This window comes from Lutibacter sp., assembly GCF_041555395.1.
Lineage (GTDB): Bacteria > Bacteroidota > Bacteroidia > Flavobacteriales > Flavobacteriaceae > Lutibacter.
Window position 1 is genome coordinate 1 of record NZ_JBFFKM010000017.1, and the last position, 44,749, is coordinate 44,749.

The 44,749-nt window shown below is 33.9% G+C and carries 35 protein-coding genes; 16 read left to right on the forward strand and 19 right to left on the reverse strand.

The genetic code is table 11. The annotated features are described in order from the left end of the window. Positions 1-186: 186 nt before the first annotated feature. The 7 genes from ABY285_RS05530 to ABY285_RS05560 form a co-directional block, all read right to left on the reverse strand. Positions 187-630: a DUF4268 domain-containing protein gene (locus ABY285_RS05530; RefSeq protein WP_372767934.1), complete on the reverse strand. Its 444-nt coding sequence runs from the start codon at positions 628-630 to the stop codon at positions 187-189. Positions 631-938: 308 nt separating this feature from the next. Next, positions 939-1,130: a hypothetical protein gene (locus ABY285_RS05535; protein WP_372767868.1), complete on the reverse strand. Its 192-nt coding sequence runs from the start codon at positions 1,128-1,130 to the stop codon at positions 939-941. Positions 1,131-1,353: 223 nt separating this feature from the next. After that, the gene (locus ABY285_RS05540; protein WP_372767870.1) at positions 1,354-1,935 is read right to left on the reverse strand and encodes a tRNA-(ms[2]io[6]A)-hydroxylase; all 582 of its coding nucleotides are present in this window, start codon (positions 1,933-1,935) and stop codon (positions 1,354-1,356) included. After that, positions 1,935-3,854, reverse strand: a complete 1,920-nt coding sequence (locus ABY285_RS05545) for a monovalent cation:proton antiporter family protein (protein ID WP_372767872.1) — start codon at positions 3,852-3,854, stop codon at positions 1,935-1,937. Before ABY285_RS05545 ends, ABY285_RS05540 begins: the two co-directional genes overlap by 1 nt. Before the next feature lie 51 nt (positions 3,855-3,905). Then, positions 3,906-5,621, reverse strand: a complete 1,716-nt coding sequence (gene dnaX, locus ABY285_RS05550; RefSeq protein WP_372767874.1) for a DNA polymerase III subunit gamma/tau — start codon at positions 5,619-5,621, stop codon at positions 3,906-3,908. Between the two features lie 180 nt (positions 5,622-5,801). Next, the gene (locus ABY285_RS05555; protein ID WP_372767876.1) at positions 5,802-7,586 is read right to left on the reverse strand and encodes a long-chain fatty acid--CoA ligase; all 1,785 of its coding nucleotides are present in this window, start codon (positions 7,584-7,586) and stop codon (positions 5,802-5,804) included. 81 nt (positions 7,587-7,667) lie between these two features. After that, entirely contained in the window at positions 7,668-9,443 is a 1,776-nt protein-coding gene (locus ABY285_RS05560) for a long-chain fatty acid--CoA ligase (protein ID WP_372767878.1), read from the reverse strand. Positions 9,444-9,638: 195 nt separating this feature from the next. Between ABY285_RS05560 and ABY285_RS05565 the strand changes: the two genes are divergently transcribed. Continuing rightward, positions 9,639-12,446: a M16 family metallopeptidase gene (locus ABY285_RS05565; protein ID WP_372767936.1), complete on the forward strand. Its 2,808-nt coding sequence runs from the start codon at positions 9,639-9,641 to the stop codon at positions 12,444-12,446. A gap of 67 nt (positions 12,447-12,513) precedes the next feature. On the opposite strand, the gene purL is transcribed toward ABY285_RS05565, so the two are convergent. Then, complete coding sequence (gene purL / locus ABY285_RS05570) at positions 12,514-16,275, reverse strand: phosphoribosylformylglycinamidine synthase (RefSeq protein WP_372767880.1); 3,762 nt, start codon at positions 16,273-16,275, stop codon at positions 12,514-12,516. Between the two features lie 402 nt (positions 16,276-16,677). Here purL and hisG point away from each other — a divergent pair, with 402 nt between their 5' ends. The 10 genes from hisG to ABY285_RS05620 all read left to right on the forward strand — a co-directional run bounded on the left by hisG (position 16,678) and on the right by ABY285_RS05620 (position 25,085). Continuing rightward, positions 16,678-17,535 carry an ATP phosphoribosyltransferase gene (gene hisG / locus ABY285_RS05575; protein ID WP_372767882.1) on the forward strand — a complete coding sequence of 286 codons (858 nt, stop codon included), beginning with the start codon at positions 16,678-16,680 and terminating at the stop codon, positions 17,533-17,535. 18 nt (positions 17,536-17,553) lie between these two features. Continuing rightward, positions 17,554-18,840, forward strand: coding sequence for a histidinol dehydrogenase (hisD, locus tag ABY285_RS05580; protein ID WP_372767884.1), 1,287 nt, complete (start codon positions 17,554-17,556; stop codon positions 18,838-18,840). Positions 18,841-18,842: 2 nt separating this feature from the next. Further along, the gene (gene hisC, locus ABY285_RS05585) at positions 18,843-19,880 is read left to right on the forward strand and encodes a histidinol-phosphate transaminase (RefSeq protein WP_372767886.1); all 1,038 of its coding nucleotides are present in this window, start codon (positions 18,843-18,845) and stop codon (positions 19,878-19,880) included. A gap of 1 nt (position 19,881) precedes the next feature. After that, a complete protein-coding gene (hisB, locus tag ABY285_RS05590) occupies positions 19,882-21,018 on the forward strand; it encodes a bifunctional histidinol-phosphatase/imidazoleglycerol-phosphate dehydratase HisB (RefSeq protein ID WP_372767888.1) in 1,137 nt (378 codons plus the stop codon). After that, on the forward strand, positions 21,018-21,611 hold the full coding sequence (hisH, locus tag ABY285_RS05595; RefSeq protein ID WP_372767890.1) for an imidazole glycerol phosphate synthase subunit HisH: 594 nt from the start codon (positions 21,018-21,020) through the stop codon (positions 21,609-21,611). Before hisB ends, hisH begins: the two co-directional genes overlap by 1 nt. Before the next feature lie 125 nt (positions 21,612-21,736). Then, a complete protein-coding gene (locus ABY285_RS05600; RefSeq protein ID WP_372767892.1) occupies positions 21,737-21,997 on the forward strand; it encodes a four helix bundle protein in 261 nt (86 codons plus the stop codon). Positions 21,998-22,102: 105 nt separating this feature from the next. Continuing rightward, positions 22,103-22,828 (forward strand): 1-(5-phosphoribosyl)-5-[(5-phosphoribosylamino)methylideneamino]imidazole-4-carboxamide isomerase, encoded by a 726-nt coding sequence (hisA, locus tag ABY285_RS05605; protein ID WP_372767893.1) that lies wholly within the window; start codon positions 22,103-22,105, stop codon positions 22,826-22,828. 1 nt (position 22,829) lies between these two features. Next, positions 22,830-23,585, forward strand: coding sequence for an imidazole glycerol phosphate synthase subunit HisF (hisF, locus tag ABY285_RS05610; RefSeq protein WP_372767895.1), 756 nt, complete (start codon positions 22,830-22,832; stop codon positions 23,583-23,585). Positions 23,586-23,700: 115 nt separating this feature from the next. Beyond that, positions 23,701-24,300: a bifunctional phosphoribosyl-AMP cyclohydrolase/phosphoribosyl-ATP diphosphatase HisIE gene (gene hisIE / locus ABY285_RS05615; RefSeq protein WP_372767897.1), complete on the forward strand. Its 600-nt coding sequence runs from the start codon at positions 23,701-23,703 to the stop codon at positions 24,298-24,300. A gap of 110 nt (positions 24,301-24,410) precedes the next feature. After that, positions 24,411-25,085, forward strand: a complete 675-nt coding sequence (locus ABY285_RS05620) for a DUF2461 domain-containing protein (protein WP_372767899.1) — start codon at positions 24,411-24,413, stop codon at positions 25,083-25,085. 120 nt (positions 25,086-25,205) lie between these two features. Here the strand turns inward: ABY285_RS05620 and secA are convergent, their stop codons facing one another. The 4 genes from secA to ABY285_RS05640 form a co-directional block, all read right to left on the reverse strand. Beyond that, positions 25,206-28,544 carry a preprotein translocase subunit SecA gene (gene secA, locus ABY285_RS05625; protein WP_372767901.1) on the reverse strand — a complete coding sequence of 1,113 codons (3,339 nt, stop codon included), beginning with the start codon at positions 28,542-28,544 and terminating at the stop codon, positions 25,206-25,208. 174 nt (positions 28,545-28,718) lie between these two features. Next, positions 28,719-28,940 (reverse strand): DUF2795 domain-containing protein, encoded by a 222-nt coding sequence (locus ABY285_RS05630; RefSeq protein ID WP_372767903.1) that lies wholly within the window; start codon positions 28,938-28,940, stop codon positions 28,719-28,721. 87 nt (positions 28,941-29,027) lie between these two features. After that, positions 29,028-29,603, reverse strand: coding sequence for a cob(I)yrinic acid a,c-diamide adenosyltransferase (locus ABY285_RS05635; RefSeq protein WP_372767905.1), 576 nt, complete (start codon positions 29,601-29,603; stop codon positions 29,028-29,030). 36 nt (positions 29,604-29,639) lie between these two features. Continuing rightward, the gene (locus tag ABY285_RS05640) at positions 29,640-30,419 is read right to left on the reverse strand and encodes an O-methyltransferase (protein WP_372767907.1); all 780 of its coding nucleotides are present in this window, start codon (positions 30,417-30,419) and stop codon (positions 29,640-29,642) included. An 88-nt stretch (positions 30,420-30,507) separates the two neighbouring features. Between ABY285_RS05640 and ABY285_RS05645 the strand changes: the two genes are divergently transcribed. Both ABY285_RS05645 and ABY285_RS05650 read left to right on the forward strand, forming a co-directional pair. After that, on the forward strand, positions 30,508-31,278 hold the full coding sequence (locus ABY285_RS05645) for a polysaccharide biosynthesis/export family protein (protein WP_372767909.1): 771 nt from the start codon (positions 30,508-30,510) through the stop codon (positions 31,276-31,278). A 6-nt stretch (positions 31,279-31,284) separates the two neighbouring features. Then, positions 31,285-33,744: a polysaccharide biosynthesis tyrosine autokinase gene (locus ABY285_RS05650; protein ID WP_372767911.1), complete on the forward strand. Its 2,460-nt coding sequence runs from the start codon at positions 31,285-31,287 to the stop codon at positions 33,742-33,744. 44 nt (positions 33,745-33,788) lie between these two features. Here ABY285_RS05650 and ABY285_RS05655 read toward each other — a convergent pair whose 3' ends face one another. Then, the gene (locus tag ABY285_RS05655) at positions 33,789-35,414 is read right to left on the reverse strand and encodes an ABC-F family ATP-binding cassette domain-containing protein (RefSeq protein WP_372767913.1); all 1,626 of its coding nucleotides are present in this window, start codon (positions 35,412-35,414) and stop codon (positions 33,789-33,791) included. A gap of 167 nt (positions 35,415-35,581) precedes the next feature. Between ABY285_RS05655 and ABY285_RS05660 the strand changes: the two genes are divergently transcribed. Both ABY285_RS05660 and ABY285_RS05665 read left to right on the forward strand, forming a co-directional pair. Continuing rightward, positions 35,582-36,952 carry a TlpA family protein disulfide reductase gene (locus ABY285_RS05660; protein ID WP_372767915.1) on the forward strand — a complete coding sequence of 457 codons (1,371 nt, stop codon included), beginning with the start codon at positions 35,582-35,584 and terminating at the stop codon, positions 36,950-36,952. Between the two features lie 99 nt (positions 36,953-37,051). Beyond that, positions 37,052-38,908: a DEAD/DEAH box helicase gene (locus tag ABY285_RS05665; RefSeq protein ID WP_372767917.1), complete on the forward strand. Its 1,857-nt coding sequence runs from the start codon at positions 37,052-37,054 to the stop codon at positions 38,906-38,908. Positions 38,909-38,939: 31 nt separating this feature from the next. On the opposite strand, the gene ABY285_RS05670 is transcribed toward ABY285_RS05665, so the two are convergent. Beyond that, positions 38,940-39,827 (reverse strand): 3-hydroxyacyl-CoA dehydrogenase family protein, encoded by an 888-nt coding sequence (locus ABY285_RS05670; protein ID WP_372767919.1) that lies wholly within the window; start codon positions 39,825-39,827, stop codon positions 38,940-38,942. A 10-nt stretch (positions 39,828-39,837) separates the two neighbouring features. After that, complete coding sequence (locus ABY285_RS05675) at positions 39,838-40,797, reverse strand: Gfo/Idh/MocA family protein (protein ID WP_372767922.1); 960 nt, start codon at positions 40,795-40,797, stop codon at positions 39,838-39,840. A gap of 87 nt (positions 40,798-40,884) precedes the next feature. On the opposite strand from ABY285_RS05675, the gene ABY285_RS05680 reads away from it, so the two are divergent. After that, a complete protein-coding gene (locus ABY285_RS05680) occupies positions 40,885-41,526 on the forward strand; it encodes a protein-L-isoaspartate(D-aspartate) O-methyltransferase (RefSeq protein ID WP_372767924.1) in 642 nt (213 codons plus the stop codon). 275 nt (positions 41,527-41,801) lie between these two features. Here ABY285_RS05680 and ABY285_RS05685 read toward each other — a convergent pair whose 3' ends face one another. The 4 genes from ABY285_RS05685 to ABY285_RS05700 form a co-directional block, all read right to left on the reverse strand. Then, entirely contained in the window at positions 41,802-42,230 is a 429-nt protein-coding gene (locus ABY285_RS05685) for a DUF2147 domain-containing protein (RefSeq protein WP_372767926.1), read from the reverse strand. Positions 42,231-42,256: 26 nt separating this feature from the next. Continuing rightward, positions 42,257-42,784, reverse strand: coding sequence for a KdsC family phosphatase (locus tag ABY285_RS05690; protein ID WP_372767928.1), 528 nt, complete (start codon positions 42,782-42,784; stop codon positions 42,257-42,259). Further along, positions 42,768-43,529: a Rossmann-like and DUF2520 domain-containing protein gene (locus ABY285_RS05695; protein ID WP_372767930.1), complete on the reverse strand. Its 762-nt coding sequence runs from the start codon at positions 43,527-43,529 to the stop codon at positions 42,768-42,770. The genes ABY285_RS05690 and ABY285_RS05695 overlap by 17 nt, the downstream gene beginning before the upstream one ends. Before the next feature lie 95 nt (positions 43,530-43,624). Continuing rightward, positions 43,625-44,749: putative PEP-binding protein (locus tag ABY285_RS05700; protein ID WP_372767932.1), on the reverse strand; the 1,125-nt coding region annotated here is incomplete at its 5' end.

Consider the following 44,749-nt stretch of genomic DNA (forward strand, 5'->3'; position numbering starts at 1 on the left):
CTCAGAGTGACAAAATGTTTAACTGTTTAATCGTTTAATTGTGTGTTCTCGATATATTTTTTATTCCATTGCATTCCATTAAAAAAAACACTCGAACTGACGTTTTATAAACTGTTTAATCGTTTATTTGTTGCTGCCTAAAATAATACAACATCTAAAATTCAAAATTCAACATTAAATCATTAATTAATTATAAATAACTTGTTTGATAAAATCTTCAAAATCCTCATAAAATTCTTCAAATTGATGCATCGCTTCATTAAAAAAGATGTAGGCTCCTTGCCATGTGTTTTTATTGTGAATATCAAATTCCCCATTATATTTTACATAAATTCTATGAATAATTTTACCATTATCCAATAGATAAAGCTCATCGAAAATAACATCCGGCAAATAATCATCAGTCAGATTGCTTTTTAATTCTAAGACTTGATCAAAAAGCAACTTATTTTTATTTTTGTCGAAAGATTCAATATCCAAGCAAACCAACACTTGATTTTTTTCGGCAACAAATTTAAAACTGAAGTCTTTAATCTGGGTGTTGTACAACACCCATTTTCTTGGAAAAGATTTGCCGAAACTTGTCCAAAATTCTTTTCTTAACTGTGCTGATTCCTCTTTGCTGAACATTTTTTTTGTGTAATTGTTGATTTGTTTATTTGTTGAGTCGTCATCTGTTTCCCTTCGACTCCGCTCAGGGTGACAAATCGTGTGTTCTCGATACATTTTTTATTCCATTGCATTCAATTAAAAAATACTGGAACTCACGTTTTATAAACTGTTTATTTGTTTAACTGTTTAACTGTTTAATCGTGTAATTGTTTATTTGTTGCATCGTTTATTTGTCGGTGTCTAAAATAATTCAACATCTATAATTCAACATTATATCAGAAATTAATTATAAACAGCCTATTTGGAACTTCATCCATTTTATCTTTTTACTTTTTTTCATTGATAAAAAAAGTAACAAAAAAATCTAGTCTGGTGATCTTTTTCTGTAAAAGTAATTGAATTTTTATATCCACATCACCCAGACCGCCTTTTCCCCGCTTTACCAACCACGAGGCTCTTTGGGTTGCAGCGTCTGCCAACGCTAAAAAAATTAAATATTTTACGACGAAAAAAATCATAGGACGGTTCTTTTAGTTTTGAGTTATTAGTTGTTAGTTTTTTTGATTTACGATTTATGAATTTTGAATTTTAAATTTTTTACTGAAAACTGCGACTGAAAACTGTAAACTTTTTAAATTGTTTAACTGTATTATTTGTTGAGTCGTTTATTCGTTGAGATCTAAAATAATTCAACATCTATAATCTAACATTCAAAATTCATTATCAATTTTTAATTGAAATTTACCCATGAATTGTTTCCTGTGTTCCCAAATCTTTCATTAATGTTGCTTCAAATTCCAATAAATCGTTCCATTTATGATCTACTTCATCTCTGTCTCCATATTTTCGTGCAAAACCTAAAAATAAGGTGTAATGATTTGCTTCTGAAGCCATTAAATCGCGATAGAATTTTGCCAGCTCCTGGTCTTTAATGTTTTCTGAAAGCAGGCGAAAACGTTCGCAGCTTCTGGCTTCAATAAGTGCCGCATACAATAAGCGGTGCACCAATTGTGTGGTTCTGCTTCCGCCTTTGGGGAAAAATTTTAATAAATTATTGACATAAATGTCCTTTCTGTCGGGACCCAGTTTAACGGCTCTTTTTAAAAGGCGGTCATGTACCATTTTAAAATGACTCATTTCTTCTTTAACCAGTGAAACCATTTCTGTAACCAAATCTGAATATTCGGGAAAACTCATAATTAGTGAGTTCGCGGTTGAAGCTGCTTTTAGCTCGCAATGCGCATGGTCGATTAAAATTTCATCAATATTTTTTTCTGCAATATTTACCCATCGTGGGTCTGTAGGAAGTTTTAAGCCTAACATTATGTATCAAATTTAAATTTAATTTCATCTAAGCTCGTTGCTGAGCCAACCATTGTCAAAATATCTCCCAATCTTAAACGTGAATACCCATGAGAAACGAGCAGTAGTCCTTTTCTTTTTACGGCAAGCACTAAAATATCAGAAGGCAATCTTAAATCGCGTAACCGTAACCCGTGGACGTCTTTATTTCTTATTTCCATATCAATAGTGTCTTGGCCGTCTCCTAGCCCAAGTAGCAATGATGTTGCATTTGGTGAGCGTACAAAATGATCCAATAAACTTACCATTGCAGTAGCAGGCTCAATAATTAAAGTTCCAAGCTTATAAAATTTATCAAAATTTTCACGTTTATTTAAGCGAACAATGACATCTTTGGTTCCAATATGTTCATAAATGAGTTGGGCCAATTTGTAATTGTCTTCATCAGAAAGCATTAAAACAATGGCCTCCGTTTTTTTTAGGCTTATTTGTTTAAGCGCAGTTAAATTTATCGTTTTTAACTTTATGATTTCAACGTCTTTAACTTCATCTTCATTCATTTTTTCAGTATTCACAATTCTGACTTCCCATTTGTTTTTTTGCAATTGTTTTGCGAGTGCAACAGACTGGTTTTCAAATCCGAAAATTACGGCATCCTGAGTACCGTCAAATTGTGGGATGTTTGCGCGTAAATGACTTTCTTTTACATAATTAAGTGACCATTTGAAAAGGGGAGGACCAACCAATTGGTTGATAACGATAATGGCAATTATAATTGCTTCAAATTGCGGACCCCAGGTTGGAAATTCACTTGAAATAATGGTCGCTAATCCCAAAGCAACTCCAGCTTGGGTTAAATAGGGCATCCAGGCGATAAACCTGTATTTTTTAAAATCGTTTGCAGCAAAAACGCCGAATATTCCTCCAAAAAACATGGTTACCAAACGTAAAAGGAATAAGGCTATAGCAATTCCGAAAACACTCATTAATATTTGCATTGATAAGGAAGCTCCTGTTAAAGTGAAAAACACGATGTAAATTATCGGACTTATTTCTTCCAGTGTTTTGGAAAACTCAATTCTGTGTTTACTGAAATTGGTTAATGCAAAACTTCCTATGATAGCAATTAATAATGGTTCTAAAGCAAATTCATAGTTTAATAATTCAATTGATTTTAGTTTTATATAATGTGAAAAGGCATAAATACTGTAGCCAATAATAAGGATAAGAATTCCTTTTATTTTAATATCAAATTTAGTTAAAAAGGGGAGTTTCAATAATTTTCCTACTGCCAAACCCAGTCCAACGGAAACAATTAATTCTAAAAATAAAATAACAAAAAACAAAATTCCTGTTACTTCATCGTTAATTAGTGCTTTTGCAATGGATAAACAAACTGCAAATAAAATAATTACCAAAACATCTTTTATAACAGTTACACCCATGACCGTTTTAGTAAATGGTCCGTTTGCTCTCATTTCATTAATAACGGCAATTGCTGAAGAAGGCGATCTTGCAACAAAAATAACAGCAAATAAAACAGCGACTGCAATTTTATGGCTGGCTGGCATATTTGCCATGAACGGAATTTTGTGTGCGAAAAAATAAATAACGGCAGTACTCATAAAAAAAGTGATTACGAGTTGACCGATGGTCATCCATTTAATACTATTAATTCTACTCCTTAATTCTTTTAAATATAGTTCTGAACCAGCTGAAAAGGCAATAATTGCCAAAGCAATTTCATTTAAAAAATAGAGTTCTGTTAATGCTTTCGGGCTTATGAAATTTAACACAGATGAGCCTGCAATTATTCCGGTAATGATTAATCCGGTAATTAATGGGAATTTTATTTTCTGAAAAACTTTCGCAATTTCATTTGCTGCAATAGCTACAATTAAAAATCCGGCCAAAAGGGTTATTAATAATTTTATATCCAAATTAATTAGTTTAATTAGCAAGAGATAAAGAAAGGAAACTAATACCGAAATTTACAGGTCTAAATCAAAAGTTTTCTTTAATAGTTCCAATGCACTGTTCTTTTCTTTTAATTTTTGATACTTTTCATCTGGCGTATAAGCGAATTTCTTAGTTTCTTCTTCATTGACATCAATAATAAGGTCAATTTTAAAATTGTTCAATTTTTCACGCAGATACTTCACCAAAGGAAATTTAGCCCGATCAAGCTGGTCTTTCATCATGGCATTCGGAAGCTGAAAATGAATGATTCTGTTTTCCAGCCTGGGAACATTTGAATTCATAATGGAAGCCAAACTTTTTTTACCATGCTCAATAAGGTTATTTATGTATGATTCCCAAAGCAGCAGCAGTTTGCTTTCTGAAAAAGCATCTGTAGGCAAGCCCTCGACTTCATCATACACAACTTCCATTTTTGAAATTTCTGTTTTTCGCTCAATACTTTTTAAGGAAAGGTCTGAACGTCTTCGTCCGGTGTTTTTTAAATCGGCTTTTGAAGTTTCAATGCCGGGCGTTACGGTAATTTTAGATTCGTTTTTTATTGCAGGAACTTTCTGTTTTGCAACGACCTTAATTTCTTCTTTTACAATAAACTTCGCATTGCTTTTTTTTGAGGTTTTTGATCTGAAAACAACCGCCGAAATTATAAAGGGTTTATTGTTTTTTTTTTCTCCGTCAAAAGTGACAGAGGCCAGTTGCATCAATGCAAGCTCAACAAGCAATCTCTGATTTTTACTGCTTTTGTATTTCAAATCACAATCATTTGCCAGCTCAATTCCTTTTAATAAAAAACGCAAATCACATTTTTCTGCCTGACTTAAATATTTCTTTTTGGCATTGTCGCCAACTTCCAGCAATTCAATGGTGATTTTATCTTTGCTCACCAGTAAATCTCTAAAATGAGAAGCCAATCCGGTGATAAAGTGATTTCCGTCAAATCCTTTGGACAAGATGGAATTGAAATGAACCAAAACTTCCGGTATGTCATTTTCAAGCAATAAGTCGGTTGTTTTAAAATATTCATCGTAATCCAGCACATTTAAATTTTCGGTAACTGCTTTACGGGTTAATTCTTTGCCAGAAAAACTTACCACACGATCAAAAATGGAAAGCGCATCACGTAAAGCGCCATCTGCCTTTTGGGCGATAATGTGCAAGGCGTCATCATCTGCCTCAATATTTTCCTGAACAGCTATTTTTTTAAGGTAATTTTTAGTATCTAATACACCAATACGCTTAAAGTCAAATATTTGACAGCGTGAAAGTATGGTCGGAATTATTTTGTGTTTTTCTGTAGTCGCCAAAATAAAAATAGCGTGGGCCGGCGGTTCTTCCAAAGTTTTTAAAAACGCATTAAATGCGGCTGACGAAAGCATGTGAACCTCATCAATAATATATACTTTGTATTTTCCGGTTTGGGGCGGAATACGCACCTGATCGTTTAAATTTCGAATGTCGTCAACCGAATTGTTTGAAGCGGCATCCAATTCAAAAATGTTAAAAGCGAAATCTTCATCAAGGTTTCCGCAACTGGCCTGATTGATTCTTTTGGCCAAAATCCGTGCACAGGTTGTTTTTCCAACACCTCTGGGGCCTGTAAACAATAATGCTTGTGCCAAATGGTTGTTTTTTATAGCATTTTCAAGCGTATTGGTAATTGCCTGTTGTCCTATAACATCCTCAAAAGTTTGAGGTCTGTATTTACGGGCCGATACTATAAAATGTTCCATGAATTAATTTTTTGTTGGTTACAAAAGTATAAAAACCAATTGTTAATTTATAAATTTGTTCATACCTTTATCTCAAGATTGCCAGAGGTTTTTAAAAACCTCTGGCAATCTGTTTGTTATTTATCTTTCAACTTCATTGCGGATAGCTCGGGCGCTACCCTATTTATTTCAAACGGACTTTCAATTCTTAATTTCATATATTTTATTATACAAGTGTTTGTATCTTAAAATAATCTCATTCCGTTTTGGTTTCATTGTTGGCGTAAGCAACCCATTGTCAATTCCCCAAACTTCAGGGGTTAGTTCAAATCGTTTGATGGTTTCCCATTTACCGAAATTTTTATTTCCAAGATCTATTTCTTCTTGAATTCGGGCAATGATAATTGGATTTTGAATTAAATCTTCATTATTTTGCAATATTGGCTCATGATGAATTTTGGCCCAGCTCCTTAAAAATTCAAAGTTTGGCTGCACAATTGCTGCCGGCATTTTTTGCCCTTCGCCAATCACAACAATTTGTTCTATAAATCGAGATTGTTTCATTTGATTTTCAAGTAGGGCAGGAACAATATATTTTCCTCCCGATGTCTTAAAAATCTCTTTTTTTCTACCTGTTATTTTAAGGAATCCATCCGCGTCAATTTCACCTTTATCGCCGGTATGAAAATATTCGCCAGTCATTATACTTGCTGTTTTTTCAGGATCTTTATAGTAACCAAGCATAATATTTGGCCCTTTCACCAATATTTCACCGTCTTCTGCAATTTTAACTTCAACATTTTCAATGGGTTTTCCAACGGTGCCAATTTTAAACATATGGTCTTTATACATATTCACGGATACCACCGGTGATGTTTCTGTAAGACCGTAGCCTTCCATAATTTGCATTTTTGCCGCTGTAAACACGCTGGCCAAACGTGGTTGTAATGCCGCACTTCCCGAGACCATCGTGGTTAAATTACCACCTAAAGCTTCTCTCCATTTCACAAATATTAATTTATTCGCAACAGCCAATTGTTGTTCATACCACCAACCATTTTTTCCATAAGGTTGATATTTCAAGCCCAATTCTACGGCCCAATAAAACAGTATTCTTTTTATTCCTTTTAATTCTGATCCTTTTGCGATGATGCCATCGTATATTTTTTCCAGTAAACGAGGTACTACCGACATTAAATTCGGGTTGGTTTCTTTGATGTTTTCTCCAAGTTTTTCAAGGGATTCCGCAAAATAAATGGAAGTTCCTGAGTATTGATATAAGTAAAGCAGCATCCGTTCAAAAATATGACATACCGGTAAAAAACTTAAGGTTCTTGTAGTTCCTAACTCCAATGGCATTCTTGGAAAACTATCCAGCACATTGGTAACCACATTATTATGGGAAAGCATAACACCTTTTGGTTTTCCAGTTGTTCCTGACGTATATATAATGGTTGCTAAATCAAAAGGCTTAACGGAGTCTTTTAATGCTTCAACTTCTGGCTGATTACTTTCATCTTTTCCCAGCGCTAAAATTTCTTCCCAGTTTTTACAGCCTTCAATTTCTTCAAAGGAATAGATTTCTTTTAAAGTGACTACATCATTTTTAATTGAAATTGCTTTGTCATAAAGCACTTGATCTGATAAAAAACAATAGGTAACTTCGGCATGGTTAAAAATATATTTATACTCTTCTTCCGAAATTGTTGGGTAAATAGGGACATTGATGGCGCCTATTTGCAATATACCAATATCCATAATATTCCATTCCGTTCTGTTGGCCGAAGATATAAGGGCAATTTTATCCCCCGGTTTTACGCCCAATCTCAGCAATCCTCTACTAATGGCGTTGGCTTTATCAACATATTCCTGTGTTGAAGTTGAAACCCATTTTCCATTATATTTTGTGGAAAAAGCTTTTTCTAAATTGTATTGTTCTAGTTGGTAATAGGCAAAATCAAATAATCGTGTAATTTTTATTGGCATTTTATATAGGGTTGGTTAGTTTTCTTGCAAAGTATGATAATTAAAGCAAATTCACAATAGCCATGGTTGCATTCATTAAAATTAATTTTTATAGATTTTTATGTACAGATGGCTATAGTTTTGTAAAATAATTTTCCGTTTCATTTTTAGTGTAGGCGTAAGTAAATTATTTTCAACGCTCCAACTTTCTGAAGTGAGTTCAAAGGCTTTTATCTGCTCCCATTTGCCTAATTTTTCATTTACTTTATCAATCTCTTTTTGAATACGTTTCCGTACTTTTTTATGTTGAATAACATTTTCATTTGAACCATCAAACTGGAGTCCTTTGTGTTTTGCCCAGGCCAATAAAAATTCAAAATGAGGTTGTATAAAGGCTGCTGGCATTTTTTCGCCTTCTCCAATCACCATCGCCTGTTCAATAAAACGAGATTCTTTTAAAAGTCCTTCAATTGCTGAAGGGGCAATGTATTTACCGCCTGATGTTTTAAATATTTCTTTTTTTCGATCTGTAATTTTTAAAAATCTGTCGGCGTCTAACTCCCCAATATCTCCGGTATGTAAAAAACCATCAACAATGGTTTCGTTTGTCAATGCTGAATTTTTATAGTAACCCATCATCACATTTGAACCTTTTACCAAAATTTCGCCGTCCCCTGCAATTTTGACTTCCATATCGTCAAGGATTCTGCCTACCGTCCCAATTTTAAATCCTTTATTTCTGAAATCGTTGATGGAAATTCCCGGAGAAGTTTCCGTCATTCCATAGCCTTCAAAAACAGGAATTCCGGCGGCTGTAAAAACACGAATTAAATTTGGTTGTAGTGCAGCGCTTCCAGAAACTAAAAACTTAATATTTCCGCCTAATGCTTCGCGCCATTTGCTAAAAACCAACTTATTGGCAATGTTCAGCTGAAAATGATACCACCACCCATTCTCACGATAAGGTTCATACTTTTTTCCTAAATCAAGTGACCAAAAGAAAAGCATTTTTTTTATTCCTTTTAAATTGCCGCCCTTGTCCACAATTTTGTCGTATATTTTTTCGAGCAATCGAGGCACAACCGGAATAAAATGTGGTTTTACTTCTTTTAAATTATCCCCTAATTTATCGATGGATTCTGCGAAGTAAATTTCAAATCCCATATTTTGATAATAATATAAGGCAAAGCGTTCAAAAATATGGCAAATAGGTAAATAACTTAAAACCATATAATTTCCGGGTGTAAAATTTAATGCTTTGGCACTGGTAAACGTATTCTCCACAATATTTTTATGTGAAAGCATCACGCCTTTTGGCGTGCCGGTTGTTCCGGAAGTGTAGATAATTGTTGCCAAATTGGCGCCTAAAACTTGTTTTATTAACAATTCAACTTCAGATTGATTGCTTTCGTCTTCACCCAATTTCAGTAACGATTCCCAACTTGAAAAACCTTCAATGGTATCAAAAGAATAAATGTCATTTAACTGGGTCTTGTCTTTAATTTTTAAAACTTTTTCCGCCAATTCATTATCGGAAACAAAACACAAAACAGCATCAGAATGATTGATAATGTATTGAAAATCATCGGAAGAAATGGTAGGATATAAAGGCACATTTACCGCGCCAATTTGTAAGACGGCAATATCTAAAATACTCCATTCAACACGGTTTGTAGAAGTTACTACCGCAATTTTATCGTTTGGTGTTACGCCCAACCGTAACAAGGCTCTGCTAATGCAGTTCGCTTGGTCGATATAACTTTGTGTTGAAGTTGAAATCCATTTGCCGTCAATTTTTGTGTTAAAACACTTTTGTTGTGGATTGGTTGCTAATTGATGATAGGCAAAATCGAATAAACGTGTAATTTGGTTTGACATAGATTTATATTGATACTGCAAAGTAGAAAAAAAAAGTATTTCACAAAAATGAAATCTTAAGAGGGTTTTGGTTAAATTTTCGCTAATTAATTATTAAAAAATCTATTGTATATTTATGCAATTCTAAAAAATAATTGTACAATGATAAAAATTAATTTTAAATTTTCAATTTTAGCTTTACTGACTTTGTCTTTTATGATCATTTCATTTAAAGGAATATCACAAAATTCAAATAAGGATGTAAAATTTTCTATTGCATTTGAAAAGTATGAACTTCCAAATGGTCTTGATGTAGTGCTTCATCAAGACAAAAGTGATCCAATAGTCTCTTTAGCCATACAATATGGTGTTGGTTCCAATAGAGAAATAACAGGAAGAACTGGGTTTGCCCATTTATTTGAGCATGTGCTATTTCAGGAATCCGAAAATGTTCCACAAGATCAATTTTTCAAAAAAATTCAGGATGTTGGCGGAACACTTAACGGAGGAACATGGAAAGATGGTACTGTTTATTATGAAGTAGTTCCCAACAATGCGCTGGAAACAGTTTTATGGTTAGAAAGTGATCGTATGGGCTTTTTAATTAATACGGTTACAGAATCTGCTTTTAACAATCAACAAGAAGTTGTTCAAAATGAAAAAAGACAACGTGTTGATAACAATCCTTATGGACATACCAGTTGGGTATTAGATAAAAATATTTATCCTGCAGGACACCCATATAGCTGGCAGGTAATTGGAGAATTAGAAGATCTTCAAAATGCTACGATAGATGATGTTAAGGAATTTTATAACAGATTTTATGGACCCAATAACGCAACGTTGGTTTTAGCCGGTGATTTTGAAATTAAAGATGCTAAAGCCTTGATTGAAAAGTATTTTGGAGAAATAAAGAGGAGGGAAGAAGTGAAACGTTTGGAACCACAACCTGTAACTATTGCAAAAACAAAACGTTTTTATCATGAAGATAACTTTGCTACAGTACCTCAATTAAATATGGTATGGCCAACAGTACAACAATATACAGAAGATGCGTATGCACTTGATTTTTTATCTGAAATATTATCCAGCGGAAAAAAAGCACCACTTTATAAAATTTTGGTGAAAGAAAAAAAATTAACTTCCAGAACACGTGCTTATAATAATTCACAAGAATTGGCTGGAGAATTTCATATAAATATTACAGCAAATACAGGAAATAGTTTAAAAGATGTTGAAAAGGGAATTTTTGAAGCTTTCGACTTATTTGAAAAGGAAGGTGTATCTGATAAAGATGTGGAACGAATTAAAGCCGGATTGGAAACCAGTTTTTACAATGGTATCAGTAGTGTTTTAGGTAAATCATTCCAGTTAGCGCGATACAATGTGTTTGCAGGAACTCCCGGATTTATTGAACAAGATATTGAAAATATTAAAAAGGTTACCAAAGAGGATGTTATTCGTGTATATGAAAAATACATTAAAGGAAAACCATATATAATGACCAGTTTTGTACCAAAGGGACAATTGGATTTAATTACCGAAAACTCTATAAAGGCAGAAATTGTTGAAGAAGAGATTAAGGAAAATGTGGTTAAAACAATTATAGATGTTAAAGAAGAAATTGTAAAAACACCTTCATTAATTGATCGATCTAAGGAACCTAATCAAGGGATTTCACCTAAATTATCTATTCCAGAAAGTTGGACTTCAACATTGGGTAATGATATGAAAGTTTATGGAATTGAACAAAACGAAATTCCAACAGTAAATTTTAGTTTGGTAATTGCAGGAGGACATCTTTTGGATACTAAAAACAAAAATGGTGTGGCTAATTTGATGACGGATATAATGATGGAAGGAACAGCCAATAAAACACCTGAACAACTTGAAGAAGAGATAGAAATGTTGGGCGCCAACATTAATATGTATACAACCAATGAGTCTATTATAATAAGAGGAAATACATTGGTTAGAAATTTTGATAAAACAATGAAATTAGTTGAAGAAATTTTATTGGAACCTCGTTGGGATGAAGATGAATTTTCCCGTATAAAAACCAAAACTATAAATCAAATTAAACGTTCAGATGCCAATCCTAATGTGGTTGCTGACAATATGTTTAATAAAATTTTATATGGTGAAGATCATATTTTTTCATACCCGACTAGTGGTACAGAAACTTCGGTTGAAGCTATTACAATGGACGACTTAAAGGCATTTTATACTGCTAATTTTTCACCATCAGTAAGTATGTTTAATATTGTTGGTAATATCACCAAGGAACAAATTTTGAAAAATCTTAGTGGTTTGGAAAATCATTGGAAAGCTAAAGATGTTCAGATTCCTGAATTTCCTATAGCAAATACAAGAGATAAATCATCTTTGTATTTTATTGATATTCCGAATGCCAAACAATCTGTAATCAATATTGGATATATTGGATTGGCACGAACAGATAAAGATTTTTATCCTGCTGAAGTGATGAATTATAAATTAGGTGGTTCATTTTCAGGAAATGTAAACTTGATATTGAGGGAAGAAAAAGGATATACGTATGGTGCACGCACCAGTTTTAGCGGTTCAAAAACACCTGGAACGTTTACAGCCTCTTCAAGTGTCAGAACAAATACAACAGGCGAATCAGTGCAGATTTTTAAAGATGAGATTGCAAAATATAGAGAAGGCATTAGTAAGGAAGATTTAGAATTCACGAAAAATGCCCTGATTAAATCGAATGCAAGACGTTTTGAAACACAAACTTCATTATTGGGAATGTTACAAGAAATAAGCAATTATAATTTACCTTCTAACTATATAGAAAAGGAAGAAGCTACAATTAATAACATGACGCTAGAACAGCACAAGCAATTGGCCAATAAATATTTAGATGAGTCTAAAATGGTTTATGTTGTGGTAGGTGATGCGGCCACACAATTTGCTCAATTTCAGACTATGGGATTTGATGAAGTTAAATTAATATCAAAAGATATGAAGGAAGTAATATTAGAAAATGGGAACTAACAATTTTTCCAAAAATTAAAAAAGGGATACCGATTGGTATCCCTTTTTTATGATATAAATTATAAAATTAGTTGTTTTCCAACCATTTTATGGCATTCACAAAAGCTTCTGCCCAAGGGGAAACTTCATCTTTTCTTTCTTTGGGATAATAAGCCCAATTCCATTGAAAAATAGAACGCTCAATATGTGGCATCATCACTAAATGACGACCGTCTTTTGAGCTCATCATAGCAACATTATAATCGGAACCATTCGGATTTGCCGGATATGCATCATAACCGTATTTGGCCACAATATGGTATTCTTTTTCTTCTAAAGGAAGGTTAAATTTCCCTTCGCCATGTGAAATCCAAACGCCTAAAGTACTTCCTTCCAAAGTAGATAACATGACCGAATTGTTGTTTTGTACAGTTACTGAAGTAAATCCGCTTTCGTGCTTGTGGGAATCGTTGTGCAATAATTTTCCATGAACTTTGTGTTCCGGATTAATAACTTCCAATTCCATAAACAATTGGCAACCATTACAAATTCCTACGGACAAGGTATCTTCTCTTTTAAAGAAATTGTCCAGGGCTTTTTTTGCTTTTTCATTGTATAAAAATGCACCTGCCCAACCTTTTGCAGAACCCAAAACATCCGAATTTGAAAATCCGCCAACTGCACCAATAAACTGTATGTCTTCCAATGTTTCACGTCCGCTTATTAGATCGGTCATATGAACATCTTTCACATCAAAACCAGCCAGGTACATAGCATTTGCCATTTCACGTTCAGAATTGCTTCCTTTTTCACGAATGATGGCTGCTTTTGGTCTTTTACCGTCATTTCGAGGAGTTTGCGACGCGGCAATCTTTCCATTAGAAACAGATTGCTTCGTTTCACTCACAATGAAGTCTTCTAACTTACCTGTGAAATGACTTGGGAAAACATAGGTTAACTGTTGATTTTTATAGTTTTCAAAACGCTCTTGTGCTTTGTTATTTGCGCATTGTTTTTGATCGAGTAGGTAAGAGGTTTTATACCAAACGTCTCTATATCTAGGAATGTCAAAAGTCAAAAGTCCGAGGTCTAAAGTTCCGTTATTTGTTACAGAACCAATTTTGAAAAATTCAATACTATTTGTATTTAATTTACTTTCAAAAACAATATCGTCTTTTGCTTGAATAACGACTCCAATATTTTCTGAAAATAAAATTTTAACCAAATCTTTTTCTTTAAAATGATCAAAAGACAGTAACATCCCAGCTTCTGTAAAATTTCCAGTTCCCCCTTCGGGGGTTATGGGGCTAAAACACATTTCTAACAAAGTCGTGATCAATCCGCCACTTCCTATATCGTGTCCCGCAAGGATATTATTTTCTGAAATTAATGCTTGCATGGTATTAAAGGCTCTTTTGAAAAAAGCAGCATCTTTAATGGTAGGTGCTTCATTTCCAATAGCATTCAGCGTTTGCGCAAATGATGAACCTCCTAATTTAAAGTCGTCCTGTGAAAGATTGATGTAATAAATTGATCCGCCGTCTTTTTGTAATACAGGTTCCACCACTTTGGTAATATCGGTGCAATTTCCTCCGGCCGAAATGATGACAGTTCCCGGTGCAATAACTTCGTCTTTGGGGTATCTTTGTTTCATTGAAAGCGAATCTTTTCCCGTTGGAATATTGATTCCCAGTTCAATTGCAAAATCCGAACAACCTTTTACAGCTGCATATAAACGAGCATCTTCCCCCTCATTTTTACAAGCCCACATCCAGTTGGCAGACAATGAAATTCCTTTTAAACCATCTTTAATGGGCGCCCAAACAATATTGGATAAAGATTCACCGATTGCATTTCTGCTTCCTGCCACAGGATCAATTAAGGCGGCTATAGGTGAGTGACCAATTGAAGTTGCGACTCCCTCTTTACCCAAATAATCCAAAGCCATTACTCCGCAATTGTTTAATGGTAACTGCAATGGTCCGGTACATTGTTGTTTGGCTACTTTTCCGCCCACGCAACGATCTACTTTATTGGTCAACCAGTCTTTACAAGCTACCGCCTCTAATTGCAGCACTTGCTCTAAGTAGGTAGCGATGTTTCTTATATTGTATTCTAAATTGGCATAGTTGTATTTGATGGTTTTATCGGTCATCACAACTTTTGGCGAACTGCCAAACATAGCTGCCAAGGCAAAATCCATTGGTTTTTCACCTGTTGATTTTGATTTGAAAGTAAAACGATTGTTATTTGTTACTTCACCAACCTGGTACATAGGTGAGCGTTCACGATCAGCAATTTTTTGGAGTAATTCAATATCTTTCTGGCCAATTACCAACCCCATTCTTTCCTGAGATTCGTTCCCTATGATTTCTTTTGCTGAAAGCGTTGGATCGCCAATCGGTAATTTGTCTAAGTCAATTAACCCGCCGGTTTCTTCCACCAATTCCGACAAGCAGTTTAAATGTCCGCCGGCACCGTGATCGTGTATCGAAACAATAGGATTGACATCACTTTCTACCATGCCACGAATAGCATTTGCGGCACGTTTTTGCATTTCCGGATTGGAACGTTGAACAGCGTTAAGTTCAATTCCACTTGCGAATTCACCTGTATCTGAAGATGAAACTGCTGCGCCACCCATACCAATTCGATAATTGTCACCACCTAATATCACTATTTTATCACCTGCTGCCGGTTTGTCTTTTAAAGCCTGATCTGCTTTTCCATAACCAATGCCACCCGCTTGCATAATCACTTTGTCGTAGCCTAACTTTCTTGAGGTCACACTGAGCTTGTCGAAGTGCTCTTCATGTTCAAAAGTTAAAACAGAACCTGTAATTAATGGCTGCCCAAATTTGTTTCCGAAATCGGAAGCGCCGTTTGAAGCCTTTATCAATATATCCATAGGTGTCTGGTACAACCAATCACGTTCTTTCATTGCTTTTTCCCATGGCTTGTCCTCATTTAAACGAGAATAGGAAGTCATATAAACAGCGGTTCCTGCCAATGGTAAAGATCCTTTTCCGCCAGCCAACCGGTCCCTGATTTCACCACCTGATCCGGTTGCAGCACCATTAAACGGTTCTACTGTTGTAGGAAAATTATGTGTTTCTGCTTTTAAAGAGATCACCGATTTAAAATTCTTTTTCTGATAAAAATCTGGTTTATCGGCAGATTTTGGTGCAAATTGTTCAACTACCGGACCTTCAACAAATGCCACATTGTCTTTATAGGCTGAAACAATTCCATTCGGGTTTATTTCCGAAGTTTTTCTGATTAGTTTAAACAATGAGGCTGGCATTTCTTCACCATCTATGACGAATTTTCCGTTAAATATTTTATGTCGGCAATGTTCTGAATTTACCTGTGAAAATCCGAATACTTCAGAATCGGTTAATTTTCGACCCATTTTTTCACTTAAGTCATTCAAATAATCAACTTCTTCTTCGCTTAAAGACAAGCCTTCAGATTTATTATAAGCAGCAATATCATCAACTTCCAAAATAGCCGCTGGTTCAATATGAATGGTAAATATATCATGGTTTAAAGAAGCATATTTTTGAAAAATCATCGAATCAAATTCGGCGTCTTTTGTTGAAGCGTTAAATTCTTCAATTCTAAGGATCCCTTCAATACCCATATTTTGGGTAATTTCAACGGCATTCGTACTCCAGGGTGTTATCATAGCAGCACGCGGACCAATAAAAAAAGCATCCACAGATGCCTCAGCTAATTTTTCTTGGTTACCAAAAAGCCAGTTTAATTTTTGAATGTTGGTATGGGAAAGTTCTTTTGACGTTTGTACAGCAACTATTTTACTGTTTTTGTTTCCAAAGAATTGAATCATAAATTGATTTTTTAGTGTATTGTTAGAAAGTGCAAATTTAATCAAATAATTGTTAATTGATTAAATGAATTATTAATTTAAAACGTAATAAATTGAAATATGGAATGATTGTGAGAAGGGAAGAAATGATATCTGTTAAATAATTAACAAAAAAGCGTCATTTGTAAATTTATTTGATAAGTAGTGTCGGAATCTTAAACATTTTTCTATATTTGTCAAATAATAATCACAGAAATGAATTTTACACAAAACCACCATCATCATTTTCATAGTCCCACTCAAGTGAGTTGAAAATGTATTGTGTAAAAATTAAACATATATTTAAAACCCGTTTGAGTTCATCAAGCGGGTTTTTTCTTTAAAACCAATTGATTTACTCAAACACAACACCAAAAAATAAAAATGAGTAAATTAAAAATCGCAGTTCAAAAAGCAGGAAGACTAAACGAAGATTCTCTTCAACTTCTAAAAGATTGTGGCATTTCCATCGATAATGGAAAGGACCAGTTAAAAGCGTCAGCAAGTAATTTTCCTTTGGAAGTTTTATATTTGAGAAATGGAGATATTCCTCAATATCTTAAAGATGGCGTGGTTGATATCGCTATTATTGGTGAAAATGTTTTGATTGAAAAAGGAAATGACATTGGTATTATTGAACGTCTTGGATTTTCAAAATGCCGCGTTTCTTTGGCTATTCCCAAAGGAAAAAATTACAAAAAAATCAACGATTTAGATGGAATGCGCATCGCCACTTCTTATCCGAATACGGTAAAGGAATACTTTAAAAAATTTAATGTAACACCTGATGTTCATATCATTAGCGGCTCTGTAGAAATTGCCCCAAGTATTGGTTTGGCTGATGCTATTTGCGATATTGTTTCAAGTGGAAGCACCCTGTTTAAAAATAATTTAAAGGAAGTTGAAGTGATGCTTAAAAGTGAAGCTGTTCTAGCGGTTTCGCCAACCATTTCTTCGGAAAGTCTGTTGGTGCTAAATAAACTTCAATTTCGGATTCAGGCAGTGTTAAAGGCCAGGAAATCGAGATATATTTTAATGAATGCGCCCAATGATAAAATTGCCGAAATCATAAAAATATTGCCGGGAATGAGAAGTCCGACAGTATTGCCTTTGGCAGAAAAAGGCTGGAGCTCTATCCATACCGTAATTGAGAAAGATACTTTTTGGGAAGTTATTGACGAGCTGAAACAATTGGGTGCCGAAGGTTTACTGGTGGTTCCCATCGAAAAAATGGTTGTTTAAATTTATGAAATCAAAAAGATGAAAAAAATAATAAATCCGATAAAAAAGGAATGGGTTACCATTTTAAAAAGACCCACCCAAACCATTGAAGCTGTTGAAAATACGGTAACTTCTATATTTGACGATGTCAGAAGAAACGGTGACGATGGCGTAAAACGGTATACTGCTATTTTTGACGGTGTTGAATTGAATAATTTGTGCGTGACTGAGGAAGAAATTTCAGCAGGAGCAAAATTAGTATCTGATGAATTAAAAGAAGCCATTCAAAAGGCAAAAATGAACATTGAAAAATTTCATTTGGCCCAAAAAACAGCCAAAGTTTTTGCTGAAACTGTTGAAGGCGTGGAGTGCTGGCAAGAAAAAAGACCAATTCAGAAAGTGGGATTGTATATTCCGGGAGGTACAGCGCCGTTGTTTTCTTCAGTATTGATGTTGGCTGTTCCGGCACAAATTGCAGGTTGTAAAGAAGTCGTTTTATGTACTCCGCCCAACAAAAAAGGAGAAATTAATCCGGCAATTCTTTATACGGCACAACTTTGTGGTATTACTAAAATTGTAAAGGTTGGCGGCATTCAGGCCATCGCCGGACTCACTTTTGGAACGGAAACCATTCCGCAGGTGTATAAAATTTTCGGTCCTGGAAATCAATATGTTACCGTTGCGAAACAATTGGCAACCAAATACGGCGTTGCCATTGATATGCCTGCCGGTCCAAGCGAATTGTTGATTGCTGCTGATGATAGCGCCAATGCGAGCTTTGTGGCATCCGATTTATTGAGTCAGGCTGAACATGGCACAGACAGTCAGGTAATTTTGGTGTCAACATCTATGGAAATGTTGAAAGAAGTTGAAAAGGAAATTGAAATCCAATTGCCACTGTTATCCAGGAAAAAAATAGCAGCAAAAGCGATTGAAAATTCGAAATTGATTTTTGTGGAAACAAAAGAAACGGCAATGGAAATGATTAATGAATATGGACCTGAACATTTTATTGTTTGTACAGATAACAACGATTTTTATGTTGAGAATGTTCAAAATGCAGGTTCTGTTTTTATTGGTAATTATACCCCGGAAAGTGCAGGAGATTATGCTTCTGGAACCAACCATACTTTACCCACAAATGGCTATTCAAAAGCGTATTCCGGTGTTAATTTAGATTCGTTTTTGAAATCGATTACCTTTCAGAAAATTTCTGAAAAAGGAATTCAGAATATTGGGAAAACCATAGAATTAATGGCCGAAGCAGAAGGTTTGGATGCGCACAAAAATGCAGTAACTTTACGTTTAAAAAGTTTAAAAAAGTAATTATGTTTGCAATTGAAAAATTGGTCCGCGAAAATATAAAGGCATTAAAACCATATTCTTCAGCAAGAGATGAATTTAAGGAGATGACTGCTGATATGGTGTTTTTAGATGCAAACGAAAATCCGTTTGAGAATGGCGTAAACCGTTATCCGGATCCGCAACAAACCACTGTAAAAGCAGCATTGTCAAAATTAAAAGAAGTCCCTGTAAGTCAAATTTTATTGGGTAATGGAAGTGATGAAGTGTTGGATTTAATTTTTAGGGCTTTTTGTGAACCAAAACAAGACAACATCATTACGTTGCCGCCCACTTATGGGATGTATAAGGTATTGGCAAACATTAATAATATTGAGGAAAAGGAGGTTTTACTAACCAATAAATTTCAGCCAAATGTGAATGAAATTTTAAAAGCGGCAGATGCAAATTCAAAAATTTTGTTTTTATGTTCCCCTAACAACCCTACTGGAAATTCTTTTAACAGTGAAAGTGTTGAAATATTGTTGAATTCATTTAAAGGATTGGTTGTTATTGATGAAGCCTATATTGATTTTTCTTCGGAAAAAAGCTGGTTGCAAAGGTTAAATGAATTTCCGAATTTAGTGGTGACCCAAACTTTATCTAAAGCTTATGGAATGGCAGGGATTAGGTTGGGAATTTGTTTTGCTTCTTCAGCAATTATTTCGATTTTGAACAAAATTAAACCGCCGTATAATGTAAATGAATTAACGCAGCAAAGAGCATTAAAACGGATTTTGACTAAAAACAAGGTCAGAAATGAAATTGATAATATTTTAGAACAACGGAAAAAACTGATAGATAAATTAACATCTGTATCATTTATTGAAGAAATTTATCCAACAGATGCCAATTTTATTTTAGTAAAAGTGGATGATGCTACAAAAAGATACCATCAATTATTAGAAAAAGGAGTTGTAATTAGGAACAGAACAACGCAGCCATTATGTGAAAACACATTGAGATTGACTATTGGCACAACCAGTGAAAACATAAAATTGATAAAAGCATTAAAAGAAATTTAAAATGAAGAAAAAAGTACTGTTTATCGATAGAGACGGAACCATGATAAAAGAGCCTGAAGATCAGCAGGTTGATGCTTTTGAAAAAATAATATTTTATCCAAAAGTATTCACCTATTTAGGAAAAATAGCCAAAGAGCTCGATTTTACTTTGGTTATGGTAACCAATCAGGATGGTTTGGGAACGTCTAGTTTACCGGAAGAAAATTTTTGGCCTGTTCAAAAATTTATCATTCAATGTTTTGAAAATGAAGGTGTAACGTTTGAAGAGGTTATTATTGATAAAACTTTTGCAAAAGACAATGCTTCTACCAGAAAACCGAATACAGGATTATTGACAGAATATTTTTCAGAAGGATATGACTTAGAGCATTCATTTGTAATTGGAGATCGGTTAACAGATATTGAATTGGCAAAAAATTTAGGAGCAAAGGGAATTTTTATCAATGAAAACAGCAATCTTGGAACCGATGAAATAACGGTCAAAAGAGAGGTTTTAAATAAATTTATTGCTTTAGAAACAGACGATTGGAAACGAATTTATGAGTTTTTAAAGTTAAAAAACAGAACTGTTGAGCTTTCACGAAACACAAACGAAACCAATATTTATATTAAGTTAAATTTAGATGGTACAGGAAAAAGCAATATTTCAACAGGCATTGCCTTTTTTGACCATATGCTTGATCAGATTGCACGTCACGGACAAATGGATGTAACGATTAAAGTGACAGGGGATTTGGACGTGGATGAACACCACACCATCGAAGATACCATGATTGCTTTGGGTGAAGTTTTTGCAAAAGCATTGGGGAATAAAATGGGAATAGATCGTTATGGTTTTTGTTTGCCTATGGATGATTGTTTGGCGCAGGTTGCCATCGATTTTGGTGGAAGAAACTGGCTGGTTTGGGATGCGGATTTTAAACGTGAAAAAATTGGGGAAATGCCAACGGAAATGTTTTTCCATTTGTTCAAATCATTTACGGATGGCGCAAAATGCAATTTGAATATCAAAGCTGAAGGCGTAAATGAGCATCATAAAATTGAAGCTATTTTTAAAGCATTTGCAAAAGCCATAAAAGCTGCGGTAAAAAGAGATTCAGAAAAAATGATTTTACCAAGTACAAAAGGGATGCTTTAATGAAAATAGTCATTATAAATTACGGTGCAGGAAATATTCAATCTATTAAATTTGCAATTCAACGGTTGGGGTATGAAGCTGTTTTATCAGACGATGCTGAAGAAATTAAGGGGGCTGACAAAGTGATTTTCCCCGGAGTTGGAGAAGCTAGCAGTGCGATGAAAAAATTGAGATTTACCGGATTGGATAAATTGATTCCAACTTTAAAACAGCCTGTTTTAGGTATTTGTTTGGGAATGCAGTTAATGTGTAATTATTGTGAAGAAGGCAACACACAAGGTCTGGGAATTTTTGATGTTGATGTTGTTAAGTTTAGTAATAAAGTTAAAGTTCCTCAAATTGGATGGAATCAAATTGAAAATTTGAATTCTGAACTCTTTAAAGGGATTGTGGAAAAGGAGTATATGTATTTGGTGCACAGTTTTTATGTTCCGTTGAATGAGGAAGCTATTGCAATTACTGAATATGGGATAAAATATACTTCAGCATTGCAAAAAGATAATTTTTACGGAGTACAGTTTCATCCTGAGAAAAGCAGTAAAGCTGGAGAACAAATTTTAAATAATTTTCTAAAGTTAGATATTAAATATTAGATATTAGAAGTTAAATAAGAAGTTTTGTTATGAAAAATGAAATATTAATAAGAACTAAAGCATTTGCAATTGATTGTTGGAGGTTTTGTGAAAAAGTACCAAAATAAAGAGAGTATAATGCCTTTGTGAATCAACTTATACGAAGTTCAAGTTCTGTTGGTGCAAATTACAGAGCGTCACAAAGAGCTAAATCTACAGCTGATTTTATTAACAAATTAAAGATTGTTGAAGAAGAAGTAGATGAAAGTGTTTATTGGCTGGAGATATTTGAAATTATAATTCAAGATAATTTGGAAGAAATTCAAATTCTTAAAAAAGAAGGGAATGAAATTCTTGCCATTATGGTAGCTTCAATAAATAAGGAAAAAAGGAACAATAAAAAATAAATAAAGATTTTTAATATAAAATATTAGATTTTTTGAAATGAAAAACGAAACAAACAACAACCAATACTTTTTAATATTTAATATCTAACTTTTAATATAAAAATTATGCGAATCATACCAGCAATAGACATTATAAACGGCAAATGTGTACGCCTCTCAAAAGGAGATTACAGCACCAAGATAATTTATAATGAAAATCCGCTAGAAGTAGCGAAAATGTTTGAAAATCATGGGGTAAAGTATTTGCATTTGGTCGATTTAGATGGCGCAAAATCAAGTCATATTGTAAATCACAAAATTTTGGAACAAATTGCTTCGAAAACGAATTTGAAAATTGATTTTGGCGGTGGATTGAAGTCGGATGCCGATTTGAAAATTGCTTTTGAAAGTGGTGCAAACCAGATAACCGGAGGAAGTATTGCTGTAAAAAATCCTGCAATTTTTAAAAGCTGGTTGGAAAAATACGGTTCTGATAAAATTATTTTGGGTGCCGACGCTTTGAATGAAAAAATAGCTGTTAGCGGTTGGCTGGAAGATTCTGACGAAGATCTTATTCCATTTATTCAAAATTATCAAAAAGAAGGCGTTAAATATGTAATTTGTACCGATATTTCAAAAGACGGAATGTTACAAGGACCATCGTTTGAATTGTATCAAAAAATAATCAGTCAAGCTTCAAACATAAAATTAATAGCCTCCGGAGGAATTTCTACTTTTGTAGAACTGCCTAAATTGGCAGAAATGGGTTGTGAAGGAACTATTATCGGAAAAGCTATTTATGAACATAAAATTAGTATGAAGGAAATTGAAAATTTTATTTTAAACAATTAGAATGTTAACAAAAAGAATAATTCCATGTTTGGATATTAAAAATGGAAGAACCGTAAAGGGTGTGAATTTTGTTGATTTACGGGATGCGGGTGATCCTGTTGAATTGGCTGAGATTTATGCAAATAATGGGGCAGATGAATTGGTTTTTTTAGACATAACTGCTACGGAGCAACGTAGAAAAACATTGGCTGAATTGGTCATGCATGTCTCGGAAAAAGTGAATATTCCTTTTACAGTCGGTGGCGGAATTTCTTCGGTGGAAGATGTTGAAATTTTATTAAACTCAGGAGCGGATAAGGTTTCCATAAATTCTTCTGTAGTTAAAAACCCTCAGTTGATCAATGATTTGGCAGCTAGATTTGGCAGCCAGTGTATTGTTGTTGCCATTGATGCGAAACAAATTGATGGAGAATGGCTCGTGCATTTGGTGGGTGGAAAAGTGCCTACCACCATTAAACTATTTGATTGGGCAAAAGAAGTAGCGCGACGTGGTGCAGGAGAAATTTTATTTACTTCTATGGATCACGATGGCACTAAAAACGGATTTGCAAATGAAGCTTTGGCCTATTTGAGTGAATTGGTTAATATCCCAATAATTGCTTCAGGAGGAGCTGGGAATATGCAACATTTTACCGATGCTTTTATAAAAGGAAAAGCTGATGCGGCTTTAGCAGCCAGTGTATTTCATTTTAAAGAAATTGAAATTATAGATTTAAAAAAAGAATTAAAAAGAAATAATATCCCAGTTAGATTGTAATAAAAAAACGTCATTACGAGGAATTTAATGACAAAGTAATCTTTTGATAAATAACTAAAAATTAACAGATTGCTAAGCAAATGAAAAATTTGCTTAGCAATGACAAAATAAAATTATGAACATAGATTTTAATAAAAATACGGATCATTTAGTACCTGTAATCATTCAGGACAATAGCACAAAAAATGTCTTAATGTTGGGTTATATGAATCAAGAGGCTTTTAACAAAACCGTTGAATCAAACAAAGTCACTTTTTTTAGCAGAACTAAAAAAAGATTATGGACAAAAGGGGAGGAAAGTAGTAATTATTTAAATGTAGTTTCCATACAAAACGATTGCGACAATGATACTTTGTTAATTCAGGTAAATCCGGTTGGTCCAACTTGTCATAAAGGAACGGATACGTGTTGGGGAGAATCGAATAATCAGTCCTACGGTTTTTTGACGCAACTGGAAGAAGTGATTAAAAATAGGAGAGAAGCAGGTAATGCTGAAAATAGCTATGTGGCCTCTTTATTTGAAAAGGGAATTAATAAAATAGCACAAAAAGTCGGTGAAGAAGCCGTTGAAATTGTTATTGAGGCGAAAGATAATAATGATGATCTATTTTTAAATGAAGGTGCCGATTTACTTTTTCATTATTTAATTTTGTTGCAGGCAAAAGGATTTACTTTGCAGGATACTGTTAAAATTTTAGAAAACAGACATCAATAAGTATAAAGTAAAAAGTAAAAAAAAACACTTCTAACTTTTAATATATAACTTTTAACTTCTAATATTTTATATCGTATATTTAATATTCTTAATTTATTTTAATAACAATAATGACCTCAATTTCAAAATCGACCTTAGACTTTTTAAAATTGCTGAAAGCCAATAACAATCGTGAGTGGTTTAATGAGCATAAAGCGGAGTTTGAGGCTGAACAAAAAAAGGTTAAAGGGTTTTACAATTCCATAATGGAACAATTGAAAACACATGACCTTATTGAAAATGTAAAAATATTTAGGATTTACAGGGATATTCGTTTTTCTCCTGATAAAACACCATTTAAACCTCATTTTGCCGGTCATTTCACTCGGGCGACTAACAAATTGCGCGGCGGTTATTATTTAAGAATAAGACCGGGAGAAAGTTTTCTGGCTGGTGGGTTTTGGGAACCCAATAAAGAGGATTTGTTAAGAATTAGAAAGGAATTTGAAACTGACGTCTCTGAAATTAGGGCCATTGTAAACGCACCTGATTTTAAGAAGCATTTTGGGAAATTACAAGGTAATGCTGTAAAATCAGCACCTAGAGGTTTTGATAAAAATCATCCTAATATTGATTTCATAAGGTTCAAGCAATTTATTGTTACACGCGAATTTACTGATGAAGAAGTTTTATCGCCAAACTTTTTAAGGGAAGTTATGGATTCATTTTTGGCAATGCGACCCTATTTGGATTATATGAGTGAAGTGCTTACCACCAATTTAAATGGAGAATCATTAATTGATTAAAATTAAAACATGTTGAAAATTATAAACTTTATTTGGTTTTGAAGACAAAACCAATCAAAAAAAGAGGCTGTAAAAAAAGTAATATTTTCTTACAGCCTCTTTTTTAATCTTATGGTTGTATTATTCCTCTACCAATACCCAATCACCTTTTTGAATTAAAGGAATGGCTTGTTTGTATTTTACTGATTTATTTTCGCCCGACAACACATGTTTAATGGTCACTTGTTCATTTCGTCCAATTTTTCGCTCGGTGCGAACAATAGTTTCAATAACTTGTTGTTGTTGTGTTTGATTTGTTTGCGGATTTGGCATTGAACTGCCATATTCTTCCTTGCTCAATTGAACTTTTTCGCGTTTTTGTTCCCTTGCAGGCAATACGCGAGTCGCATCCTGAGAAGGCAATTCACCTTTGAATAAAAACGATAAAACTTCTTTATTTACTTTATCAAGCATACCGTTAAAAAGTTCAAATGACTCGAATTTGTAAATTAACAACGGATCTTTTTGTTCGTAAGTTGCATTTTGAACCGATTGTTTAAGCTCATCCATTTGTCGTAAATGATCTTTCCAGGTATCATCAATGATAGCAAGTGTAATATTTTTTTCAAAATCTGTTACCAACTCTTTTCCGCCAGATTCATAAGCGTCTTTTAAATTGGTAATTACTTTCAATTCCTTAACGCCATCAGTAAAAGGAACAACAATTCGTTCATATTTTTCACCGTGATTTTCATAAACATCTTTAATTACGGGAAAAGCAGCTTTTGCATTTCTTTCTAACTTTTCTCTATAATGTTTGTATACCACATCAAAAAGTTGATCTGTAAGTTCTTGTTCCGAAAGTGATTTAAATTCTTCTTCGTTAAAAGGAGAAGTTGTGGAAGAAAAACGAATCAGTTCAAAATCAAAATTCTGATAATCATTCGTGAGTTTATTTTCTCTGATCAACATGTTACAGGTATCATAAACCATATTTACGATATCCACCTGCAAACGGTCTCCATATAAGGCGTGGCGACGACGTTTGTAAACGACTTCTCTTTGAGAATTCATAACATCATCATACTCAAGCAACCTTTTACGAACTCCAAAGTTGTTTTCTTCTACTTTGCGTTGTGCACGTTCAATGGATTTGGAAATCATGGAGTGTTGAATAACTTCACCTTCCTGAAGCCCCATTCTATCCATCATTTTCGCAATACGTTCGGAACCGAACAATCGCATTAAATTATCTTCCAATGATACATAAAACTGTGAAGAACCCGGATCTCCCTGACGACCTGCTCTACCTCGTAACTGGCGGTCTACACGACGTGAATCGTGACGTTCTGTACCCACAATAGCCAAACCTCCCGCTTTTTTAACTTCATCGGAAAGTTTTATATCCGTTCCACGACCAGCCATATTGGTTGCAATAGTTACGACACCCGAGTTTCCTGCTTCTTCAACGATATCAGCTTCTTTTTTATGCATTTTGGCGTTTAATACATTGTGTTTTATTTTTCTGATGGCAAGCATTCGGCTTAACAATTCGGAAATTTCTACGGAAGTGGTTCCCACCAACACAGGTCGGCCTAAATTAACTAATTTTACAATTTCATCAATAACAGCATTGTATTTTTCACGCTTGGTTTTGAAAACCAAATCGTCACGATCATCCCGAACTAATTCTCTGTTGGGTGGAATTTCAATAACATCTAATTTATAAATTTCCCAGAATTCTCCAGCTTCTGTAACTGCAGTTCCAGTCATACCGGCAAGTTTGCGGTACATTCTAAAGTAATTTTGAAGCGTGACCGTAGCATATGTTTGTGTGGCAGCTTCAATTTTAACGTTCTCTTTTGCTTCAATCGCCTGATGTAATCCGTCTGAATAACGGCGACCTTCCATAATACGTCCTGTTTGCTCATCAACGATTTTAATTTTATCGTCCATAATTACATACTCAATATCTTTTTCGAATAAAGTGTATGCCTTAAGCAATTGATTCATAGTATGAATTCGTTCGCTTTTTATGCTGTAATCACGATATAGTTCTTCTTTTTTCTCAGTTAAAACCTCCGGCGTGTCCTTTTCACGTTCCAATTTGCTGATTTCAGTGCTTAAATCGGGTAAAATGAAGAAGTTTTCATCCCCATCATCACCAGATAAAAAGGTAATTCCTTTATCGGTCAGCTCAATGGAGTTGTTTTTTTCATCAATAACAAAATATAACTCTTCGTCAATTTTAGGCATTTCACGATTGTTATCTTGCATATAATGATTCTCCGTCTTTTGCAAGAGTTGTTTGATACCTTCCTGGCTTAAAAATTTGATTAAGGCTTTGCTTTTTGGCAAACCTCTAAAAACACGAAGCAATAAAAATCCGCCTTCTTTTGTGTCGCCTTCAGCTAATAACCTTTTTACTTCAGCCAAAACAGCAGTCAAATAATTTCGTTGGGTAGAAACAATTTTGTCTACACTTGGTTTTAACTCGTTAAATTCGTGACGGTCTGCATTCGCTGTCGCCCCTGAAATAATTAAAGGCGTACGTGCATCATCAATTAAAACGGAATCGACCTCATCCACAATCGCAAAATTGGGTGGGCGTTGCACCAAATCGTTTGGTGAATGCGCCATATTATCACGTAAATAATCAAAACCAAATTCGTTATTTGTACCGTAAGTAATATCTGCATTGTAAGCTTTCCTTCGTGCATCTGAATTTGGCTCATGGTGATCAATACAATCTATTCTCAATCCATGGAATTCAAAAATTGGCCCCATCCAGGCAGCATCACGTTTTGCCAGATAATCATTTACGGTTACCAAATGCACGCCTTTTCCTGTAAGTGCATTTAAGTAAATAGGAAGTGTTGAAACCAATGTTTTACCTTCCCCCGTCATCATTTCGGCAATTTTACCCTGATGCAAAACTGAACCACCGATAAGTTGTACATCGTAGTGAATCATATCCCAAGTAACTTCTTTTCCCTGAGCATCCCATATATTGGCCCAAATGGCTTTGTCATTTTCAAGAACTATATTTTCTCGGGTTGGCGAAAGTTCCCTGTCAAACGGTGTTGCCGTAACGGTAATGGTTTTATTTTGGGTAAAGCGCTTGGCAGTTTCTTTAACAACGGCAAATGCTTCGGGCATGATTTCATCTAATGCTTTTTCTGAAGCCTGATATAAATCGTCTTCCAAACTGTCAATTAAAGCATAAATCTCTTCTTTTCGGTCTATGTTTGCATCGGTTAATTCTGCTTTTAATTCATCAATTTTTGAAGAAAACTCAAGCGTTGAATCTGATATTTTTTGCTTAAAGTAACCAGTTTTATCTCTTAGTTGGTCGTTTGTTAAATTTGTAATTTCTTGATCAAAAGCATTAACCTTGGTAACTATGGGTTGAAGCAATGCTAAATCTCTCTTTTTTTTATCTCCAACAAAAATTTTAAGGACTGAATTTATGATACTCATATTTTAGGTGTCAAATTTTTAAATAATTACTTGTAAAATTACAGTAATTTATATTGATATTAATAACTGGTAAAGTTAATTTTTTTAATGTTAAATCGTTTTAATTCTGTTTAAAATTATGATCAATAACCAAAAAAAAAGTCTCGCTAGAGACTTTTTTTTGATTAAGTATTTTTAATATTCATCTTCGTTCCAAAGATAATCTTCTTCAGAAGGGTAGTCTGGCCAAATTTCGACAATCGATTCGAAATTTTCTTCCTCATCTTCAATTTCTTGAAGGTTTTCGACAACTTCTAAAGGTGCCCCTGTTCTAATTGCATAATCAATCAACTCATCCTTTGTTGCAGGCCAAGGTGCATCTGCTAAATACGATGCTAATTCTAGTGTCCAATACATAACTTTTCGTATTAAATTTTTGCAAAAATAATTTTTTTACTTAACTAGGCAAGCTATTTCTCGTTTTATTTCAAAATAAAAAAGAACTTATTTTATTTTCTCAGGAATCCAAGGGATTTCTTGAGCCTCATTGTCAATTGTCAACTTTCGTGCCAGCACAAATAAATAGTCGGAAAGTCGATTTAAATACACCAAAATTTTTGGATTTATGGTACTTTCGTCATTTAACAAGGTAGCTATTCTCTCTGCTCTTCTGCAAATACAACGTGTAATATGACAAAATGACACTGTTGTATGTCCGCCAGGCAAAATAAAGTGCGACATTGGTGGCAAAGATTCGTTCATTTTATCAATCTCATTTTCTAAAAGTTCAATAGATTCTTCTGTAATTTTCGGAATATTTAAGCGTTCTTTTCCGCTTTTTAAGATTTCTTTTTCTGGAGGCGTTGCCAACATGGAGCCCAAAGTAAATAATTCGTTTTGAATTTTTAACAGAATTTCAGTGGTATACGAATCAATTTTTTGATCACGAATTAAACCAATATATGAATTTAGCTCATCCACAGTACCATAGGCTTCTATCCTTAAATGATATTTTGGTACCCTTGTTCCTCCAAAAAGAGAGGTTTTGCCTTTATCTCCGGTTTTTGTATAAATTTTCATATTGCAAATTAACTAATTTTTATGCAAATTCAGTGGTTAAATTCTTATTGTAAAATGTTGTTTTTCTTGTTCCTTTCTAAAAAACACAATTCCCCAAAAAAAAGTATTGATGGTGATGGTGACTTTGGGGTGATTTTTTATATCCTTCCAGGCCAGTTGCATTTCTGGTGACCAATTAATATCGTCAAAAATAAATACAGAATCATTGTTTGTTGTTTCAAGGCATTGATTGAAATAATCAATCGTCGCTTTTTTTTGGTGATTTCCGTCGAAATAAATTAAATCATAATGTTTGTTTTTTATTATTGAAGAAAGCGTTTCGTTAAAGTCGCCAACAACCAATTGAATATTATTTAAGTGATTCGTGTTGAATAGTTCTTTTGCTATTTGAGCGGTATTTTTGCAGCCTTCAAGCGTAATAATTTCAGCTTCAAGGTTTCCAATACTCAAAACGGAAGTTCCCAATCCAACGGAAGTTCCAAATTCCAGTATATTTTTAGGCTTAAAATAATCAATAATCCGAAGAAGGAGTTTAGCTTTTTTGGTAGATATTCCAGCTATTTTTGCAATATCAGATACTTTGCGTTCGTTATTTTTAAAAAACAAAGAACCTTTGCCATAATCGGTTATTGTGATCTTTTTATGATTAGAATACAACAATTTTCTAATCCTGTTAAATGCGTTCATTTTGGGTGGATTTGTTTTGGTATTGAAACACTTGGTTACTAAATCATAAACAAAAGGGGAGTGTACGCCGTGTTGATTTGTTGATGCAAGTAAAAAAGTGATAAATGACCTAATTTTAAACCATTCCATGACTAGTCAATTTTAATGCGAAAATAGTTGAAAAATTATTTTAATACGCTATTTAAAATTATATTTGCCTAAGTCTGATCAAATTTTTATGAAGAAATTTTTTTTATACGTTGCAGTTTTAAGTCTGCTTTCGTCTTGTATTTCAACCAAGCAAGTGACCTCTTTTCAGGGTGAGCCTGTAAGTAAAACGGAAATTTATAAATTAAATAATGACCCTTATCGTTTGCAGGTAAATGATATTTTATACATTGACATTAAAGCAGAAAACCAGGAACTCGTAACGCTTTTTAAGAATAATGCTTCAGGCGGTGGTGGTGGCGGAGGACTTTATTTTTCGGGTTATACAATTGACAACCACGGGAATATTAGAATTCCTTATATTGGTGAACTCAATGTTTTGGGTTTTACCGAAAAAGAAACCAGAGAAAAAATTGAAGTTGAATTGGGTAATTTTTTAAAGAATCCCGAAAATGTTTTTGTGACAGTTAAATTAGGGGGCATTAACTTTATTGTTACCGGAGAGGTGGGTTCTCCCGGCACAAAAATTTTAGCACAAAATCAAGTTTCTATAATTGATGCCATTGCCAATTCTGGTGAAATTTCCACTTTTGGTGATCGTGAAAATGTGCTAATTATCAGAAAAACGCCGGACGGGGTGAAAAAATACAAAATTAACATGAATGAGATTTCCATATTTGAGTCGGAATATTTCTATATTCAGCCCAACGACATTATATATGTGGCTCCGTTAAAACAAAAATCGTGGGGAATTGGAACTACAGGATTACAAGCATTTACAACAGTTGTTTCAGTATTGTCATTTTTAATAACCTCTGTTTTATTAGTTAAAAATTTATAATATTTTATGGATAATAAATTCAAATTTATTGATAATCCAAGTGAGCAAATCTCTAATATTAAAGATTATTTATTTCGAATTTTAGCCAATTGGAAATGGTTTGTGGCAACTATTGCCATTGCATTCGCAATTGCATATTATGTAAATATTTCCACCCAAAAGATATACGGACTTAGTACAACGATTGCGGTAAACGAAAAACAAAATCCTCTTTTTTCGTCAGGAACCAATATTGCATTTAACTGGGGGGGAGTAAGTGATAGGGTTGAATCCATCAGAAAGGCATTAACTTCCAGGTCTCATAATGAAAAAGTAATCAATCGACTCAATTTTTATATTGAGTATATAAAAGATGGCCGTTTTAGACGAGAGGATGCTTACGGTAAAACGCCATTTACCGTAAAATTGCAACCTAACCAATACCAGTTGTTGAATACCTTAGTTAAAATTAATTTTATTGACAATAATCGTTTTGAATTGTCGGTAGATTTTAATGAAAATACGGCTTATAAATTAATTAACTATAAAGACGAGTCGTTTAAAGGTTTTGAAGAAAATAAAAAACCTTATTCAAAAGTATTTTTGATTGATGAATATATAAATCTTCCATTTTTAAAAGCTCAAATTGAACTTGTGAATGATGTAAAAGATTTAAAGGGACAATCGTTTTATTTTCAGTTGAGAACTATTGATCAGGCTGCCGGACAATACCGGAATGTTAGGGCAAACGGGCTTACCGGAACTTCTCTAATAGAATTGTCGTTAACGGGTCCCAACAAAAACAGAATTGTTGATTATTTAAATGAAACCGTTATAGTTTTGGCAGAACATGAACTGGATGAAAAAACAAATTATGCAAGAAGCACAAAAGAATTTATTGATGCTCAATTTAGAAATACTTCGGACAGTTTAAAATCAATTGAAGACAATATTGGAAAGTTTAAACAGGAAAACTCAATTTACCAATTATCGGCTGAAGGAGGTGAAATCTATTCGCAAACAGTTAGTTTAGATAAAATGCAAGAGCAGCTTGGAGATAGAATTGTGTATTTCAACAATTTAGAAAACTACATAAAAACCCATACAGATTTCACGAATATTCCAGCGCCGGCAATCATAAATATTGAAGATGGTTCTATTTCCGGAATGGTAGGTAAATTAACGGAACTTTCCATAAAAAAGGAAAAATTATCAAAAGAAGTTACTTCAAATCATCCTTCATTAATAGCGGTAAATCAGGAAGTTGAAACCACAAGAAATGTGTTGCTCGAAAATCTTTCCTCCTTAAGGAATGAAACTAAAATCACGCTGAATAATAGCAGGAATCGATTAAATACCTATAATAACGAGCTGGACAAGCTTCCGAAGAAAGAACAAAAATTATTAAATTATCAACGAAAATACAGTTTAACCGAATCTAATTATGTTTTCTTGATGCAGAAGAGGTACGAGGCAGATATTGCAATTGCGGCAAGTGTATCGGACATTTCAGTGTTGGATACCGCAAAAGATACCGGACAGGGATCAATTTTGCCAAGAATGCAGTTTAATTATATGATTGCTTTGCTATTGGGAACCATTTTTCCGCTTTTTGTGATTATTGCAAAAGAAGTTTTGGATACCCGAGTTCACACTACTGAAGATATTGAAAAAATTTCACCAATACCAATTTTAGGAGTGGTGGGAAATAATGGATCCGACAGTAATTTAGCCGTTTTTACCAAGCCGAAATCGGGAGTTGCGGAATCATTTAGGGCTTTGCGTTCAAATATTCAATTTTTATTTAGCAGAAGCACAAAAGACAAATGCAAAACCATTATTGTGACGTCATCCGTTAGCGGAGAAGGTAAAACTTTTGTTTCAATTAATATGTCCACTGTTTTTGCATTGGGAGGAAAAAAAACAATTTTGGTTGGGTTGGATTTGCGTAAACCAAAAATATTTGATGATTTTGAAATTTCCAAGGAAATAGGTGTGGTTAACTATTTAATAGGAGAAGAAAATATTGATGCGATTATCCAAAAAACTAAAGTTCCTAATCTTGATGTAATTACTGCCGGTCCGGTACCTCCAAATCCTTCAGAATTATTGATTGGTTCAGCAATAGAGGAATTAATTAATAGTTTAAAAGATAATTACGATTATATTATTTTGGATACGCCGCCTATAGGATTGGTGAGTGACGCAGTAGAGTTGTTGAAATATGCAGATTCAACGCTTTATATTGTCCGACAAAACTATTCTCAAAAAGGAATGCTTAAAATGATTAATGAAAAATATAATAAAGAAGAAATTTCAAATATTAGTATAGTACTCAACGATTTTACGATGAAATTACGCTATGGAGGTTATGGGAATGGCTATGGTTACGGTTATGGATATGGAAAATACGCCAACGGATATGGGGGTGAAGAAGCACCTAAATCATTACTTAAAAAGATTTTTAAAAGAAAAAAGGATAGTTAGTTAACTATCCTTTTTTTTAATTTGTCTCTAAAATTAGAGTGCTTTTAAGAATACATACTATCTCTCAAATCTTTAATTTTTGGATCATCCAAATACTCATCAAATGTCGAATATCTGTCTATAACTCCTTTTGGTGTAATTTCTATAATTCTATTCGCAACAGTTTGCGCAAATTCGTGGTCATGAGTTGTGAAGATAACAGTTTCTTTAAAGTTTTTTAAAGAATTGTTAAATGCTTGAATAGACTCTAAATCTAAATGGTTTGTTGGTTCATCTAACATTAAAACATTTGCTCTCACCATCATCATTCTAGACAACATACACCTTACTTTTTCACCACCCGACAGCACATTACACTTTTTTAACGCTTCTTCACCGCTAAAAATCATTTTCCCTAAAAAACCTCTTAAATAAACTTCTTCTCTTTCTTCTTCTGTTTTAGCATATTGGCGAAGCCAATCCACCAAATTTAAGTTTGAATCGTTAAAAAATTCAGAATTATCTAAAGGTAAATAAGATTGATTTGTGGTAACGCCCCATTGAAATTTTCCTTTATCGACTTTTTCATTTCCATATAATATTTCATAGAAAGTGGTTACTGCTCTTGAATTTCTTGATATTAAAGCAACTTTATCGCCTTTATTTAAGATGAAACTAATGTCTTTAAACAATACGCCATCTTCAGTTGATTTTGACAAATGTTCCACATTTAAAATCTGGTCCCCGGCTTCTCTTTCACGTTCAAAAATAATTGCAGGATATCTGCGACTTGAAGGTTTTATTTCATCAACATTCAATTTTTCAATCATTTTTTTACGACTGGTTGCTTGTTTTGATTTTGCAACATTGGCAGAGAAACGACGAATAAACTCTTCTAATTCTTTCTTTTTATCTTCTGCTTTTTTACTTTGCTGAGCCCTTTGTCTGGCTGCCAGCTGACTCGATTCATACCAGAAGGAATAGTTACCAGAGTAATGGTTTATTTTTCCGAAATCAATATCTGAAATATGTGTACAAACAGCATCTAAAAAGTGACGGTCATGCGATACCACAATTACCGTATTGTCATAATTTGCTAAAAAGTTTTCTAACCAACCGATGGTTTCAAAATCAAGGTCGTTGGTAGGCTCATCCATAATTAAAACATCCGGATTGCCAAATAATGCCTGCGCTAATAAAATACGCAATTTCGTTTTTCCGTCTATATCACCCATTAAGGAATAATGCAAATCTTCTTTAATTCCTAAAGATGACAACAAGCTGGCTGCACCGCTTTCGGCATTCCATCCACCCATTTCTTCAAATTCTGCACCTAATTCACCGGCCTTAACTCCATCTTCTTCTGAGAAATTCGGTGTTGCATATACGGCATCTAATTCTTTTTTTAGATTAAATAATTTTTTATTGCCCATCATCACAGTATCCAATACCGGATATTCATCAAAGGCAAAGTGATCTTGGGAAAGCACAGACATCCGCTTGCCTTTGTCCAAAATTACTTGTCCGGCCGTTGGGTCTATTTTTCCGGAAATGATTTTTAGAAATGTTGATTTTCCTGAACCGTTGGCGCCAATAATTCCGTAGCAATTTCCAACGGTAAACTTGGTGTTTACATCGTCGAATAAAATACGTTTACCGAATTGAACAGATAAATTTGATACTGAAAGCATTATAAATTAAGGTTTTAAATTTTTTGCAAAAGTAGTGAATTAGATTTTAAAAAAAAATAGTAAACCCAAAGTTAATTTTTAGTGTTTAAAAGATTTTCTGCCACATTTAACATCTCATTAACAAGCGAGCCATCTATATGTATGTATTTTTGTTTCAAATAATTTTCATGAAATATCTTACCTATGTCATATTGGTATTTTTAGCAGTTAGTTGTGGGAAAAGCAATGAGAATGCGGTTACTTATTTTGGAGGTTTAATAATCAATCCAAAATCCAGTTTCGTTTTGTTTTTAAAAGAGGAGAAAGTTATGGATACTTTGTGGCTTGATAAAAACAATCGATTTTTAAAGAAGATTCCTGTATTGGATGAAGGTTTTTATACGTTTAAGCACGGAACTGAATTTCAATACATATATTTAGAACCTTCAGACAGTGTTTTGGTTAGGCTTAATACCTGGGATTTTGATAAATCGCTGGTGTTTAGTGGTAGAGGGAGTGTTAAAAATGAATTTTTAATTAATTTATTTTTGCATAATGAGAAGGAGGAAAGGATGATGTACCACTACTTTGATTTAAATGAAAAGGATTTTCAGGCTAAAATTGATTCACTTTCCAAAGCAAGGTTTGCTATTTATAATGATTTTTTTGAGTATGAAGGAGTAGTATCAAAAGGATTTGAAAAATTTACAGCCATAGCTATTCAATTTCCGCTATTCAGATTAAAAGAATTTTACCCATATTATCATAACCTTGAAGGATTTTCAGAAGTTTCCGATACTTTTTACAATTTCAGAAAAGGTATTAATTTAAATGAAGAAAATTTGGTGTCATTTTATCCTTATCAAAACTATGTGGTCAGTTATTTATACAATATAAGTTACCAGCTCAAAGAAAAAGACAGCACCAAAAATGATATTACGGTGAATATATTAAATGCGGTTAATGAACATATAAAGGCAGAAGGATTTAAAAATATCCTGTTGAAAAGAATTTTAGTCAGCGATTTCTTAAAAAGCAGATCGACTTGCCACATTAATGAGGAAGCTTTAAGTATATTTTTGGGAAATTGCACCAATAAAGAATATCTTGAACAAGTTAATAATTTGGTAAAAGACTTTAATTATATACCGTTGAATAAACCATTTCGCGATTTTGACATTGTTTCCTATAACAACGTTCCTTTAAAAATAAAGGAGGTTATTAATAATAAAAATGCCGTGATTTACTTTTGGTCATCGGATTATATGTCGTCTGATTATTTGGTGAGCCGAATTAGATTCTTAGAGCAAAGGCATCCCGATTTGTTGTTTATAGGCATCAATATGAATACTTCACCACAAGATCTAACGACAGCGTCTAACTTAAAATTACCCCACATCAATAACCAATATATATTGTCAACAGGCAGCTATGCGCATAACTATTTAAGCAGCAAATATCCACGCACCATTATAATAGACGATGCAGGAATTGTTAAAAATAAATTTACCAATTTAGATTCAAAATATCTTCATTCAGAATTGAATAAATTAAAATAAACTAGTATAATGTTATTTGTATACTATTAAAGCGTACTTTTGCACCCGATTTTAACCGGTTTATAGATGGGCGTCTGTAGATCAATAATTTATACAGAAATGACGACATTTAAAGAACTAGGGCTTAACAGCCAACTATTACAAGCGTTGACTGATTTAGGGTATGAAACCCCAACTGAAATTCAGTCAAAAGCAATTCCTCAAGTATTATCTTCAAAACAAGATTTAAAAGCATTTGCACAAACAGGTACGGGAAAAACCGCAGCTTTCAGTTTACCAATTTTGGAACAAATTGACGCTAACAGCGGTGATACACAGGCAATTATTTTATCGCCGACACGTGAGTTGGCTATGCAAATTGCGAACAACATCACCGATTTTTCAAAACATTTAAAAGGTGTTAAAACACTTGCCGTTTATGGCGGTGCCAGCATTGAGGATCAAGTTAGAAAACTAAACAAAGGTGTTCAAATTATTGTTGGAACACCAGGAAGAACAGTTGATTTAATCAAGAGAAAACAATTAAAACTTGGAAATCTTAAATGGCTAATTTTAGATGAAGCTGATGAGATGTTGAATATGGGTTTTAAAGATGAATTGGATAAAATTCTTGCAGTTACGCCGAAAGAAAAACAAACATTATTGTTTTCTGCAACGTTTCCAAGAGAAGTTGAAAGCATCGCTAAAAGCTATTTAAAAAATCCGGTTGAAATTAGTGCCGGAGAAAAAAATAAAGGAACAGATCAGGTATCTCACCAATATTATATGGTTTCAGAAAGAAACAGATATGCTGCATTAAAAAGAATTGCTGATGTGAATCCAGATATTTACAGCATTATTTTTTGCAGAACGAGAAGAGAAACACAAGAAGTTGCGGATAAATTAATAAGCGATGGATACAATGTTGATGCGCTTCACGGTGATTTATCCCAAGCACAACGTGACAGCGTAATGGAAAAATTTCGTAATAAAACGTTACAAATATTAGTTGCTACAGATGTTGCGGCGAGAGGTTTGGACGTAACGGATTTAACGCATGTTATTAACCACAAACTTCCAGACCAGATTGAATCTTACACGCACCGTAGCGGAAGAACAGGACGTGCAGGGAAAGAAGGAATCTCCATAGCCATTGTTACCAGTAGAGAAAAAAGTAAATTGCATCCGATTGAAAGACTGATTGGCAAAAAGTTTATTAGTACACCAATTCCTACAGGAAAAGAAATTTGTCAAAATCAATTATTAAAATTGATTGATAAAGTTCAGGATATTAAAGTTAATGAAACTGAAATAAACGATTTTTTACCTTCGATTTATGAGAAATTAAAAGATTTAGATCGTGAAGAATTGATAAAAAGATTTGTTTCTATAGAATTCAATACCTTTTTATCCTATTATGAAAATGCACCTGATTTAAATGACAGCGAGCATATGAGAGGTTCTGACAGGAATTCTGATTCAAGAAACAAACGAAGAGATGATGAAAACATGACACGTTTCTTTATCAATATAGGTAAAAAAGACAAATTAAATCCAGCAAGATTGATTGGTTTAATTAATGATCAAAGAATTGCCAAAAATATTGAAATCGGGCAAATTGAAATTTTAGACACTTTCTCATTTTTCGAATTGGATAAAAACTACCAAAAAGAAACGATGAGCGCTTTTGAAGGAAATGATGTTGATTTTGAAGGCAGAAATGTGAATGTTGAAATTACTACCAAACAACGCACCGGACAAGCAAGAAGCGGAGGTGGTCGTGGAGGAGATAGAGGCCCAAGAAAAAGAACTGGTGATAGTGATAGGGGTAATGACAGAAAAAGATCTGGTGATGGAGATAGAAAACCAAAAAGTGATTTTAGCGGATTTGGAAGAAAACGTTCCGGTGCTCCAGGATCAACTAGTAAAAGCTCTTTTGGATCAGATCAAAATCCGAAAAGAAGAAAAAGAATATAACAAAAAAAAAGCCGCTTTAAGCGGCTTTTTTTTATTGAAATTGTTTTGCAATCCTCTCAGCTTTCCTTGATTCAGAATAATCATAAAAACCTTCACCCGATTTTATCCCAAGTTTTCCAGCCTGAACCATATTTACTAAAAGCGGACAAGGTGCATATTTCGGATTTTTAAATCCGTCATACATAACGTTTAATATAGATAAACAAATATCCAAACCAATAAAATCGGCCAATTGTAACGGACCCATTGGGTGTGCCATTCCTAATTTCATAACGGTATCAATTTCATAAACGCCAGCAACGCCATTGTACAAAGTTTCTATGGCTTCATTAAGCATTGGCATTAGAATTCGGTTGGCCACAAATCCGGGATAATCATTTACTTCCACAGGAATCTTTTTCAAATTTCCGGAAAGTTCCATAATGGTCTTGGTAACTTCATCAGAAGTGTTGTATCCTCTAATGATTTCAACCAATTTCATAATTGGAACCGGATTCATAAAGTGCATTCCTATGACTTTTTCAGGTCGGTTGGTGACAGAAGCAATTTTAGTGATTGAAATGGAAGAAGTATTTGAGGCCAAAATTGCATTCGCAGGTGCTTCTTCATCAATTTGCTTGAATATTTTTAATTTTAAGTCTACATTTTCTGTTGCGGCTTCAACAACCAAATCCACATTCTTAACGCCTTCAGCAATTGAAGTAAAGGTGGTAATATTGGCTAAAGTTTGGACTTTAATTTCTGCGGAGATGAATTCCTTAGCAACCAAACGATCCAGATTTTTAACAATGGTAGACAAGCCAAGGTCTAAAGCTTCTTGAGAAACATCAATTAAATGTACATTGTACTTATTTTGGGCAAAAACGTGGGCAATTCCATTTCCCATTGTTCCAGCACCAATAACTGCTATATTTTTCATAATTGTAATTCTAAAAATCGTTAATAATCATTTGTGCCACGCGAAGCGCTTCGGTACCTTGCTCAAGCGTTACAATAGGTGTTGTGTTGTTATTTATGGCATCGGCAAAAGTCTCCAATTCATCTAAAATCGCATTGTTGGCCTCGATTTTCGGATTTTCAAAATAGATTTGTTTTTTTAGGCCTTCTGCATTTTGTAAAACCATATCGAAATCGCCCGGATTTTCAGGCGCATCTTTCATTCTCACAACTTCTGTCGCTTTTTCGAAGAAATCTACTGCAATATAGGCGTCACGTTGAAAAAATCGAGTTTTGCGCATATTTTTCAAAGAAATCCTGCTGGCGGTTAAATTGGCGACACAGCCGTTTTCAAATTCAATGCGTGCATTCGCAATATCTGGTGTATCACTCAATATAGAAACGCCACTTGCATTAACACTTTTTACCTTTGATTTCACCACACTCAAAATAATATCGATATCATGAATCATTAAATCTAACACGACGGGAACATCTGTTCCTCTTGGATTGAATTCTGCCAAACGGTGTGTTTCAATAAACATCGGATTGTGAATGGCATCTTTTACCGCAGTAAAAGCTGGATTAAAACGTTCTACGTGGCCTACTTGTCCTTTTACCTGATGTTTTTTTAGTAATTCAATAAGAATTTCAGCTTCATCAACAGTTTTGGTGATTGGTTTTTCAATAAAAACATGTTTCCCTTTTTCTATTGCTTCTTTTGCGCAGTCGAAATGAGAAAGTGTTGGTGTCACAATATCAACAACATCAACGGCATCAATTAATTCCTGAATCGAACTAAATGACTTATAACCAAATTCTTTTTCAACTTTTTTGGCGTTTTCTTTTATGGGATCATAAAAACCGACCAAATCATATTTTTCGGATTGATTTATTAATTTTAAATGAATTTTGCCCAGATGTCCGGCTCCTAAAACTCCTGCTTTCAACATAATTAAAGTAGTTAATTTTTATGTAAACAAAAGTAACAATCTTTAGGCATTTATTCCTATTTTTAGCCATTCAAATTTCAGGGAATAGTGAAGGACACGCATAAGCACAAAGGGCTTAGAAATCAGTTGGTAAAAATAATTGCGCAAAAGGGAATAACGGACAAAAATGTGCTGGCGGCCATGGGAAACGTTCCCAGACATTTGTTTATGGACTCTAGTTTTGCCGATTTTGCTTATCAGGACAAAGCATTCCCTATTGCAGCCGAGCAAACCATATCACAGCCATATACCGTTGCTTTTCAAACCGAATTGTTGCGCATTAAAGAAAATCATCAAATTTTGGAAATAGGAACGGGATCGGGGTATCAAACTGCGGTTTTAATGGAAATGGGCGCAAAAGTATTCACGATTGAAAGGCAGCAGGAATTGTTTAAAAAAACAAAATTATTTTTACCTAAAATTGGCTACACACCTAAAAAAATAATTTTTGGGGATGGTTACAAAGGATTGCCTGAAGATGCTCCTTTTGATGGGATTATTGTAACGGCTGGCGCACCTTTTGTTCCAAATGCATTACTTAGTCAGTTAAAAGTAGGAGGAAGGCTGATAATTCCTATAGGTGATGAAGAACAAATAATGACTTTATTTATTAGAACCAGCGAAAAGGATTTTGAAAAGCACGAATTGGGAAAATTCAAATTCGTGCCAATGTTGAAAAAACGGAATTAATCTTTATCCTTAATTTAGTGCATTACTTTTTTTAATTCCTCAAATCATTTTTTAATTCTTCTTGCAAATATTTCCCGTATATCAAAATGGATCTGTTTCTGCTCAGGAAGTTCAGTACTACTATTAACTATCCAAGAACTAAATCTGAAATAAACGGATAGTTTTTAGTCTAAATAATTTTAGCGTCCAAACTTTGTGATAGAATAGAATCATTATAAAATACAAAAAATACAATAATAAATATTTCTTTCAATCTAAAAGAAGAATTAGTATTGCTACTCCGTAACTTTATACCAATATTGCGTTCTTCCCAATATAGCAAAACCTAAATAGCCACGTACCTTCAATTTATCAGGATTTTCTAAAGTAAGATAACATTTATATTCATTTCCGGTTTTTGGGTCAAGAATTTTTCCGCCATTCCATTCGTTATCATCTTTCGTCAACCCACTAATAATAATCATTCCTTTAATCGGTTTGTTTTTATTGGCTCCTTTACAATTTTCACAAACTTTATTTTCTTCGTCTTTTTTCAATAATTTAACAACTTTCGCATATATTTTTCCATCGGTTTGATAAATTTCGACAATAGATTTTTCTTTTCCGGTTTCATCATCAATGGTTTTCCATTTTCCTGTAATTGATTGGGAATAGCCATTAAAAGAGAGTAATAAAATAAAAATGAGTAGGGTTATTTTTTTCATATAAAATTAAATTTAGTAATTTAGGGTTAAAATAAATTAGCATCAAATTGAAAATTCCATTTTTCTTGCACTTTTAAAACTTGCTCTATAACATCACGAACACAACCATTTCCACCTTTTTTTCGGGAAATATATAATGAAATTTCCTGAATTTCAGAAACAGCATCTTTTGGGCAGCAAGGCAATCCCACTTTTTTCATGACTTGATAATCGGGAATGTCGTCTCCCATATATAACACATTTTCAGGTTTAATATCATAAAGATTTGTATATTCTTTAAACTGGTCGGTTTTATGATGCGTGCCTAAATAAATATCCGTAATTCCCAATGCGCTGAACCGCATTCTCACGCCTTCATTTGTTCCTCCAGAAATCACACAAACATGAAATCCGGCACTAATGGCAGTTTTTAGTGCGTATCCATCTTTAATATTCATCTCACGCAACAATTCACCTTTTTCAGTAACTCTTACATTTCCATTCGTCAATACCCCGTCAACATCAAAAATAAATGTGGTGATTTGAGGCATAATTTCCTTATAACTTTTCTCCATAAGTGTTGCAAATAAATTGAGTGAACAAGGTATAAATTTCTTTTTGATTTTTAGTCAGCATTTCTTTATGTTTTTCAATAGTTTTGGTGTCGTTTCGTGTTGCAGGTCCGGTCTGAGCCTCAAAAGGAGACAACTTAGTGATTTTATCTGCAGTTTCTTTTATTAAAGGAAGTAATATTTCAAAAGGAACATTATTTTCGGCACAAATTTCATGGCCGATGTGGTACAAATGATTCACAAAATTATTCACAAATACGGCAGCGACATGCAAACTTTTTCGCTGATTGGAATTAATTCGGTAACAATTTTTTGAAATTGATTTTGCCAAATTTTCTAAAAGGAGTAAATCCTTTTCAGTTTCGGCTTCAATGCAAATTGGAACAGTGGAAAAATCAATTTTTCGATCTTTGGAAAAGGTTTGCAACAAATAAAAAACACCTTTGTTTGAAATTGATCTAAGCTCATCCAAAGCCATACTTCCTGAAGTATGCACCACCAATTTGTTTTTTAAGTTCAAGGCTGTAGAAAGTTCAGAAATGGCATTGTCAGATACTGCAAGGATGTATAAATCGGCTTCTTTTAATTCTGACAGATCATCTGTGATTAAGGTGCTGTTTTTAAAGCAGTTAATTTTTTCAAGGGTTCTGTTGTACAACTGAATAACTTGTACTACATTATTTTGCAATAACACATTTGTTAAATGATAGGCCACATTTCCACCGCCAAGCAGTACAATTTTTATCATAACGCTAAGGTAATTTAATTGCTTCATAAAAAAAAGTTCCATCTTTTTAAAAAGATGGAACTTTCAAAACTATTAATTCCTCAACCGAAAGAATATTAGCCCTGACTTATTATTGCCGCTTGTGCAGCCGCAACTCTTGCTATAGGCACTCTAAATGGTGAACAGCTTACATAGTCTAAACCAGTATTGTGACAAAATACAATAGAACTAGGTTCGCCGCCATGCTCTCCGCAAATACCGACTTTTAGGTTTGGTTTTATGCATCTGCCTTTTTCTGTACCCATTTTAACCAATTGTCCAACACCTTCTTGGTCTAATACATCGAATGGGTCAACAGCTAAAATTCCTTTTTTAATATATATCGGTAAAAATTTACTTACATCGTCACGGGAATATCCAAAAGTCATTTGGGTTAAATCGTTCGTGCCAAAAGAGAAAAACTCGGCACGTTGCGCAATTAAGTCAGCTGTTAAGGCAGCTCTTGGAATTTCAATCATGGTGCCAACCAAATAGTCAATAGTGTCATTTCTTTCCTCAAATACTTTTTTTGCAGTAGCTCTAATGATATTTTCCTGGGCTATAAACTCGCTGAGGGTTCCAATTAAAGGAACCATAATTTCAGGGACTGCAACAATTCCTCTGGCTTTTAAATTTAAGGCAGCTTCTATAATGCCTCTGGTTTGCATTTCAGTAATTTCGGGATAGGTATTTCCCAATCTGCATCCTCTATGGCCTAGCATCGGATTGCTCTCTTCCAATTCTGCCACTTTGTTTTTAATGGTTTCCAGGGAGATTTTCATTTCTTTTGCCAATTCTTCTTGTTGTTCCAATTCATGAGGCACAAACTCATGTAACGGCGGATCTAACAAACGGATAGTGACTGGTAATCCTTGCATAGCTTCAAAAATTCCTTCAAAATCGGTACGTTGCATTGGAAGCAATTTAACCAAAGCAGTTTTTCTTCCTTCCACAGTTTCAGCTATAATCATTTCGCGCATGGCTTTAATGCGATCCTCCTCAAAAAACATATGTTCTGTACGTGTAAGTCCAATTCCCTGCGCACCAAAATTGCGTGCAAATTTAGCGTCTTTTGGCGTATCCGCATTTGTTCGGACTTTCATTCTTGAATATTTGTCTGCCAATTTCATAATTTCACCAAATTCACCACTTAATTCAGGTTCAACCGTTGCTAATTTTCCTTCAAAAATATTACCTGTTGA

Bases quoted from the DNA above. Each gene is read 5' to 3' on its own strand.
- ABY285_RS05530 (WP_372767934.1), bottom strand. From the start codon at position 630: ATGTTCAGCAAAGAGGAATCAGCACAGTTAAGAAAAGAATTTTGGACA.
- ABY285_RS05535 (WP_372767868.1), bottom strand. From the start codon at position 1,130: ATGATTTTTTTCGTCGTAAAATATTTAATTTTTTTAGCGTTGGCAGAC.
- ABY285_RS05540 (WP_372767870.1), bottom strand. From the start codon at position 1,935: ATGTTAGGCTTAAAACTTCCTACAGACCCACGATGGGTAAATATTGCA.
- dnaX (WP_372767874.1), bottom strand. From the start codon at position 5,621: ATGGAACATTTTATAGTATCGGCCCGTAAATACAGACCTCAAACTTTT.
- ABY285_RS05555 (WP_372767876.1), bottom strand. From the start codon at position 7,586: ATGCCAATAAAAATTACACGATTATTTGATTTTGCCTATTACCAACTA.
- ABY285_RS05560 (WP_372767878.1), bottom strand. From the start codon at position 9,443: ATGTCAAACCAAATTACACGTTTATTCGATTTTGCCTATCATCAATTA.
- ABY285_RS05565 (WP_372767936.1), top strand. From the start codon at position 9,639: ATGATCATTTCATTTAAAGGAATATCACAAAATTCAAATAAGGATGTA.
- purL (WP_372767880.1), bottom strand. From the start codon at position 16,275: ATGATTCAATTCTTTGGAAACAAAAACAGTAAAATAGTTGCTGTACAA.
- hisG (WP_372767882.1), top strand. From the start codon at position 16,678: ATGAGTAAATTAAAAATCGCAGTTCAAAAAGCAGGAAGACTAAACGAA.
- hisD (WP_372767884.1), top strand. From the start codon at position 17,554: ATGAAAAAAATAATAAATCCGATAAAAAAGGAATGGGTTACCATTTTA.
- hisC (WP_372767886.1), top strand. From the start codon at position 18,843: ATGTTTGCAATTGAAAAATTGGTCCGCGAAAATATAAAGGCATTAAAA.
- hisB (WP_372767888.1), top strand. From the start codon at position 19,882: ATGAAGAAAAAAGTACTGTTTATCGATAGAGACGGAACCATGATAAAA.
- hisH (WP_372767890.1), top strand. From the start codon at position 21,018: ATGAAAATAGTCATTATAAATTACGGTGCAGGAAATATTCAATCTATT.
- hisA (WP_372767893.1), top strand. From the start codon at position 22,103: ATGCGAATCATACCAGCAATAGACATTATAAACGGCAAATGTGTACGC.
- hisF (WP_372767895.1), top strand. From the start codon at position 22,830: ATGTTAACAAAAAGAATAATTCCATGTTTGGATATTAAAAATGGAAGA.
- hisIE (WP_372767897.1), top strand. From the start codon at position 23,701: ATGAACATAGATTTTAATAAAAATACGGATCATTTAGTACCTGTAATC.
- ABY285_RS05620 (WP_372767899.1), top strand. From the start codon at position 24,411: ATGACCTCAATTTCAAAATCGACCTTAGACTTTTTAAAATTGCTGAAA.
- secA (WP_372767901.1), bottom strand. From the start codon at position 28,544: ATGAGTATCATAAATTCAGTCCTTAAAATTTTTGTTGGAGATAAAAAA.
- ABY285_RS05630 (WP_372767903.1), bottom strand. From the start codon at position 28,940: ATGTATTGGACACTAGAATTAGCATCGTATTTAGCAGATGCACCTTGG.
- ABY285_RS05635 (WP_372767905.1), bottom strand. From the start codon at position 29,603: ATGAAAATTTATACAAAAACCGGAGATAAAGGCAAAACCTCTCTTTTT.
- ABY285_RS05640 (WP_372767907.1), bottom strand. From the start codon at position 30,419: ATGGAATGGTTTAAAATTAGGTCATTTATCACTTTTTTACTTGCATCA.
- ABY285_RS05645 (WP_372767909.1), top strand. From the start codon at position 30,508: ATGAAGAAATTTTTTTTATACGTTGCAGTTTTAAGTCTGCTTTCGTCT.
- ABY285_RS05650 (WP_372767911.1), top strand. From the start codon at position 31,285: ATGGATAATAAATTCAAATTTATTGATAATCCAAGTGAGCAAATCTCT.
- ABY285_RS05655 (WP_372767913.1), bottom strand. From the start codon at position 35,414: ATGCTTTCAGTATCAAATTTATCTGTTCAATTCGGTAAACGTATTTTA.
- ABY285_RS05660 (WP_372767915.1), top strand. From the start codon at position 35,582: ATGAAATATCTTACCTATGTCATATTGGTATTTTTAGCAGTTAGTTGT.
- ABY285_RS05665 (WP_372767917.1), top strand. From the start codon at position 37,052: ATGACGACATTTAAAGAACTAGGGCTTAACAGCCAACTATTACAAGCG.
- ABY285_RS05670 (WP_372767919.1), bottom strand. From the start codon at position 39,827: ATGAAAAATATAGCAGTTATTGGTGCTGGAACAATGGGAAATGGAATT.
- ABY285_RS05675 (WP_372767922.1), bottom strand. From the start codon at position 40,797: ATGTTGAAAGCAGGAGTTTTAGGAGCCGGACATCTGGGCAAAATTCAT.
- ABY285_RS05685 (WP_372767926.1), bottom strand. From the start codon at position 42,230: ATGAAAAAAATAACCCTACTCATTTTTATTTTATTACTCTCTTTTAAT.
- ABY285_RS05690 (WP_372767928.1), bottom strand. From the start codon at position 42,784: ATGGAGAAAAGTTATAAGGAAATTATGCCTCAAATCACCACATTTATT.
- ABY285_RS05695 (WP_372767930.1), bottom strand. From the start codon at position 43,529: ATGATAAAAATTGTACTGCTTGGCGGTGGAAATGTGGCCTATCATTTA.